Source organism: Octadecabacter temperatus (genome assembly GCF_001187845.1).
Classification (GTDB): Bacteria; Pseudomonadota; Alphaproteobacteria; order Rhodobacterales; family Rhodobacteraceae; genus Octadecabacter; species Octadecabacter temperatus.
This window is the reverse complement of the sequence record NZ_CP012160.1, coordinates 2,108,541-2,164,951: the sequence shown is the minus strand read 5'-3', so window position 1 is coordinate 2,164,951 and position 56,411 is coordinate 2,108,541. Positions and strand designations below refer to the sequence as shown.

At 54.6% G+C, this 56,411-nt stretch carries 56 protein-coding genes, 2 tRNA genes and 1 pseudogene (2 of these 59 cut by a window edge); 22 read left to right on the top strand and 37 right to left on the bottom strand.

Translation table 11 applies throughout. The features are described 5' to 3' along the window. From OSB_RS10890 to OSB_RS10875, 4 genes are all read left to right on the top strand, one after another. A protein-coding gene (locus OSB_RS10890; protein WP_049835029.1) for an ABC transporter permease crosses the window boundary here: on the top strand, positions 1–1,273 show its 3' portion. It extends 59 nt beyond the left edge of the window; only the last 1,273 of its 1,332 coding nucleotides appear in the window; its start codon lies beyond the left edge, outside the window; its stop codon occupies positions 1,271–1,273. Further along, positions 1,266–1,943: an ABC transporter ATP-binding protein gene (locus OSB_RS10885; RefSeq protein ID WP_049835028.1), complete on the top strand. Its 678-nt coding sequence runs from the start codon at positions 1,266–1,268 to the stop codon at positions 1,941–1,943. Before OSB_RS10890 ends, OSB_RS10885 begins: the two co-directional genes overlap by 8 nt. After that, the gene (locus OSB_RS10880; RefSeq protein ID WP_049835027.1) at positions 1,940–2,899 is read left to right on the top strand and encodes an Ldh family oxidoreductase; all 960 of its coding nucleotides are present in this window, start codon (positions 1,940–1,942) and stop codon (positions 2,897–2,899) included. Before OSB_RS10885 ends, OSB_RS10880 begins: the two co-directional genes overlap by 4 nt. 84 nt (positions 2,900–2,983) lie before the next feature. Beyond that, complete coding sequence (locus tag OSB_RS10875; protein ID WP_049836127.1) at positions 2,984–3,625, top strand: DUF3047 domain-containing protein; 642 nt, start codon at positions 2,984–2,986, stop codon at positions 3,623–3,625. Here the strand turns inward: OSB_RS10875 and OSB_RS10870 are convergent. After that, positions 3,622–4,299, bottom strand: a complete 678-nt coding sequence (locus OSB_RS10870) for a hypothetical protein (protein WP_049835026.1) — start codon at positions 4,297–4,299, stop codon at positions 3,622–3,624. The genes OSB_RS10875 and OSB_RS10870 overlap by 4 nt on opposite strands. 123 nt (positions 4,300–4,422) lie before the next feature. Between OSB_RS10870 and OSB_RS10865 the strand changes: the two genes are divergently transcribed. Further along, positions 4,423–4,821, top strand: a complete 399-nt coding sequence (locus OSB_RS10865; protein ID WP_049835025.1) for a c-type cytochrome — start codon at positions 4,423–4,425, stop codon at positions 4,819–4,821. A gap of 389 nt (positions 4,822–5,210) precedes the next feature. Here the strand turns inward: OSB_RS10865 and OSB_RS10860 are convergent, their stop codons facing one another. The 5 genes from OSB_RS10860 to OSB_RS10840 all read right to left on the bottom strand — a co-directional run bounded on the left by OSB_RS10860 (position 5,211) and on the right by OSB_RS10840 (position 10,655). Then, positions 5,211–6,182, bottom strand: coding sequence for an MrcB family domain-containing protein (locus OSB_RS10860; RefSeq protein ID WP_049835024.1), 972 nt, complete (start codon positions 6,180–6,182; stop codon positions 5,211–5,213). Positions 6,183–6,191: 9 nt separating this feature from the next. Next, the gene (locus OSB_RS10855) at positions 6,192–8,150 is read right to left on the bottom strand and encodes a DNA gyrase/topoisomerase IV subunit B (RefSeq protein WP_049835023.1); all 1,959 of its coding nucleotides are present in this window, start codon (positions 8,148–8,150) and stop codon (positions 6,192–6,194) included. A 168-nt stretch (positions 8,151–8,318) separates the two neighbouring features. Further along, on the bottom strand, positions 8,319–8,768 hold the full coding sequence (locus OSB_RS10850; protein ID WP_049835022.1) for a hypothetical protein: 450 nt from the start codon (positions 8,766–8,768) through the stop codon (positions 8,319–8,321). A gap of 3 nt (positions 8,769–8,771) precedes the next feature. Further along, positions 8,772–9,968 carry a UbiH/UbiF family hydroxylase gene (locus tag OSB_RS10845; protein WP_049836126.1) on the bottom strand — a complete coding sequence of 399 codons (1,197 nt, stop codon included), beginning with the start codon at positions 9,966–9,968 and terminating at the stop codon, positions 8,772–8,774. A 42-nt stretch (positions 9,969–10,010) separates the two neighbouring features. Further along, on the bottom strand, positions 10,011–10,655 hold the full coding sequence (locus OSB_RS10840; RefSeq protein ID WP_049835021.1) for a pyrimidine 5'-nucleotidase: 645 nt from the start codon (positions 10,653–10,655) through the stop codon (positions 10,011–10,013). 99 nt (positions 10,656–10,754) lie between these two features. Between OSB_RS10840 and OSB_RS10835 the strand changes: the two genes are divergently transcribed. Continuing rightward, on the top strand, positions 10,755–11,396 hold the full coding sequence (locus tag OSB_RS10835) for a GntR family transcriptional regulator (RefSeq protein WP_049835020.1): 642 nt from the start codon (positions 10,755–10,757) through the stop codon (positions 11,394–11,396). Here the strand turns inward: OSB_RS10835 and OSB_RS10830 are convergent. Together OSB_RS10830 and carA are read right to left on the bottom strand one after the other, a co-directional pair. Continuing rightward, positions 11,353–13,293 (bottom strand): glycosyltransferase family 2 protein, encoded by a 1,941-nt coding sequence (locus tag OSB_RS10830; RefSeq protein ID WP_049835019.1) that lies wholly within the window; start codon positions 13,291–13,293, stop codon positions 11,353–11,355. The genes OSB_RS10835 and OSB_RS10830 overlap by 44 nt on opposite strands. Before the next feature lie 76 nt (positions 13,294–13,369). Next, on the bottom strand, positions 13,370–14,530 hold the full coding sequence (gene carA, locus OSB_RS10825; protein WP_049835018.1) for a glutamine-hydrolyzing carbamoyl-phosphate synthase small subunit: 1,161 nt from the start codon (positions 14,528–14,530) through the stop codon (positions 13,370–13,372). A 206-nt stretch (positions 14,531–14,736) separates the two neighbouring features. Between carA and OSB_RS10820 the strand changes: the two genes are divergently transcribed. Further along, positions 14,737–15,195: a GatB/YqeY domain-containing protein gene (locus OSB_RS10820; protein WP_049835017.1), complete on the top strand. Its 459-nt coding sequence runs from the start codon at positions 14,737–14,739 to the stop codon at positions 15,193–15,195. Here OSB_RS10820 and OSB_RS10815 read toward each other — a convergent pair. The 3 genes from OSB_RS10815 to OSB_RS10805 form a co-directional block, all read right to left on the bottom strand. Further along, positions 15,192–16,088, bottom strand: a complete 897-nt coding sequence (locus OSB_RS10815) for a DMT family transporter (protein WP_049835016.1) — start codon at positions 16,086–16,088, stop codon at positions 15,192–15,194. The genes OSB_RS10820 and OSB_RS10815 overlap by 4 nt on opposite strands. Positions 16,089–16,252: 164 nt before the next feature. Beyond that, positions 16,253–16,474: a hypothetical protein gene (locus tag OSB_RS10810; protein ID WP_049835015.1), complete on the bottom strand. Its 222-nt coding sequence runs from the start codon at positions 16,472–16,474 to the stop codon at positions 16,253–16,255. A gap of 136 nt (positions 16,475–16,610) precedes the next feature. Further along, positions 16,611–17,105: a DUF2244 domain-containing protein gene (locus OSB_RS10805; protein ID WP_049835014.1), complete on the bottom strand. Its 495-nt coding sequence runs from the start codon at positions 17,103–17,105 to the stop codon at positions 16,611–16,613. Between OSB_RS10805 and OSB_RS10800 the strand changes: the two genes are divergently transcribed. Further along, the gene (locus OSB_RS10800) at positions 17,104–17,640 is read left to right on the top strand and encodes a hypothetical protein (protein ID WP_049835013.1); all 537 of its coding nucleotides are present in this window, start codon (positions 17,104–17,106) and stop codon (positions 17,638–17,640) included. The genes OSB_RS10805 and OSB_RS10800 overlap by 2 nt on opposite strands. Before the next feature lie 101 nt (positions 17,641–17,741). Here OSB_RS10800 and ctaD read toward each other — a convergent pair whose 3' ends face one another. Further along, on the bottom strand, positions 17,742–19,415 hold the full coding sequence (gene ctaD, locus OSB_RS10795) for a cytochrome c oxidase subunit I (protein WP_049835012.1): 1,674 nt from the start codon (positions 19,413–19,415) through the stop codon (positions 17,742–17,744). Positions 19,416–19,596: 181 nt separating this feature from the next. Further along, positions 19,597–20,043: an RrF2 family transcriptional regulator gene (locus OSB_RS10790; protein ID WP_234967374.1), complete on the bottom strand. Its 447-nt coding sequence runs from the start codon at positions 20,041–20,043 to the stop codon at positions 19,597–19,599. A 63-nt stretch (positions 20,044–20,106) separates the two neighbouring features. Here OSB_RS10790 and OSB_RS16780 point away from each other — a divergent pair, with 63 nt between their 5' ends. Both OSB_RS16780 and OSB_RS10785 read left to right on the top strand, forming a co-directional pair. Then, on the top strand, positions 20,107–20,262 hold the full coding sequence (locus OSB_RS16780; protein WP_169750365.1) for a hypothetical protein: 156 nt from the start codon (positions 20,107–20,109) through the stop codon (positions 20,260–20,262). After that, on the top strand, positions 20,259–20,657 hold the full coding sequence (locus tag OSB_RS10785; protein WP_049835011.1) for a group III truncated hemoglobin: 399 nt from the start codon (positions 20,259–20,261) through the stop codon (positions 20,655–20,657). Before OSB_RS16780 ends, OSB_RS10785 begins: the two co-directional genes overlap by 4 nt. A gap of 2 nt (positions 20,658–20,659) precedes the next feature. On the opposite strand, the gene OSB_RS10780 is transcribed toward OSB_RS10785, so the two are convergent. The 3 genes from OSB_RS10780 to OSB_RS10770 are packed head-to-tail and all read right to left on the bottom strand — an operon-like array spanning position 20,660 to position 23,334. Further along, positions 20,660–21,937, bottom strand: a complete 1,278-nt coding sequence (locus tag OSB_RS10780; protein ID WP_049835010.1) for a glycosyltransferase family 87 protein — start codon at positions 21,935–21,937, stop codon at positions 20,660–20,662. A gap of 5 nt (positions 21,938–21,942) precedes the next feature. Then, positions 21,943–22,611, bottom strand: a complete 669-nt coding sequence (gene lipB, locus OSB_RS10775; RefSeq protein ID WP_049835009.1) for a lipoyl(octanoyl) transferase LipB — start codon at positions 22,609–22,611, stop codon at positions 21,943–21,945. Then, a complete protein-coding gene (locus OSB_RS10770; RefSeq protein ID WP_049835008.1) occupies positions 22,612–23,334 on the bottom strand; it encodes a LytTR family DNA-binding domain-containing protein in 723 nt (240 codons plus the stop codon). Positions 23,335–23,483: 149 nt separating this feature from the next. Between OSB_RS10770 and OSB_RS10765 the strand changes: the two genes are divergently transcribed. Together OSB_RS10765 and OSB_RS10760 are read left to right on the top strand one after the other, a co-directional pair. Next, positions 23,484–23,993 carry a DUF2306 domain-containing protein gene (locus OSB_RS10765; RefSeq protein WP_049835007.1) on the top strand — a complete coding sequence of 170 codons (510 nt, stop codon included), beginning with the start codon at positions 23,484–23,486 and terminating at the stop codon, positions 23,991–23,993. A 62-nt stretch (positions 23,994–24,055) separates the two neighbouring features. Continuing rightward, a tRNA-Leu gene (locus OSB_RS10760) sits at positions 24,056–24,142 on the top strand. Positions 24,143–24,266: 124 nt separating this feature from the next. Here the strand turns inward: OSB_RS10760 and OSB_RS10755 are convergent. The 7 genes from OSB_RS10755 to OSB_RS10725 all read right to left on the bottom strand — a co-directional run bounded on the left by OSB_RS10755 (position 24,267) and on the right by OSB_RS10725 (position 30,744). Beyond that, positions 24,267–25,196 (bottom strand): AEC family transporter, encoded by a 930-nt coding sequence (locus tag OSB_RS10755; RefSeq protein WP_049835006.1) that lies wholly within the window; start codon positions 25,194–25,196, stop codon positions 24,267–24,269. Between the two features lie 62 nt (positions 25,197–25,258). Then, the gene (locus OSB_RS10750; RefSeq protein ID WP_049835005.1) at positions 25,259–26,053 is read right to left on the bottom strand and encodes an MBL fold metallo-hydrolase; all 795 of its coding nucleotides are present in this window, start codon (positions 26,051–26,053) and stop codon (positions 25,259–25,261) included. After that, on the bottom strand, positions 26,050–26,847 hold the full coding sequence (locus OSB_RS10745) for a TatD family hydrolase (RefSeq protein ID WP_049835004.1): 798 nt from the start codon (positions 26,845–26,847) through the stop codon (positions 26,050–26,052). Before OSB_RS10745 ends, OSB_RS10750 begins: the two co-directional genes overlap by 4 nt. 11 nt (positions 26,848–26,858) lie before the next feature. Continuing rightward, positions 26,859–27,986 carry a DNA polymerase III subunit delta' gene (locus OSB_RS10740; RefSeq protein WP_049835003.1) on the bottom strand — a complete coding sequence of 376 codons (1,128 nt, stop codon included), beginning with the start codon at positions 27,984–27,986 and terminating at the stop codon, positions 26,859–26,861. Beyond that, positions 27,986–28,627 carry a dTMP kinase gene (tmk, locus tag OSB_RS10735; protein WP_049835002.1) on the bottom strand — a complete coding sequence of 214 codons (642 nt, stop codon included), beginning with the start codon at positions 28,625–28,627 and terminating at the stop codon, positions 27,986–27,988. The genes OSB_RS10740 and tmk overlap by 1 nt, the downstream gene beginning before the upstream one ends. A 2-nt stretch (positions 28,628–28,629) precedes the next feature. Beyond that, positions 28,630–29,817, bottom strand: a complete 1,188-nt coding sequence (locus OSB_RS10730; protein WP_049835001.1) for a D-alanyl-D-alanine carboxypeptidase family protein — start codon at positions 29,815–29,817, stop codon at positions 28,630–28,632. Positions 29,818–29,835: 18 nt separating this feature from the next. Further along, positions 29,836–30,744, bottom strand: a complete 909-nt coding sequence (locus OSB_RS10725) for an SPOR domain-containing protein (protein ID WP_049835000.1) — start codon at positions 30,742–30,744, stop codon at positions 29,836–29,838. A gap of 244 nt (positions 30,745–30,988) precedes the next feature. On the opposite strand from OSB_RS10725, the gene OSB_RS10720 reads away from it, so the two are divergent. Further along, positions 30,989–31,078: transfer RNA gene (locus OSB_RS10720), tRNA-Ser, on the top strand. Between the two features lie 476 nt (positions 31,079–31,554). Here the strand turns inward: OSB_RS10720 and OSB_RS10715 are convergent. Both OSB_RS10715 and OSB_RS10710 read right to left on the bottom strand, forming a co-directional pair. After that, positions 31,555–31,890 carry an anti-sigma factor family protein gene (locus tag OSB_RS10715; RefSeq protein WP_143831253.1) on the bottom strand — a complete coding sequence of 112 codons (336 nt, stop codon included), beginning with the start codon at positions 31,888–31,890 and terminating at the stop codon, positions 31,555–31,557. Next, positions 31,887–32,492: an RNA polymerase sigma factor gene (locus OSB_RS10710; RefSeq protein WP_049834998.1), complete on the bottom strand. Its 606-nt coding sequence runs from the start codon at positions 32,490–32,492 to the stop codon at positions 31,887–31,889. Before OSB_RS10710 ends, OSB_RS10715 begins: the two co-directional genes overlap by 4 nt. Positions 32,493–32,784: 292 nt before the next feature. Here OSB_RS10710 and OSB_RS10705 point away from each other — a divergent pair, with 292 nt between their 5' ends. The 7 genes from OSB_RS10705 to OSB_RS10675 are packed head-to-tail and all read left to right on the top strand — an operon-like array spanning position 32,785 to position 39,239. Continuing rightward, positions 32,785–33,537, top strand: a complete 753-nt coding sequence (locus OSB_RS10705) for a flavodoxin family protein (protein ID WP_049834997.1) — start codon at positions 32,785–32,787, stop codon at positions 33,535–33,537. A 54-nt stretch (positions 33,538–33,591) separates the two neighbouring features. Continuing rightward, positions 33,592–34,251 carry an RraA family protein gene (locus OSB_RS10700; protein ID WP_049834996.1) on the top strand — a complete coding sequence of 220 codons (660 nt, stop codon included), beginning with the start codon at positions 33,592–33,594 and terminating at the stop codon, positions 34,249–34,251. After that, positions 34,248–35,918 carry an acetolactate synthase large subunit gene (locus OSB_RS10695; protein ID WP_049834995.1) on the top strand — a complete coding sequence of 557 codons (1,671 nt, stop codon included), beginning with the start codon at positions 34,248–34,250 and terminating at the stop codon, positions 35,916–35,918. Before OSB_RS10700 ends, OSB_RS10695 begins: the two co-directional genes overlap by 4 nt. Position 35,919: 1 nt before the next feature. After that, entirely contained in the window at positions 35,920–36,294 is a 375-nt protein-coding gene (locus tag OSB_RS10690) for a DUF1622 domain-containing protein (protein ID WP_049834994.1), read from the top strand. Positions 36,295–36,333: 39 nt separating this feature from the next. Next, positions 36,334–36,876 (top strand): glutaredoxin family protein, encoded by a 543-nt coding sequence (locus OSB_RS10685; protein ID WP_049834993.1) that lies wholly within the window; start codon positions 36,334–36,336, stop codon positions 36,874–36,876. Positions 36,877–36,880: 4 nt separating this feature from the next. After that, the gene (locus OSB_RS10680; RefSeq protein ID WP_049834992.1) at positions 36,881–38,491 is read left to right on the top strand and encodes an NAD-dependent malic enzyme; all 1,611 of its coding nucleotides are present in this window, start codon (positions 36,881–36,883) and stop codon (positions 38,489–38,491) included. Between the two features lie 25 nt (positions 38,492–38,516). Next, positions 38,517–39,239 carry an NAD(P)H-hydrate epimerase gene (locus tag OSB_RS10675; protein WP_049834991.1) on the top strand — a complete coding sequence of 241 codons (723 nt, stop codon included), beginning with the start codon at positions 38,517–38,519 and terminating at the stop codon, positions 39,237–39,239. Here the strand turns inward: OSB_RS10675 and OSB_RS10670 are convergent. Beyond that, positions 39,225–40,547, bottom strand: coding sequence for a class-II fumarase/aspartase family protein (locus OSB_RS10670; protein ID WP_049834990.1), 1,323 nt, complete (start codon positions 40,545–40,547; stop codon positions 39,225–39,227). The genes OSB_RS10675 and OSB_RS10670 overlap by 15 nt on opposite strands. A 740-nt stretch (positions 40,548–41,287) precedes the next feature. After that, a complete protein-coding gene (locus OSB_RS10665; RefSeq protein ID WP_049834989.1) occupies positions 41,288–41,935 on the bottom strand; it encodes a glutathione S-transferase family protein in 648 nt (215 codons plus the stop codon). A 391-nt stretch (positions 41,936–42,326) separates the two neighbouring features. Here OSB_RS10665 and OSB_RS10660 point away from each other — a divergent pair, with 391 nt between their 5' ends. Next, a complete protein-coding gene (locus OSB_RS10660) occupies positions 42,327–43,286 on the top strand; it encodes a YHYH protein (protein ID WP_049834988.1) in 960 nt (319 codons plus the stop codon). A gap of 440 nt (positions 43,287–43,726) precedes the next feature. Here the strand turns inward: OSB_RS10660 and OSB_RS10655 are convergent, their stop codons facing one another. The 10 genes and pseudogenes from OSB_RS10655 to OSB_RS10610 all read right to left on the bottom strand — a co-directional run bounded on the left by OSB_RS10655 (position 43,727) and on the right by OSB_RS10610 (position 55,395). Then, the gene (locus OSB_RS10655; RefSeq protein WP_049834987.1) at positions 43,727–44,380 is read right to left on the bottom strand and encodes a short chain dehydrogenase; all 654 of its coding nucleotides are present in this window, start codon (positions 44,378–44,380) and stop codon (positions 43,727–43,729) included. A gap of 555 nt (positions 44,381–44,935) precedes the next feature. Further along, positions 44,936–45,445, bottom strand: a pseudogene (locus tag OSB_RS10650) (tyrosine-type recombinase/integrase). A 566-nt stretch (positions 45,446–46,011) separates the two neighbouring features. Further along, positions 46,012–47,517 carry an aldehyde dehydrogenase (NADP(+)) gene (locus OSB_RS10645; protein ID WP_049834986.1) on the bottom strand — a complete coding sequence of 502 codons (1,506 nt, stop codon included), beginning with the start codon at positions 47,515–47,517 and terminating at the stop codon, positions 46,012–46,014. A gap of 54 nt (positions 47,518–47,571) precedes the next feature. Next, a complete protein-coding gene (locus OSB_RS10640; RefSeq protein ID WP_049834985.1) occupies positions 47,572–48,297 on the bottom strand; it encodes a ribonuclease activity regulator RraA in 726 nt (241 codons plus the stop codon). A gap of 52 nt (positions 48,298–48,349) precedes the next feature. Continuing rightward, the gene (locus OSB_RS10635; RefSeq protein WP_049834984.1) at positions 48,350–49,390 is read right to left on the bottom strand and encodes a DUF475 domain-containing protein; all 1,041 of its coding nucleotides are present in this window, start codon (positions 49,388–49,390) and stop codon (positions 48,350–48,352) included. After that, complete coding sequence (locus OSB_RS10630; RefSeq protein WP_049834983.1) at positions 49,387–50,358, bottom strand: 2-hydroxyacid dehydrogenase; 972 nt, start codon at positions 50,356–50,358, stop codon at positions 49,387–49,389. The genes OSB_RS10635 and OSB_RS10630 overlap by 4 nt, the downstream gene beginning before the upstream one ends. Continuing rightward, on the bottom strand, positions 50,355–51,983 hold the full coding sequence (locus OSB_RS10625; RefSeq protein ID WP_049834982.1) for an ABC transporter ATP-binding protein: 1,629 nt from the start codon (positions 51,981–51,983) through the stop codon (positions 50,355–50,357). The genes OSB_RS10630 and OSB_RS10625 overlap by 4 nt, the downstream gene beginning before the upstream one ends. After that, positions 51,976–52,911 carry an ABC transporter permease gene (locus OSB_RS10620; RefSeq protein WP_049834981.1) on the bottom strand — a complete coding sequence of 312 codons (936 nt, stop codon included), beginning with the start codon at positions 52,909–52,911 and terminating at the stop codon, positions 51,976–51,978. The genes OSB_RS10625 and OSB_RS10620 overlap by 8 nt, the downstream gene beginning before the upstream one ends. A 3-nt stretch (positions 52,912–52,914) precedes the next feature. Then, the gene (locus tag OSB_RS10615; protein WP_049834980.1) at positions 52,915–53,829 is read right to left on the bottom strand and encodes an ABC transporter permease; all 915 of its coding nucleotides are present in this window, start codon (positions 53,827–53,829) and stop codon (positions 52,915–52,917) included. A gap of 60 nt (positions 53,830–53,889) precedes the next feature. Further along, positions 53,890–55,395 carry an ABC transporter substrate-binding protein gene (locus tag OSB_RS10610; protein ID WP_143831251.1) on the bottom strand — a complete coding sequence of 502 codons (1,506 nt, stop codon included), beginning with the start codon at positions 55,393–55,395 and terminating at the stop codon, positions 53,890–53,892. Between the two features lie 180 nt (positions 55,396–55,575). Here OSB_RS10610 and OSB_RS10600 point away from each other — a divergent pair, with 180 nt between their 5' ends. Continuing rightward, positions 55,576–56,411, top strand: partial view of a LysR family transcriptional regulator gene (locus tag OSB_RS10600; RefSeq protein WP_074202224.1) — the 5' portion only. The gene runs 91 nt beyond the window's last position; only the first 836 of its 927 coding nucleotides appear in the window; the start codon lies at positions 55,576–55,578; the stop codon falls past the right edge of the window.

Genomic DNA, 56,411 nt, shown 5'->3' with positions numbered 1-56,411 from the left:
TCGCGCCAAACGCGCCGAAGGCGGCGTGAGCATAATGACGTGGATTTCGCTGATCGGCGTGACGCTGGCGGTGTTTGCCTTGATCGCCGTGCTGGCGGTGCGCAGCGGTTTTCGTGCGGATTTCGTTGATACGATTGTTGGGGCCAATGCGCACCTGACGGTTCGCGAAAACTACATGGAAACGGTGACGGTCACACAGGGTGATCAGTCCGTCGATGTGACACGCCGCGTTGATACGATTGCTGATGGCGATGTGCTTGCCGCGCGCCTAAGCGCGATTGACGGCGTCACCCGCGCTGCCCCAATTGTTCGCGGAGAAGGGCTAGCTTCGCAATCTGACAACAGCAGTTTCGTGCAGATTTACGGCATCACGCAGGGTGATCTGGAGGACATCCCGCTTGTGTTAAATCCGCAATCCAGTTCCGGTTCGATTGATGACTTTGGGGTGAATGATGCGGGTGCTGGGATCGCGCTCGGCTCTGGCGTTGCGCGTAAACTTGGGGTGCAAGTCGGGGACCGGATTAATCTATTGTCGGCAACAGGCGTGCAAACCGCCGCGGGTCGCAGCCCCCGTCGCGTCGCCTATGATGTGGTCTATATCTTTCAAACAGGGCGCTATCTCACGGACGTAAGCCGCGTGTACTTGCCACTTGAGGCCGCCCAAAGTTTCTTTAGCCGCGATGGAGTTCACGACGAGATCGAAATCTATGTCGAGGACCCGGACCGCGTCGAAGAATGGATCCAGCCGCTGTACGCGCAGCTTGGACCAGAGTCGTTTTTGTACAGCTGGAAGGACAATGAAGGTGCCTACCTTCGTGCCCTAACGGTTGAGGACAACGTCATGTTCGTCATCATGGCAATCCTTGTGCTGATCGCATCAATGAACATCATTAGTGGGTTGATTATGTTGGTGAAAAACAAAGGTCGCGACATTGGTATTTTGCGAACAATGGGCCTGACCGAAGCGTCGGTTTTAAGGATTTTCTTCATTTGCGGTGCGGGGCTTGGCACGGTCGGAACGCTGCTTGGGGTGATCCTCGGCTGCTTATTCGCGATCTACATCGATCAGATTTTTGCCTTTGTGAATTACGTGGCTGGCGGCGGCGTTTGGGACCCATCCATTCGCGGCATCTACACGATCCCCGCAAAGCTAGAGCTTGATGATGTGCTGAAAGCAGTTGTCTTGTCGCTGTCGCTCAGCTGGATTGTTACGATCTTTCCAGCTCGGCGCGCCGCACGAATGAACCCTGTGGAGGCGCTGCGTTATGAGTGATGTGACCCTAAAGCTCGACGGGCTGGAAAAGGCCTATAACCACGGCAAACCAAACGAAGTGCAGGTGCTTCATGGTGTGTCCCTGCAGGTCGGCAAGGGCGAGGTCGTGGCCTTAGTCGCGCCGTCTGGAGCGGGTAAGTCCACCTTGCTGCATATTGCCGGATTGCTTGATACGCCGGACACGGGAACCGTTGCGATTGGGGGCGAAGACCTGACCAAGCTGGGCGATCGCAAACGCACTGCCGTTCGGCGCAACGATGTGGGGTTCATCTATCAATTCCACCACTTGCTGCCCGAATTTACGGCGCTTGAGAACATTGTCCTCCCACAACTGGCGAACGGTGTGCCGCAAGGCGAGGCCGAAGCGCACGCGATGGATTTGCTGTCGCGTGTTGGTGTTGAAACCCGTGCTGAACATCGCCCTGCCGCACTGTCGGGCGGTGAACAACAACGTGTCGCGTTCTGCCGTGCATTGGCAAACAAACCGAAACTCTTGCTCGCGGATGAACCAACGGGCAACCTTGACCCTGGGACGTCGGATCGCGTTTTTGATGCGTTGATGGAATTGGTGCGCTCATCAGGTCTTTCGGCGCTCATCGCCACGCATAACTTGGAATTGGCCGCGCGGATGGACCGTACCGTGCGCCTTGAGGCAGGATTGATCGCATGAAGGTATTCGTTTCCGAGATTGAAGATGTCGCAAAGGCGGCAATGGTTGCACATGGCGCCGGTGACTGGCAGGCGGGCGAAGTTGCGCGCGCGGTTGCTCGTGCCGAAGCGTTTGGGAACGTGATCTGCGGGCTTTATTACCTTGAAAGCTATTGCACACAGTTGAGGTCTGGCCGTGTTGACGGGCAGGTGGATCCTGTTGTTTCGCGGCCAAAAGCGGGTCAGGTTATTGCAGACGCACGGTTTGGTTTCGCGCAACCTGCGTTCAGCCGCGGGTTGTCACAAGCCATTGAAGCGGCCCGCGAAAATGGAGTTGCAACGCTTGCCGTCGCGCATGCCCACACCTGCACTAGCCTTGGGTTTTTTACCGAACAGATCGCGGCGGCAGGGCTTGTCGGGATTGGCTTTACCAATGCATCACCCGTTGTCGCGCCGCCAAATGGCAACAAAGCTGTCATCGGCACAAACCCGATTTCAATGTCGCTACCGAATGGTGGAATGCACTGGGATTTCTCAACCTCTGCCGTGGCATTAGGCAAGATCACTATGGCGAAAGCCGCCGGTGAAAGCATTCCGCTGGGCTGGGCCGTGGATGCAGATGGCAAGCCAACCACTGACCCAGAGGCGGCCCTGAAAGGGGCGCTTGTGTCCGCGGGCGGGTATAAGGGATGGGGTTTTGGCCTAATGGCCGAGGTCCTCGCCGCTGGGATGACCGGATCGGTGAATTCACTGGATGTGAACGGGTTGAAACTGCCTGACGGCAAACCTCATGATCTTGGTCAGTTCTATATTCTTCTGGAACCGGGTGCCGACTTCGGCGTACGCCTGTCGCGTGTGGCGCAAGCTGTGGCTGAACAAGAGGGCGCCCGAATTCCGGGCCAGAACCGTCAGCCTATGGGGGAAATTGATGTGCCTGACGCACTTTGGACTGCATCACGCGCCCTCGCGAAAGTTTAACAAACGCGTGAGAAACGAAACCTTTCGTTGTGGTTTGCCGTCCCTTCGGGGCAACGTGCGGTCAACAAATTGAAAGGTGTTATCATGCGTATTCTGTCTCTTGTTCTCCCATTGGCTCTGTCCGCCTCGGCTGTTGCCGCAGGCCCGATTTCATTCGGGGGCAGCTGGAACGAGCAGCGTCTGCAGCTGTTCAATTCAAACGACTATTCCTTCAACGGTGGTTCAATGACGATCGCCTCTGATGGCGGTGTTTCCCTTGCATGGACACGCACTGGGCGTGGCGATTGGGGCGCGCGCGCTGCGTCTTGGAACTGGTCCGTTGATCAATCCGTTCCTGCTACTGATCTGCGCCGTAAAGGTGGTGATGATCGCAATATTTCCGTCTATTTCGTGTTCCTGCCGGAAGCGGACGCCGCCAACATGGAAGGCGCGAACATTCGCCAGTTGAACGGCAACCCGAACGTGCGCATCTTGCAATACGTCTGGGGCGGTAACCATTCGCGCGGCTCTGTTCAGCAGTCGCCATATGCACCGGGCCAAGGCGCGAACGTGATTTTGCGCTCTGCCGGAACGGGCAGCAATTCCGAAAGCGTTAACCTTGCCAGCGACTTCGCAGCGGCCTTTGGTGGCACACCTGGTGCGCTTGTGGGGATCGCGGTTTCCGGTGACAGCGATGATACGGGTTCAACCATCCGCGGGTCTATTTCAAACCTCGCCGTGCGCTAGTCGCAAATTCCTAACAAATCTGCATCTTCATGAACGCCGAGCACCTCAACAGGTCTCGGCGTTTGTGTTGGGTGCTGCACTGGCATAACCGCCGCGAGGGTGTCGTATAAGCGCTGTGTTCGCGCCGCTTCGGGGGCCAAAGTTCGGCAGCAAATATACTCCTCAACTAGGGACGCTTGCTGCTCATATCCCATCTCTAGGAAACTTATTTTTTCTTCCGGATCAAACAGATACGGGTCCACGCCGGGCTTATGTTCTACGAGCCCGCGAAACGGGGAATACCCCGTCGCAGCGCGGTTCTGCCATTGCCAAACATGGGTCATCTCATGGGCGAAATACATCGCCGCGACGAGGTTAATGCGATCAGGATAGCCCTCTGCGTAATTGTCTATGGTCCAGTCAGGGTTGGTTAACACGTGCCGCCATGCGACTACGCCTGCTGTGCGCGTTTGGATCGTTGGTCCGCTGGCGGGTGGCGCAATCTTTTCACGGCATGTCACCTGTGGGCGGGACGGATAGATCCGCGTCCACATCCCGATAAATCCAGCCTCGACCATCCTGACGTCATTGGCGTGAAAACTCTCGCCCATGATTTCCCCCATAAGCGTGCGTTCGCTTGGCGTGATGCCACGTCCACAAGCAGCCAAAATCAGTAGGGCGAGAAGAATGCGCATGTGCGAACGCTAGGCCGGTCGTAAAGCGGTGCCAAGGGGGATCGTAATGTGCAGGCGGCTGATCTGGATCAAAGTAGCGCGCCCCATAACGCCTATACTTGGACAAAACAGGAGGTCACCACGATGAAAACCCTATGGATTGCACCGCTGCTTTTGGCGGGATGTGTTGAGCAGGAACTAGATGTCAGCGTTGAGGCTGGCGGCGTGTTGTTCCAAGAAAATTGCGCGGCCTGTCACGGGGCGGACGGCAAGGGCATGGGCGAGTTTGGCGAACAGTTGTTTACCATGCCGCCCGACTTGACCGTGCTTGCGGCTGACAACGGCGGCAACTTCCCACGGGACTATGTGCTCGGTGTGATCGACGGGTTTGAGCGCGGCGACCACTTCAGCGCCGCAATGCCTGAGTTCGGCGCAGCAGGCATGGGGCCGACGGTTGTTGTTGAGGATGAATTTGGTCTAGGCACGCCCATTCCGGCACGTCTGCTGGCGCTCGGGTCATGGTTGGAAAGCGTGCAGGAGTAAGCCACGGTTCCGCACGAGCGGATGAAACGTCCAGTGGACGTTTCAAGAGGTGAACGGGCGGAGCCCAGCGATTGCGCCTGACCTATCCGCAAGGATAGGACACCCAGCCCAATGATCCGCCGCCTGACCATCCGGAGAGCTAACCAAGCGCGGCCCAACGTGGCAAAAAGACTGTGTAGTCCCGTTGCTGCCCACTCTGCGTCAAGACCCCCCAGTCTGACACCACTCAGCAAAGTGACGAAACAGCAACCTTGGAACGGTCGATCCTGAGTTAGCCGCTCAGGGTCGTCCGTTTTTGGTTTGGAGGGGGGGGGTGCGTCACCCAGCCAAATCAAAGATTTGGCAGTGCCCGAACCTACAGATAGTTTCAAAATCAACTTAGACAGTGTTCACCACTTGGAAAGTTTGGCATGAGTAAATCGAATACTTTGCCTTAATTGCATCAAGTCTGATGGGTCTTCTTGCTTGTGGACTACACGATGGCAAGTTGGACACAAAACAAGGAAATCGCTGGGTAATTTATAGCGGCGAGTCTCGCCTTCTGAGAGCTCTCGAATTGGTTTTGCATGGTGAACATCGAGCGGAGTGTTCTTCAAGGGGCCATTGAACCCATAGTGGATCCGGGGGTCTAGTTGGCAACCTTCACATTTGGCTCCACGCAAGTTTAGAACTTTTTCTCGAACGTTTTTAGCTCTTTCAATGCGCCGTGAGAGGACATACCGCCTTGTCTCTTCGATATCAGTTGACCCTGCTTCTTCCATCATCGAGTCGATTGGAGTCCTTCCCCCTCTATCTACAAGGGAACGATAAGCGGCGAGCATCGCTTCGAGGTCACGGTAAAAAACCGATTCATCTATGGAGTTCGCATTGTACACTCGCCCAAACGCATGACCCGCCTGATAACCTGCGGGAAGCTTGGCATCGGACCCGAGATCAATCTTCCCGCAGTCAAATAACTTAGCGAAATCTGACACCCGTTCGGACATTTCTACAGCACGCCGTGCCAAAACGTTTCTACCGCGTTCGTTTTCTCCAAACTCCTGGTAAACTTCCGTGGTTCCCTGGTTGAGAGAAAGAACGATTTCTTCGCTTTGTGGGTTAATTAAAAAGACAACATAAAAACCACGCGTTGCCGTGTCAGTAATGAGTGGGTCAAAGAAAGCGAGCCAAGGCACAGATGCCCACTTTGACTGTCCTACGCTTGCTTTTAGCTCCAGGTCGTAGGGTAAGAAGACCGTACTTTTCTTTGCTTCCAATGCAAGGTCATGCCTTACGAAACTAGCAAATTCACTGCCTGAAAATTCTTTTCCGCGTTCATAAACATATTCTTTGGCCAATCGCGCCAAATCGTCATGCAGCATTTTTACTCCTCAAACATCCAACTCCTCAACAAACCGCGCGTTCTCTTGAATGTATTGGAACCGCATTTCCGGTTTCTTGCCCATCAAACGCTCTACCAGATCGCCTGTTTCACCCGGTTCGTCTTCGTCGATTGAGACGCGGATGAGTTTGCGGCTTGCTGGGTCCATTGTGGTTTCTTTTAGGTCTTTGTGGTCCATTTCGCCCAAGCCCTTAAAGCGGGACACGTCCATTTTGCCGGACCCACCCAGACCGCGGGCGAGAACTTCGTTCTTCTCGGCCTCGTCCAGACAGTATTCGCGTTTCGCGCCTTGGGTGACGCGGAACAGGGGTGGGCAGGCGAGGTAGAGGTGGCCTGCGTCGATCATCGGGCGCATCTGGCTAAAGAAGAACGTCATCAAAAGTGCTGCGATATGTGCACCGTCGACGTCCGCATCGGTCATGATGATGACCTTGTCATAGCGCAGATCGTCGACGTTGAATTTCGCCCCCAGTTGCACGCCAAGTGCTTGGGTCAAATCACTAATTTCCGCATTGGTGCCAAGCTTGTTGGACGCGGCCCCCATCACGTTGAGGATTTTACCCTTGAGCGGCAGCAGCGCTTGGGTCTTGCGGTTGCGGGCCATTTTCGCGGACCCACCCGCAGAGTCACCCTCAACGATGAACAGCTCCGTGCCTTCGCGGTTCTTGTTGGAACAATCCGTCAGCTTACCGGGCAGGCGCAGTTTGGCCGTGGCGGTTTTACGGGATGTTTCCTTTTCCTGCTTGCGGCGTAGGCGTTCTTCGGCGCGCAGCACAAGGAAATCAAGAATCGCACCGGCGGATTTGGTGTCGGAGGCCAGCCAGTTGTCAAAGTGGTCGCGCACGGAGCCTTCGACCATCTTGGTAGCGCTTTCGTTGGACAGACGGTCCTTGGTTTGGCCGACATATTGCGGATCGCGCACAAAGATACTGACCAGCGCGCAGCCGCCCGTTGTCAGGTCGTCGCGGTTGATAAGCTTGGCTTTTTTGTTGGACACGCGGTCGCCGTAGTCGCGGATGCCTTTCAGGATCGCGGTCCAGAAGCCTTGCTCGTGGGTGCCGCCTTCGGGGGTGGGGACCGTGTTACAATAGGATTGGATGAAGCCATCGCGCGATGGGGTCCAGTTGACGGCCCACTCGACCTTGCCGACCTCGTTATACTTATCGCGAAAATCGACGGTTCCGGCGAAGGGGACCTCAGAATATACGGTTGCGCCATCAAGGCGTTCTTTCAGATAGTCGGATAGGCCACCTGGGAAGTGGAACTTGGCCTCCATCGGGGTGTCGCCGTCAGCGATTGCGGTTTTCCAGCGGATTTCGACGCCTGAGAACAGGTAAGCCTTGGAGCGCGCCATCGCGAACAGGCGCGCTGGCTTAAGGCGCAGCGAGCCGAAGATTTCTGGATCGGGGTGGAATGTGACGGCGGTGCCACGGCGATTGGGTGCGGCGCCGACGGTTTCTAGCTTGGTTTGCGGCACACCGCGGGAAAATTCCATCGCGACGAGTTCTTTGTTGCGGGCAACCTCGACGCGCACATGGTCTGACAGTGCGTTCACAACAGAGGAGCCAACACCGTTCAGACCGCCAGAGGTTTCGTAGTTATCACCCGAGAATTTGCCGCCAGCATTCAGCGTGCAAAAGATGATCTCGAGGGTGGATTTCGTTGGGTCAGACGGATGCGGATCGGTCGGAATGCCGCGCCCATTGTCGCGCACGGTGACGTGGCCGTTTTCGTGAAGCTCAACCTCGATCCAAGTCGCATGGCCTGCGACGGCTTCGTCCATTGAGTTATCGACGATTTCGGCAACCATGTGATGCAGCGCGCGGTCGTCTTTACCACCGATATACATACCGGGGCGCAGGCGTACGTGCTCCATATCCTCAAGCACCTGAATGCTAGAGGCGTCGTAGTCAGAAGGCGTTTGCCCGCTCAGTAGATCGTTGGCCATGTGCTGCTCATTTGGTTTTGGTTTGCCAGAGTATGCCATGGGGTCGCGGGAGGGGGAAGTGTGGTTGCGACGATCTAGTTAAGGTTTCGCGCAATGGGCTAAGGAAAGGATCGGGTTTCGCGTCATCTGATTTTCCCTATCTGATGGGGTAATCCCACAGCAGGAAACCTAGGAGGCGTCGCGGCACTCAAGATTCCAAACGTTTGGTGTTTCCGATGATCGGTTTCCTTCGGGTTCCAACCAAAGGGAATTCACCGCGTGCCAGATCCCGTTTACCGGTTCTTGGGCAACGCTAAGCGTGAGGTGCATTGTTGTTCCGGCGCTCAGCGCGGTTTCTATCGCGTGTACCTGCGTGTCGTCGATTTTTGAGATGGTGTATTCGGCGACTACATTTTGCATTGGCGTACCGAGCTCTCTGACATCGAAGCGGCCCGCCATCGGTCGGATTTCTGATTCTGTATTTGACGCGGTGGCGGCAATTCTGTCCGCGTTTGTTCCAGGGAAGAACTTGACGGTTGAGCAGGAAAGCACAGGAATGCCAAGGGCAGTGTCCGGCGTCTGAGCGAAAACGCAAGCGCTGCTGAGCAGGTAAAATGTTGCTGTAAAAATAGATTTCACGACTTAACCTTTTGCACCCAAACCCATTTTCATCAGAGTCTTACGTAACGGAGCGACGCCATACAATGCCTCAACGCCCTTTGCGCGCAGGTCGCGCAGCAGCGGGTTTTCGGCTTGGGACGCGCGGTTCAATATATCGACGCCTTTGGCGCGGAGCGTGATGTCGGTGTGTCGGGTGCGGTGGTATTTTTTCAGCATGTCCGCATTGCCCAAGCCGTCAGGGTTGGCTGTCGCGAGGTCGAGCAAGCAGGCCATATCCGCGAGCGACATATTTAAGCCCTGTGCTCCGATGGGTGGCACGACATGGGCGGCCTCAGCGACCAAGGCGACGCGTTCGGCGGACAGTTTATCCGCGATTTGACTGATGATCGGCCAGACCATACGGCGACTAACAAGGGTTAGCGGGCCGTAAACCTCGGCGCTGCGACGGGTCGCTTCTTTGTTGAAATCATCGACGGGCAGGGCAGCGAGACGCGCAGCTTCTGGGCCGTCTTCCATCCAGACCACGGCAGAGCATGGCTTGCCCTCATGATCGGGCAGGGGAACGAGCGTAAACGGCCCACCAGTGCGGTGAACCTCGGTTGAGACGTTTTCGTGGGGGGCGTTATGCGTAACGGCAAAGGTCACCGCTTTTTGCCCGAAACGTTTGGTTTTGACGTTAATGCCGGCGGCTTGGCGCACTGGGGAGCCTCGGCCATCCGCGCCGACAACAAGTTTAGCACTGATACGAGTGCCATCCGTCAGGGTTACGCGTGCCTCATTTGTGCGCGTAAGCATCGAGACAAAACCGACGCCGGTGCGAAACTCGACGTTAGGAAGTTCATCCAGTCGGGCCACCATTTCACGGCGCAGCAGCCAATTTGAGAGGTTCCATCCAAAGGGGAGTTCACCAATATCGGCTGCATCAAAATCCCGCGTGACGCGTGGCTCTGGCGTTTTGCCGCCCGCATCCACGATACGCATGATCTGGAGGGGCGTCGCGAATGGCGCAAGACGTTCCCAAAGGCCCGCGGCAATTAGAAAGTCACGCGCGGGCTGAAGGAACGCGGTTGTACGCAGGTCCGCGCCATCCGTTGTGTCATCGGTAATGGGGGGCATTGGGTCTGCGATCAGCACCGAAAAGCCAGCCGCGCCAAATGCGGCGGCTGCCGTAAGCCCAGCAACGCCACCACCCGAGATGAAAATGTCCGTCTTTATCATGTTTTGAAACATAGGCGTGCGCGGGGCGGCATGAAAGGCACGTTAGACAAGCTGCGACAAGAAAGCCGCGAGGTCGTCTGTGTGATGGTGAATGTGATCGTGTGATTGCGCCGCTGGTGCCACATGCACGGTTCGCATGCCCATAGCATGTGGGGCTGCAAGGTTGCGAACGTCATCCTCAAACATCGCGCCCTGTTCTGGAGGAAGACCATCAAGCGCGAAGACGGCCTCAAACGCGGCCTGTTCGGGCTTTGGGCGATAGCTTGCGTGTTCGACACCGTAAACCGCATCGAAAACCCCGTCCAAAGCACGGGCGTTCAGCACGCGCCGCGCATAGGGTTCGGTGCCGTTGGTGTAGACGATTTTACGCCCAGGAAGGGCACGGATGGCTGCGGCAAGGTCTGGCGCCTTGGGCAGTACGGTGAAGTCGATGTCGTGCACAACGACGAGGAACGGATTAGGGTCGATGTCGTGTTCTGCCATAAGCCCCGCAAGCGTTGTGCCGTAGGTTTTCCAGTAATGACCGCGCAGATGATTGGCACGCGCTTTGTCGATGCCTAAGGTCTGAGACATAAAGTCAATCATCAGGGTCTCGATTTGGCTGAACAAGTCGACGCTCGGCGGATAAAGCGTGTTGTCGAGATCAAAGACCCAAGCACGCACATGTGAGAAAGATGACTTAACCATGGCCTCAACGTAGTTCTATTCTGTGCGGAATTCGAGAGGGTTGATACCGTGAAGTACCGTGGCGTACAGTCGCGCAAATTTGCCAGTTGAAAGAGCCCCATGAAACCTACGCAAAAAGACGCATACGAGTTGATCCTAGAGGCGATTGATACCGGTATATATAAACCTGGAAACCGTTTGGTTGAGAGCGAATTGGCCGAACGGTTTGGCGTGTCCCGGACCCCAATTCGTGAGGCATTACAACGTCTTGAGACACAGAATTTGCTTACGCGCGACGGGCGTTCGTTGATTGTTGCTTCTTTAGACCATGGCCAATTGAGCGAACTTTATGTTGTGCGTGGCGCGCTCGAAGGCTTGGCTGCGCGGCTTGCAGCGCGGCATTCAACACCCGAAGAGCTGGCCGTTTTGCGCGATATGCTAGAGGCGGATCGCAAACTTGTTGATGATCCAGACGCAATGAGCCGCGCAAACCGTCGGTTCCACAAACAAATCCACCTTGCGAGTCACAACCGGTTTTTGGTGCAGCAATTGGACCTTGTACATCGCTCAATGGCGTTGCTGGCGTCGACTTCGATTGCTGTTGAAGGCCGACCAAGTGATACGCTGGAAGAGCACGAACGCATTGTCGCGTCGATTGAAGCCGGGGATGGGGATGCTGCCGACAAGGCGCTCCGCGATCACATCAGCGAGGCGTTCACTATTCGGCTGCGATTGGATGCGGCTGCGGTTGAAGCTGGTTAATCGTGACGTTGGCGTCTTGGTTCTCTTGGGACGGCGCAAAAATCCCGTGGCTGGTTTTGTCCCAATAGAATGGCTTCGTGGCGAGCTCAATCACCCCTTTGTACGCGGCTAAAGCAGCAAGCGGGAAATACAGATGCAAGGTTGGCGTCCATTTGATGAGGTCGCGTTTGCCTGCCGACGACACGGCGATGGCCGAAACCGTTATGCCGATGATTTCTGACAATAGAAAAATCGCAGCAAAGCTTATCGCGATGTTTGGGGCGAGCACCCCATCAAGCGGATGAGGTATGCCGAAGGGCATCAACCAAAATGACCAGAGCAAAGGTGCAAGAAGGAATTGCGAGATCGTTCCTGCAAACAGCATCTGGGTGCCAAAGAACCGCCATGCCCCGAGTTCAATCCATAATTTCAAAGGGTTTCGCATGTGCACGCCATAGGTGATTGCATACCCTTTTAGCCAACGAGACCGTTGTTTGACCCATGGCCATGCGCGTGCGTTGGCCTCTTCTTGGGTGACTGTATCGATGATTTCCGTGCGGTATCCGTGGCGGGCCAAGCGTATGCCAAGGTCGGCGTCCTCGGTCACGTTATGGGCGTCCCAACCACCAAGGTCTTCCAAAATTTCACGCCGGAAAAACAATGTTGTTCCGCCCAACGGGATGACGAGGCCCATGCGTTCAAGGCCGGGCAGAACGATGCGAAACCAGGTGGCGTATTCAACAGTGAAACAACGCGCTAACCAATTGGAACGAGAGTTGTAAAAGTCGAGGCGCCCCTGAAGGCAGGCAACGTCTGGTTTGCAGTGCGCGAAGTGATTAACGACAGTGTTTATCTGTTCAGGGTCGGGCGCATCTTCTGCGTCATAGACCCCGATGATCGACCCTTTTGCAAAGCAAAGTGCATAGTTCAGGGCGCGGGGTTTGGTTTGAAGTGTCCCTAGCGGCACCTTTATGGCCCGCATCCAAAAGGGCAATTGAGTGGCGGCGAGGGCCTCCTGTGTGGTCGCGTCATCGGCTTCTAGTACAAGACAAACATCAAGGCGGTCAGTGGGATAGTTGAGTTTTGAAAGGCGACCGACCAATGCGCCTGCGATGTCTCGCTCGTGAAAAAGCGGAACAAGGATCGTGACAATGGGAAGTTGGTCGGCTGGTTGCGGCGTGGGTGCAGGCGCTTGTGGTTTAGTTAACAGGTGCAAGACGGCCGCCGCTGTTTTCAGCACCGTATTGGACAGCAACGCGAAGACGGCCCAGCCACACAAAACGAGAAAGCTAATTTGGGGCCACATGATTAAGCAGGTGCAAACTGTCAAAAGCGTGGCCAGCCCCCATCGAAACGCTTTACCAGAATTCCAGTCGCGGCAAGACTCAGCTTGGCCAGTGCGCATTTCTGCGTTGTGCATCAAGGTTTTATGGCACATCCGGCTAAGGGCGAAATCAAGGTTTTCACTGGTGACGATGGCCAGATGAACAGGCCCGAAGATGACGGTAAGCGCATCACGAACACGGAGGAAATCTTGCGTGGTGATGGCGAGGACCGTAACGCGACCAGCAATTCTGCGCCAAGGAAGAACGCGGTGTTTGAGGCATAGATTTGGACCAAATTCAGCCACGAGGCGCGGGTCAGCCGGTTGTTTGATGGGGTCGACAACGGAGGTTCCGGTAAGACCAGCCTCAAGCTGCGCGAAGGTCGATTGTGGAAGGCCCAAACGGTGGCGCAATGCGTCATTTAGAGCTTTTGTATTGCGATTGGCGACATCAGCCTGCGCATGTGCGCGCACCGCATCTACGCCATCTGGTCCCAAAACCTCGGCCGTAGATAAAGGCGCTGCTAAACGTGCAGCCACGTCCGGTGCTTCCGACAACGCAGGTTGCCGACGCGTGCTGAATATCAAAGCCATAAGGCCCTCGTTACCTGTCCCGCATCCACATTGGACGAGGAACGGTTAACGGGCCGTTAAGAGTGAGACTTGAGGATTAAGCGGAAACGCCAGCGCGTTCGGCCATCGCCGCAGCAAAGCGTTCAAACAGGTAATAGCTGTCCATTGGTCCAGGCGATGCTTCCGGGTGGTACTGGACCGAAAACACAGGTTTTCCATCCACCGCGATGCCACAGTTTGATCCATCAAATAGGGATACGTGGGTTTCGCGAACACCATCGGGCAGGGACTGGGTATCGACGGTAAAGCCATGGTTCATTGAGGTAATCTCAACTTTACCTGTGTCATTGTCTTTCACAGGGTGGTTGGCGCCGTGGTGACCGTGGTTCATTTTGATCGTCTTCGCGCCCAATGCGAGGGCAAGCATTTGGTGGCCCAAGCAGATGCCGAACACTGGAATGTCCTGCGCCAGAATGTCTTTGATCATTGGCACGGCGTAAGTGCCCGTTGCGGCAGGGTCGCCCGGGCCGTTTGACAAGAATACACCGTCAGGGTTGTGCGACATAACCTCTTCGGCGGTCGCAGTCGCTGGTAAAACGGTGACATCGCAGCCCGCAGAGGCGAGGCAACGCAGAATGTTGCGTTTCGCACCGAAATCGACAGCGACAACTTTGAATTTAGCTTCTGTTTGGCGTGGGAAACCGTCCGGCCATGCCCAACGCATTTCGTCCCAGCGGTAAGACTGCGCACAGGTCACGTCTTTGGCGAGGTCCAGACCTTCAAGGCCCGCGAAGGCGCGTGCATCGGCCACGAGTTTCTCGATATCGAAGTTGCCTTCGGGGTCATGGGACAGTGCCACATGCGGCGAACCTTGCTGACGAATGGCCCGCGTCAGGCGGCGCGTATCAACGCCGCCGATGCCAATGCGGCCACGCGCCTCTAACCATGGCTCAAGGCGCTCAACAGAGCGCCAGCTGGAGGGCAGTGTCGGATCCTGTTTGACGACCATACCAGCGGCAAAAGGATTGGCCGTTTCGTCGTCTTCTGGCGTGACGCCTGTGTTGCCGATGTGAGGGAAGGTGAAAGTTACGATCTGGCCTGCATAGGACGGATCGGTCATGATTTCCTGATAACCAGTCATTGCGGTGTTGAAGCACAGCTCGGCCGTGGTCGTGCCCGTTGCGCCGAAACCCATGCCGTAAAACACGGTGCCATCGGCAAGAACAAGGCAGGCTGTTGGTTTGGTAGTGCTGGCCATTGGTCGAATCCCCCGATGAGCGACAAATCTGGTCGCTATGCGGGCATTCGCACAGCGAATTTCTCCGCTTCCTAAGGGGTGGGCTTGACCGGGTCAAGACGCTCAAATGACCTTGCGACGCGTTACTTAAAGGACGCTTGTTATACATGCGCACTTCGAAGTATGGTCCGCGACTGTTACCGCTCACAATATCAGGGATGATCGAGATGGAATTGCGCGCAAAGGTCTCAACGGCCCTTAAAGAAGCTATGAAAGCTAAGGACGCCGACCGCTTGTCCACACTGCGGCTGATCAATGCAGCCATCAAAGACCGCGACATTGATGCGCGTGGCGCTGGTAGCGATGAGGGCGTCGGAGACGATGTTGTACTTGCGATCATGGGGAAGATGGTCAAGCAACGTCAAGAAAGCGCTAAGGTCTACGAAGAAGGCGGGCGTCTTGAGCTGGCTGAAAAAGAGCTTTCCGAAATCAAGATCATTGAAGACTTCTTGCCACGCCAATTGTCTGATGACGAAGCCGCTGCTGCAATTGACGCCGCGATCACGGCAGTCGGTGCGGAAAGCATCCGCGACATGGGTAAAGTCATGGGCGAGCTTAAGGCCAAATACACGGGTCAGATGGATTTCGGCAAAACCGGACCGATGGTTAAAGACAAGCTCGGCTAGCGTTTGAATAAACGCCCGTCGAGAATGGCGAGGCCGAGTGCCAGAAGTGCGAGGCCTGCGTAAACGTTCGGCGACAGGCTTTCGCTGAGGACCAATGCACCAAGGACGATCGACACGGGTGGGATAAGCAGCGTAACGATCATGGTGTTGGCTGATCCTGCCGCCGCCAAGATCCTATAGTATAGCAAGTAAGCACCCGCGGTCGCGAAGACGACGTAGTATGCGATGGCTCCGATCGCGGTCAGGCTTAGGTCAAAGGATGGTGTGCCGTCTATCAGATAGGCTGCGGGCACCATTAGGATGGATGACCCTGTCAGCATGCCTGCCGCTGCCACCTGTGGCGTGAGGTCTTTTAGATTGATGCGCGCCCAAACACCGGCAAAGGCGTATGAAATCGTTCCACCGATGACGGCCAGTTGCGCCAGTGATGTGATGTCAAAGTTACGCACAGACTCTAGGCCGATTGCTGTGGCGACCCCAAAAAAACCTATCAGGGAGCCGAGGACCTTTCTGGTCGTGAGGCGCTCATCTGCAAGGATTAGCGCGGCAATGATGACGCCGAAGATCGCGGTGCCCGCGTTAAAGACCGATGTTAGACCTGTGGGGATGTACAACTGCCCCCAAGCCATGAGGCTGAAGGGGATGACGTTATTGAGCAGCCCCATAACAAATAGAGCACCCCAGATTTTCGGATCACGGGGGATGGGAAGACCGCGCAGCGCGACATAGCCCCAAAGGATCAGCGCAGCCCAAAAGACGCGATGCGCTACAGAGGTGACGAAGGGAACTTCGTTCAGTGCAAGCCGAATGGCGAGGAAACTGCCGCCCCAGATAAATCCGAGGAGAAATAGTTCGGCCCATGTGCGAGTGGAGATGATGCGCTGTTCGGTCATGCTGCTTTGATAGCGCGGAAAACCGCGACCACGCGACCCGTTTATTGCTGTTTGGGCGGAACAGTCGTTACGAAAGCTATCCGTTGGAACCAGCTTTCGACGTCGAGGTGTTCAGGCAAAGCTTGGATGCCTGAACCGACTACTTTCTGTTAAAGCTGGCGCTCTTACAGGTGGGCTTGCGCGCCAAAAACTTCTGCAATCGCTTGTTCGCGTGTCAGGCCTGCAGCTTCGAGATCCGCATCTGACATGTCAGCAACGCGCTTTGCTTCTTGTGCCATTGTGCTGGCTTCAGCGAGTGCGACGAGCATGTTTCCGATTGCCACAAAAGGGCGGGCAAGAATGTTAAGCAGGCCTTCGGAAACTTGGTGTGTAGAAGTGTATGCCATTGAAATATCCAATCTGTGTTCGATCTTCTTTACTCCCTTAAGTTAAGTCCGCTGGCCTCTTTCTGCACCTGCACAATGGGGAATACCCGTCATGCACAATGCGCAACGCTCGAGGGCTTTGGGGGGTTAAATGTGACTAGCTCAGATTGCGTAGCGCTTTGGTTAAGTCATCATATAAGGCAGCACGTTCGTCTTCTGACAGGAAACGGCCAAGCTCGACCTCGCGATCAGCGCCCTTAAGCGTCAGGTAATTCACGATGCGTTCGTTTTTGCGATCAATCTTGACGTGGACCCAGTAGGGGTTCGCTTCCCACGTTTGTACACCTTTGCGCGGATCGGTGTGGATCAGCGTCATGCGATCCGGCCAGATACACAGCTCTTCGAGGATTTCACCGTCTTTATAGGACCGTTGAAGCGCGTACCAGATGCCCCAAACCGCAATCATAAAGAAGGGAAGAAGGCCCCAGAGGACAGGAGAGCCGATGACGGCAAGGAGAGGGACGACGATGAGTAAGGCGGTGGCTGAGATGAAGACCACGAAATCACGACGCAGCAGCGAGCGGTAAGGCCAGAGGTGGAGTTCCGCGGTGGGGGCATCTGGGCCTGTGGGGGTGATCCATTCATAGGGCATGGAGCAAATTTATACGGCGGAAGGCGCGTGTCGAGGGGATGGGGTGTCGCAGTCGTGGGGCGGGGGGGAAGTAACGCATCGCAATCCAATGTTTGGAATGCCATCGAATCCGCCGTTGTCACTGCTCATCAAGTCCAATATTTTTTGTTTGAGGAACGACGGAAACAGATGTGTCGTCCTGAGTTGGCAATTATCTTGGGCGAATAATATGCAAAGTATTTTCTATGATCTTTTGAATCTTCCTGATGGCGAGCTTGCAAGTACTGAAGTTTCTGCGGTCAGCTTCGATGGTCAGGAAAGGTTTACGCTTGTCTTCGAATATTGGCCTGATGTGTATGAATTTTCAGGTGATAAGTCCAAGCTAGTGATCACTGCAAGCGGTGCGAATATTAAGGATGAGCTAGAGGCAGATTTCATAATTGGTTACTCCGTTGAGGACATTCTTGCCAATAAAGAAAGAACTGTATTGCAGATAAATACAGGCATTAGAGCCATTCACCTGGCGTGTGAGAAGATATATTTCTCAACAACATAGTTGCCCTAGTGTTGTACATTCCGGGCTCAAAGCCGCCATTGCGCCACAAAAAAGGCCCCGGCGTTTCCGCCGAGGCCTGTGTTTGTCAGACTGTTAGGTCCTTAGTGTCCGCGCTGGTGGTCCCAGTCAGACTGCTTTGGAAGTGTTTCGAATGTGTGCTCTGGTGGAGGGGACGGCAATGTCCATTCCAGCGTGTCAGCAAATTCGCCCCACGGGTTGTTCTCTGTCGCGTTTTTCGGGCTCAGCAGTGTCTTGAACAAGATCACGATGAAGAACACGAAAGATGCGAATGAGAGGAAAGCACCCATAGAGGACACATAGTTCCACGTTGCGAAGGCTTCGTTGTAGTCGATGTAGCGGCGCGGCATGCCGTTACGTCCAAGGAAGTGCTGCGGGAAGAACGTGATGTTCGCACCGATGAACATCATCCAGAAGTGCAAGTGACCCGCCCATTCAGGGATCATGCGGCCGGACATTTTCGGCAACCAGTAGTAGATACCAGCAAAGATACCGAAGACCGCACCAAGCGACATAACGTAGTGGAAGTGTGCCACAACGTAGTAGGTGTCATGGTAGGCACGGTCGACGCCAGCCTGTGACAGAACGATGCCGGTTACGCCGCCAACGGTGAACAGGAACAAGAACCCGAACGCCCACATCATTGGTGTTTTGAACGATACAGACCCGCCCCACATCGTCGCGATCCAACTAAAGATCTTAACACCTGTTGGCACCGCAATAACCATCGTGGCCAGCATGAAGTAGGACTGCTGTGTCAGGGACATGCCAACGGTGTACATGTGGTGCGCCCAAACGACGAAGCCCAGAACACCAATCGCAACCATCGCATAAACCATCGGCAGGTAGCCAAAGATCGGCTTCTTGGAGAAGGTCGAGATGATGTGGCTGACGATGCCGAAAGCTGGGATGACGATGATGTAAACTTCTGGGTGACCGAAGAACCACAAGATGTGCTGGTACAGGATCGGGTCGCCGCCGCCAGCTGGGTCAAAGAAGGTCGTACCGAAGTTACGGTCCATCAAGAGCATCGTGATCGCGCCCGCAAGAACTGGAAGCGCAAGAAGAATCAACCACGCTGTCACGAAGATCGACCAAGCAAACAGCGGCACTTTGTGCAGCGTCATGCCTGGAGCGCGCATGTTCAGGAACGTTGTGATCATGTTGATCGCGCCAAGAATAGAAGAGGCACCGGAAACGTGAACCGCGAAGATCGCGAGGTCCATTGAGATACCAGTTTCAGTTGTGGAAAGTGGTGGGTACAGGACCCAACCAACACCGGAACCAAGCTGTCCGTTGCCACCAGGGGCAAGCAGGGAGGACACACCAAGTGCAACGCCGGTACAGAACAGCCAGAAAGACAGGTTGTTCAAACGCGGGAACGCCATGTCAGGCGCACCGATTTGCAGCGGCATGAAGTAGTTACCAAACCCACCGAAAAGCGCAGGAATAACAACAAAGAACATCATCAACACACCATGGTACGTGATCATCACGTTCCAGAGGTGGCCGTTTGGCGTACATTCGCTCAATGCCGCAGGGAACAGACGCGCGCCCTCCATACACATGTATTGAACGCCGGGGTTCATCAGTTCCATGCGCATGTAAACGGTGAACATGACGGACAGGAGTCCGACAAAACCGGCTACGAACAGGTACAAAATACCGATGTCTTTGTGGTTGGTGGACATGAACCAACGGGTAAAGAACCCGCGGTTATCTTCATGCCCATGGTCGTGGACGGCTGCATCTACCATGTGGCGTTCCCTTAAACTTAGCTATTCTTTTGAGGGGCGAACGGATTCACCCCATGCTTGGCATTGGTTTTACGGCGATGATGCTTGATGGGCAATGGCCCATTCAGTGCTTTGCATGGGTAAAATTGGCGCAGGGGTGTCGAATATCGGGCCTGCCTGCAACCAAGGGGCGTTTGGCGGTCTAGGGCGCGCCTAGAAGCTCTGCGAGGGCGGTGCGATTCTGGCTGATATCGCGCAACGAATAGCCGTCGAGCACTGTGAAAAACGCTTCTTTGGCTTGCGAGAGTGGGCCACGCAAGCCGCACGCTGGTAGAATGGTGCAGTTGGGCGTGCTGCCAAAGCATTCCGCGACAGGAACGTCGTCCATAATCGTTCGCAATACTGCCCCGACGGATATCTCAGAGGCTGGCCGCGCCAATCGCAAACCGCCGCCGCGCCCACGTTCAGATGTCACATACCCACCGCGTACAAGTTCGCTTGCGACTTTGGCGATGTGGTGGCGAGACAGGCCGTAGTTCAGCGCAATGGAGGTGGCCGAGCCCCGTCCGTCTTTAGAAACGGAGAGGGCGATGAGGATGCGCAACGCGTAGTCGCTGAATTTATCAAGGTGCATGGCTTTAATTAGCATTTGCAATGCGCATTTTAAAGGCGTATTTGAAATGCGCATTAAGATGAACCTTAAGGAGCCACCATGTCCATCACCGACGTAATCCTTTGGCCCGGAACGAAGATTTGTGAATGGATGGGCGTAGACCCTGAAGCAGATCAGGGCCTGATCCGTTCCATGTTTAATATGTTGGTCTATCTTGTGGTGATCCTGACGGTCATGTGGGTCATCTTGGGATGAGGCCGCCGCCACGCTTTGACGTCACGGCCGAGCAAATTGACGAGGTGGTTGCTTACTTCTACGCCCGCATTCGTGCAGAGCCGACATTGGGTCCGGTGTTCGCCGATAAGGTCGAAGACTGGCCAGCACATGAAGCCAAGATCGCTGCGTTCTGGCGCAATGCCATTTTGCACGAACGCGATTATTCCGGAAATCCAATGCGTGTGCATATGCAAGCGGGCAACGTTAAGGCAGGCCACTTCGAAGTTTGGTTGGAATTGTTTGATACAGTGTTGGCTGAACAGCTTCCGGCAAAAATCGCTACCGGATGGTCAGCGCTTGCGCACCGCATAGGGGCAGGGCTGCGGTTTGGTCTAACGGCAGATACCGCAGGTGGTGTACCAAATTTGCGCTGACCTTATCCGTCCTGTTCGCGGTCTTGCCAAATGACCCAAACGAAGGCGGCACCGAACAACGCAATAAGGCTTCCCGCAATAAGCCAGCCCCCTGTGAGACCGAAATCTAGGTTCCCAAATGTCGCCATTGGAAGCGCACGGTGGAAGAACACTGCTGCGATGATCGTCAAGCCAAGACCAAATACGCCAAGCCGCAGTGGAAGAATTCCAAAAAACACGAACGCGGTAAGATACGTATACGCCCAGCTAAGCGGGCTGAGCAGCGCCAGTAAAATCGCAGCAACCGGCAGCACCAACGCGGAGTGGGGGCGTTTTGCGGCGACCCAAGCGATCAAGACCAGCGCACACAGGTTTGCAAAGGATGAAATCGAAACCCAAAGGGGTGATTTACCGAGCGCCGCCCACCCGGAGTCAAGTTCGACCACGCGAGGTTGGCGCACTTTAACGAGTTCATCAGAAAACACCGTCCCTGCAAGGTAGGCATCAATTGAAAACGAAAAGTTCGTAACAACTACCGAATGGGTCAACGACTGAATAAGCGTGAGGTATTCCGCGTGAAGGGGCCAGCCCGCCAATGCAATTGATGTCAGTCCAAGCGCGCCACCAACGGCTGCGAAAGATACGATTGCGGACCACTGGCGACGCCCTAGAAATATAACAATGAACAACAGCGGATAGACCTTGATCGCAGCGGCGATCGCAAGGATCGCGCCCGCGCTGCGCAGGTGTCCGAACTGCGCGCGTTCAAAAGCAAACACAATGAGGAAGCTGACCAGAATTTGCGGCTGGTTCTCGGCAAGGGCGAGGCCGATGGGTGTGGTGAGAACAAGCGCTGCGTAGGTCATCGCGAACACGGCCAACTGGGTCATGCCCCGCAAGCCGCACATGCGCGTGGCCAGAAAGACCGTCGCGGCGAGGGCTGCTTGGTGAATAACTAAAAACGCGAGGTCAAAAGCCGCGAAACTGGTCACGGTTGTTAGGTAGGACGCAAGTTTGGCCCAGATCGGTGGGTAAATATATGGAAAGATGCGCGCGGTTTCGTCGGTCGCTGAAACATGCGCCCACCAGTCTGATGGGGTCGTCATGTCAAAGTATGCACCGACCGCTGGGTAGATTTGGTCGACGCGGCCCATCTGCATGAACTCGCCAGCGATCCACATCGCAAACAAATCCGCTGACTGGGTCGCAACGGCACCGACGGAAGAAATGAACACGCCGTAAGCCACGAGAACACAAAAGAAGGCCGTCATGATGATCGGCTTAAGGGTCGTCTCGGTCACGCGGGCTATCCTGTCTCTGGGGTGTAGGGTGTTACGCTGCTGTCAAACGTTTTGCGTAACGCAACGTCGACGTCATCCATTGTGACGGGCAGACCGAGGTCCACAAGGGATGTGACGCCATGTTCGGTGATGCCGCACGGAACAATGCCATTGAAATGCTTGAGGTCGGGTTCGACATTGATGCTGAGCCCGTGAAAGCTGACCCATTTGCGCAGGCGAATGCCAAGGGCTGCAATCTTATCTTCGGCAGGTTGGCCGAGTGCGTTCAGCGGTTCGTCATCACGTTGCACCCAAACGCCAACACGCCCGTCGCGGATTTCGCCCTTCACGTTAAACTCCGCCAGCGTTGCGATCACCCAGTTTTCGAGGTCCTGCACAAAACGGCGCACATCGTGGCCGCGCTTGCCCACGTCGAGCATGACATAGGCGATGCGCTGACCCGGACCGTGGTAGGTATATTGCCCTCCACGTTTGGTCGTGTGAACAGGAAAGCGGTCAGGGTCCACCAGATCGGCGGGTTTCGCGGATGTTCCGGCGGTGTAAAGGGGCGGATGTTCGAGCAGCCAGATGCATTCATCCGCCTCGCCGCGATGAATTGCATGGGCGCGATCTTCCATGAAAGCCTCGGCCTGCGCGTAATCTGTAAGCCCGTCTGTGGTGATCCATTCAACCATTCAGGTTCGGGGTAACAACCCCGCCTCCTTGATACTGGAAATATTGGCGCGGCTGACAGGAATGTCGGGGCCGCTGGCCATGCTTAGGATCGCACCGTCGCCTTTACGGGCTGCGGCAGTGACCTGATCCAACGCGATCCAATGAGAGCGATGAACCTGCAATCCGGTGGTGTCGCCCACTTCACGCATCGCGTCGGCTAAGCGGAGCAAAACCATATCTTCGCCATTGGTGGTGCGGATGCGGACGTAATGGTCTTCCACTGAAAGCGATACGAGTGCGCCGCGCTTATCAAATGGCAAACGATCAAGGATCACGGGCAGGGCGGCGGATTCGGGTGCCGTTTCAGAATCGTCGATAAGTAAGAACACAGCGGTAATTATCGATGAAATCGCGATGACGTTTGCCGAAAGTAGCAACAAGTCGCGCCCAACCGCCCAATAGCCGATGGCAAGACCTGTCAGAACGTAGACCGCAGCCAACACACCCAATGCCGTTAGTCCGCCGCAAAATATCAACCGTTTGGCAAAGCCTGCCCTTGGCCCTGCCAGATGACCGCCAATCTGATTGGCGAAATACCCGATTGTATAGCAGCTGAACACAACTGCGGCCCAATAGGCCAAGCGTGGAGCAACGCGCATGACTTCTGAAGTGTTGAAAGGCCCCATCAACGTCAAGACGACCGAAGCACCCAAAAGCCCCGCGAGCCTTGCAGGTTGGGCCATATGGCCCCGCCATTCACGAAGCGCGGACTGCGATGCGGTGTCGTTCACGTAGTTGAGCCTCCGTTCGGGCCAATCGGCGTTGGGTCGTGGTGCTGTTTGGATAAGACATAGGCAATCACAACGAAACTGCCAAACCGAAAGGTACTAACATGTCGCTTGAACCATTGCTTTCTGCCCCGTTACCGATCCAAATCCACGCTGCGTCAGCGATGTTTGCTATCGTGCTTGGGCCGTTTCCGCTTTATCGCAAGCGCGGCGACATGGTGCATAAAGTTGTCGGGTATTTGTGGGTTGTCGCGATGGTGGGGGCGACGTTGTCTTCGTTCTTCATCTATTCCTTTGCGATCATCGGCCCGTTCAGCCCTTTGCATGGTCTTGCGATTTTGGCGCTGTGGTCGCTTTGGCGTGGGATTAGTTTCGCGCGTGCAAAGAACATCCCAGCGCACCGCGCAACGTTTCGATCCTTATATTGGACTGGGTTGATGATCGCGGGTCTAGCCAATTTCCTCCCCGATCGTCGTATCAATGAGGCGGTTTTTAACGGGCAGGATGAGTTGGGGTTTATCGTGATTGCAGTTGGCAGCGTCGTTATTTTGGCCATTGTATTTGGCGAACGGATAAAGGCACGTCTAGCTGGTGTGCAGGTTTCGACATCGTAGTCGCATTTTGCGCTTGAGGTGGGGGCGATCCGCCGCTAAATGCCTCTCACGCTTCAAGACCTGCGGTCGTGGCGGAATTGGTAGACGCGCAGCGTTGAGGTCGCTGTGAGGTAACACTCGTGGGGGTTCGAGTCCCCCCGACCGCACCAAGCGGTTCCCAGATGGGAAACGTTTAAGTTCTGAAAACACAGTACCCATCATCGATGCGCTGCGCAGAACCTAACAAATATTTGACAAACGTCGCCCGAATGAGTTCGGGCCAATCGGCACGCCTTATGGCAGTACTGATAGCCAAAGGGCGGTTGTTACGATTGAAGCAACCGTTGCCACCAAGACGGCTGTTGCCGCCACACGTTTCGCGGTTCCGTACATGTTTGCAAAGACATAGGCGTTGATGCCTGGTGCTACAGAGGCTGTAATGACGGCGGAGCGGAAAGCGTCAGTGGACACACCGGTCATGTTGCCCATCATCCAGACGATCAGCGGGTGAAACCCAAGCGAGACGGTACAGACAAACAAAACCGTTCGCATGTCGCCTTCGGGTCGATACTGAAACAGAATACCACCAAGGGCGAACAATGCAGCGGGTAGGGCGGCGCGTCCCATTAGGTCGATGGCATCGGTTAGCACCGCTGGGATTGGGATTTGGCCAAGATTGACAATAAACCCAAGCGCGATGGACAGCACCAAAGCATTGGAAAACATCGCCGTTACCACTTTGCGTGGTAAAGTGCGCAAGGGTGTCCCTTGAGCGCGCGCCAGCTCCATCGAGATGATCCCAAGCATGTAACCAAACGGGGCGTGAATGGTGATGATTGTGTAGTTCCCGAGAAGCGCGTCAGGACCATAGGCCCGTTCTGTAATCGGTAAGCCGAGAAGCAAAGTATTCGAAAAATAGCAACAAAACGCGATCGCAACGGAATCGTCCCAAGGCCGGCCAAAAATGAAGCGCGCGCCTAACAGTCCGATGATAAACGCGCTCACCACTCCTGTATAGAAACTAGTCAACAGTGGGATATTGAAATTCTGACCGAGGTCGATCGTTGATATCGCGCTAAACAAGAGGCAAGGAATGGCGAAGTTTTGTGCGAACGCCATAAGTCCGTCAGTGTGTTTTTCAGAGAATAACCCGCGCCAAACGGCCAAATACCCGAATGACATCACGATGAAGACGGGAAGAACGATGGTCAGAATGTCAAACATCGTGCTTGTGTCCGTCGTGGTTGGCCCGCGCCTTTGATGCCAGCATTAAGAGTACGGACGTGTTAGGTATCAAGTGTCAGTTCCAGCCCGTCGAAGGCAGGTTGGATGTTGTCAGCGGTTTCCGCGTTCAAGGTCTCATAGTCCAGATCAATGTGCATGTTGGTCAGCACTGCGCGTTTGGGCTGTACGCGTTCGATCCACTCAAGTGTTTTGGCAAGGTGGGCGTGGGTCGGGTGCGGGTCACGACGCAGGGCATCAACGATCCAAAGGTCTAAGTTCTCAAGCATTGGCCAGACATCATCAGGAATGTCGGAGACATCGGGCAGATAAGCGGCGTCGCCGATGCGAAAGCCAAGGGCGTCGATGCTGCCGTGTTCGACTTCAAATGGGGACAGGGTGATTGGGCCACCAGCGCCATCAATCGTTACATCCCCGTCAATTGTGTTTAGGTCACAGATCGGCGGGTAGCTAGATCCTTTGGGTTGCACAAAGGCATACCCAAAGCGCGCAAGAAGTTGGTTTCCGGTGTCGCCATCCGCCCAAACCTGAAGGCGTTGACGCATATTGAAGACGACCATGCGAATGTCATCAAGGCCATGAACATGGTCGGCGTGGGCGTGGGTGTAGATCAACGCATCCAGCTCACCCACTTGCGCATCCAGCAACTGCTGACGCATGTCTGGGGAGGTGTCGATCAGAACACGGGTGACACCGTTCGGCGAGGTGCGTGTCACGAGGAGCGAACACCGTTTGCGGATGTTTTTCGGGTTGATTGGGTCGCAATCGCCCCAATGCCCGCCAATACGTGGAACGCCACCAGATGAGCCGCAACCAAGGATGCGTAGGGTTGTTGTCATGGCGCCCAACCTGCGGCTTTGTCGAAAAGGCGTTCGAAATTGGCGGTGGTTTGCGCGGCGAAGTCTTCATAGCTGAGGCCGAACACTTCAGCCCCGACTTTGGCGGTGTGTGCGGTGTAGGCGGGTTCATTGCGGCGTCCGCGATGGGGCGGAGGCGCGAGGTAGGGACTGTCTGTTTCCACAAGCACGCGGTCAACCGGGGCAGAGGCGAATATATCGCGTAGGTCCTGAGACTTCGGGAAGGCGGCGATGCCAGACATGGACAGGTAGAACCCGTGATCAAGTGCAGTGCGGGCCAGCTCTGCACTGCTAGAGAAGCAATGCATTACACATTTGAACTCTTTCTCTTTGTGCGCTGTTCCTAGAATTTCGGCCATATCGTCGTCTGATGCACGATTGTGGATGATCAACGGCAGCCCTGTTTCTTGGGCTGCTTTTACGTGAACGCGCAGGGATTGTTTTTGAATCTCGGCTGTCTCCGCGGTGTAGTGGTAATCCAACCCGCTTTCGCCAATGCCAACCATTTTTGGATGCTGGGTCAGGGCGATCAGTTCGTCGACAGTCGCTAGGGGTTCTTCAGCCGCGCTCATCGGGTGGGTGCCTGCCGCGTAAAATACGGGATCATAGGTTTCGGCGATGGCGCGGACCTGCGGTTCGAGGCGCAAGCGCGTGCAGATCGTGACCATGCGAGATACGCCAGCATCTACCGCGCGCTGGATGACTTCAGCGCGTTCTTCATCGAAATCCGGAAAGTCGAGGTGGCAGTGGCTGTCTACGATTTGTGGCGTGCTCATGTGATCCTCACTTAGGTCACGTCCTGCGCGGCCTTTTCGATCTTAAATAGCGTATCAAGGATGAGGGCGGCAGGGTCAAGATTGACGGCCTTACCATGGCGGGTGCGCTCGGACACGTCTTGGGCCAATGCCGCCCACCGCCGTGCGGCTGCATCATGTGGGGATAGCTTTGCCAAAAGCGCCGCTTCGCCTTGTGCGGCTTGGGTTTGGGGCGGACCTTGGATGCCAGCACGCGCGGTGCGGGCAAGGAATTTATCGATAAGGTCGAGAACCAAAGCGAACCGCGTGGCACCTGCTTTGCCCGTGCAACTATCTGCAAGCTTCGCGCCGCGCTGGCGATCAAACCTTGGCAAGCCGTTAAATAGGCTTACCAATTCGGAATACACAGTTAGGCCGTCTAGGTTGGTCAGACGGATTGCTTCGCCCACGGATCCACCGGAAAGTGCGGTCAGGGCTTCGCCCGCGTCCGTTTCAATTCCAGCGGCGGCAAGGGCCGCTGTCACATCATCCGTGCCAAGCAGACCGCAGCGCAATTCGCGGCACCGCGACCGAATTGTTGGCAATAGGCGCGATGGTTGGTGCGAGAGCATCAGGATCACGGCATCAGCGGGCGGTTCTTCCAGCAGTTTAAGGATCGCGTTGGCGGCGTTGACGTTCATTTCGTCCGCTGGGTCGACGATGACCACGCGACGCCCACCATCTGTTGCGGACATGCCAAAGAAGTTCTTGAGCTTACGCACTTCATCCACTGTGATGACGGACTTGAGCTTGTCCTTTTTGTCATCCCACGCGCGACGCAGCACAAACAAACGCGGGTGCGCGCCGGAACGGATCAAACGCATATCAGGGTGTTCGTCGTCCAGCATTAGGCTTGTCGGTGGAGGCGGCGCGCCGAACATATCATCTTCGGCAACAAGGGGTTGGGACAGCAGAAACGCGGCCATGCGCCATGCGAGCGTGGCTTTGCCGACACCTTGTGGACCTGTGATTAGCCAGCCGGAATGGAGACGGCCAGATGCAAAGGCATCTAGAAAATCCGTCTCGGCGCGGGATTGGCCGAATAGATCAACGGTTTCAGACGGATGCGGTGCGCCTTCGATCTGGTCGGGGAGGGGGCGGTCTTCGGGGGCGGTGGCCATCAGTTGGCCGTCGCGCGGTCAGCCACATGCACAGCAATTTCTGCGGCAACAGCAACAGGATCGCGATTGCCGTCAATCAGCACGCAGCGCTTGGGGTGGGCTTTGGCGAGCGCAAGGAACCCGTGGCGCAGAGTTTCCTGAAACGCGAGCCCCATGTCTTCAAAGCGATCTTCGCCAGAACCCCGCGCAAGTCCACGTGCAAGCGCGATGGATGGGTCCATATCGATAATGAATGTCAAATCAGGTTCCCGCCCGATCATGACATTGTGCAACGTATCAACCGTGCCACGCAGGTCACCGCGTGTTGCACCTTGGTAGACACGGGTGCTGTCGGCGAAGCGGTCACAAATGACGGTTTTTCCGGCGGCAAGCGCGGGCTGGATCGTCTTTTCCAAATGGTCGCGGCGTGCGGCCGTAAACAGTAGGATTTCGGTTTCCGCAGACCAACGTTCAGTATCGCCAGTCAACAGCAGCGCGCGAATTTCTTCCGCCCCAGCGCTGCCGCCCGGTTCGCGGGTTAAAATCGCATCAGGGATGCGGTCTTGAAGAAGTTTGGTTTGAGTGGATTTACCGGACCCGTCGATCCCCTCAAAGGAGATGAACAACCCTTGCAGGGTGCCGTCATGCGCGTGATCTGCCACGTTTATTCAGCCTCAACTACAACGTCGTCAGGCGTTCTGACACGTTCAACCAATACATCCGCAGCAGTGCGCAAACGTGTGCTGAACCCACCAGCCGCGATTGTTGTATCCGCAACGAGCGGGACGCGGGTTTCGGGCAAGTTTTCAAGGCGGATCACCAGTTCGGCAATGGCATCCCCTTGGGTGACGGGCGCTTGGATCGGGCCGTTGAAAATGACTTCTGCGTCAATCTCAGCACCGCCAGCTGTTGGAACCAACAAAGAAAGATCTTCTTCAAGCATCAGGCCGACATGGGGCACGTCGCCCATCCAGACTTCGGCTTGGGCGATACGTGTGCCGCCGCGGGCAATATCGCGCTGTGCGAATTGACGGAATGCCCAGTTTACGATGCGTTCAGCTTCTTCGGCGCGAGCTTGGGCGGTTTCGAGACCCGTAATGACAAAGATGACGCGGCGGTCGCCTTGTTTGGCGGATCCCACGAGGCCGTAGCCAGCCTCAGACGTATGGCCCGTTTTTAAACCATCTGCGCCAATGCCAAGAGCGAGCAATGGGTTGCGATTTTGGGTGTTGGCAGGGTGCTCACCGTCATAGTCGAACGATTGCTCGGAAAAGAGCGGGTAGAACGTTGGGTAGTCTGTGATTAGCCGATCCGCCAAGATTCCAAGATCGCGCATCGACATGCGTTGGCCAGCTGCGGGCCAGCCGTTGGAATTTGCGAAGCTAGAATTCATCATGCCAAGTTCACGCGCGCGCACGGCCATCTGCTGAGCAAATCCGGCTTCGGTCCCGCTGCGCGATAGGCCTTCGGCAAGAACACAGGACGCATCGTTGCCTGATAGAACGATCACACCGCGCAACAGGTCTTCGACGCGCACACGGTCCGTGGTGTCCAGAAACATCGTTGAACCGGTGTAGTTCATGCAGTGTTGGGACACGGGTAGAATGTCGTCTACCGTGACAATCGGGTCTTGCCCATTCAACGGGTTGATCGCCTCAAACGCCATATAAAGCGTCATAAGCTTGGACATGGACGCAGGCGGCAAAGGGTCGTCTGCATTCTTTTCCAACAGAACGATGCCTGTTGAATGGTCCAAAACATAGGCAGCCGTGGCGCGGGTGTCGAAGGTTTGCGCCGCGATCGGTGCGGCGCTTGTGATCAACAATGCAAGTGTAGCGAGATGGCGGATCATAGGGCCTCTTGGTGGCAATTAGTTGGTGACGAAATATGCGTCTTCAAAGCCTTGGGCTTTGACCTGACGCAAAAGTTCGGCGCGCTCGGTTTCAGATGTCGCAGGGCCGACAATGACACGCCAGAAGGTGCGTCCTTGGCTGGTTTGTTCTAGCACAGTTGGGACGATCCCGTTGCCACGCATGCGATCAGCGGTGCCACGGGCGTTGTCTTCAACTGAGAAAATACCGAGCTGGATGAAAGGGCGTTCCAAGCTTGAAGACGCCGCTGGTGCGGCTGCTGGGCTTGGTGTTGGAACTGGCGCTGGCGTTGCTGCGGCGGTTTCGATCGCGGCGGCGGCCGCTGCGATTGGGTCGGCTGCCTCGCCATCGAGCGGGGTGCTTTCAATCGGTACGGCTGCGATGTCTGTCGGGGCCTCGAAGTCAGCGGTTGGCATGGCTTCTGGCGTTTCAGCGACTTCTTCACGGCGCAATGCGGTGACCTGCAAGTCGGTCGGCGCACCAGCAAGCATTTCAAGTGCTGACGCCGCGTCCGAGGAAACCTGCAGGGCAGGGCCTGGGTTTTCACGCTCACGGCGGAACAATGCGCCGATTACAAACGTGCCGTTTGCTTGGTTGCGAATAATAACGCGCTCTGGCTCAGATACGTCTGGATGGGCAACCCAAACACCACCAAGCGACGGGCGACCGTCCCACAAACCGGGCTCAGTGACCTGAAAAGCATCAGGGGCTTCGACGTCACGTTCAACAAGTTGCACGCTTTGGGTGGGTGCAATGGTTGTCTCTGCACTTGCGTTGTTCGCCATAGTCGGGAATGCAAATTCGCCGTTCTCGTCGCACGCACTGAGTGCCAGCACCGAAGAGACGGCAAGCGCCACCGTGAATTTCTTATTTGATGCCAGTGCTTTGCCTGAAATGCGGTGTGCCATTTTTCGCCCTCTATGTTGCGCCTATTTTGAAGGCGCTATGCCCATTTTGGGCTTGGTCTGCTCAATCTGATTGGCCCGCGATCGCAGGCCTTTGCCGAACATTAGCCGTGCAGGCGCTGCAATGAAAGGCTTTGGTGCGCTTTCGGCGGATTTCCTCTTTGGGGTGTTCGTAAGTGTTTGATGCAATTGAGGGCCGAAAGGGACTTTTAGAATCAAACTTCCCCCCTTAAAGGTAGCGCGCAGCGGAGGTTTGGCAGAGTGGTCGAATGCACCGGTCTTGAAAACCGACGGGCGTGAAAGCGTCCCCAGGGTTCGAATCCCTGAGCCTCCGCCATAGGCATCCCCTAAGTCGTTATATTTATGATAAAATATGCGACTTGGTTGTTTTTGACTCCCCATTTGGTTCCCCCGTCGCGTTCTGGTACTCGGTGGATTTTGATGGTCTCTGTTGGCTGCAGGCTTAAGCATATTATTCTACTAGGGCGGGAAGCAGGCGTTCGCTGCGAGGACGAAGTTTAGGTTCCTCTTATGAGAAGCGAAAGTTCAGCAGCTTGTGGCACTTTCACCTGCAGCGAGCGGCAGCAGAGCGCCCAGCGAGCGAGTTCGATTTTCTCGCGGCACGCGCTCGCAGCACAGAAAATGCAACAATCGCAAAATCACCTTAGTAATCACGCGGCGGAAAACCGGCCATTCATGAAAAGTGCAGCAAGACAAATCAGTCGATCTCTTAGGTTGCGGACAAACAGATCATTCACTGTATTTGCGTCAACACTTGTGTCCACTTGTTATGATTCAACGCAAAGGTAACTATTAAGAATTGTCTGACGGCGCACCGTCATCTTCGGTCGCTCCAATGCTCGCCGTAATCGCAGCCACGAGATCTTCGGGAATGTCCACAGGAACCGAGGATGCGTCTGACGCCAAACCCTGTTTGGCGGCCGCCATGCTTGCCTCATAGGCTGCAAGATACTCGCGGCACTCGCGGCAAATCTTCAGATGTAGGGCGAATACCCTTCGTTCATGAACCGTTAGCCCACCTTCGAGATATTCAACTATGAATTCTTCAAATTGCGGGCACGAAATCATCATCGGCAAACGGAACATCATGCCTTTCATTCTGCGTTTAACTGAGTTTGGGGTTATCAATTGAACCTCCCTTCGCGCATTTGGGGTTCGAGCAATGTTTTGAGTGCGGCTCTTGCTCGATGTAGGCGTACTTTGACATTTGCTTCGGAAATTTCGAGAGCTTCTGCTACCTCGGCCGTTGTTTGCTCTTCGATGTCTCTTAGTAGCAAAACAACTCGGTAAGCATCGGACAGTTTGTCGATTGCGGCCCTTACGGTTTGACGTGTTTGCTCGGTGATAAGCAAGTCTTCGGGATTTGGCACGTTAACCCAAGGCATTTCAACCCTGCATTTCCACTTGTCAAATTCTGGGAGGAGGGGGTCGATTGTGTTGTCTTCCTTTAGGGATTTTCGTTTGCGCAGGATCATCAAGGCTTCATTAACAACGATGCTTCTCATCCACGCTTGAATACGAACCTGCCCTTTAAACTGATCTGACTTCGTAAAAATCTTGCTGAAAGCGATTTGTACAGCATCCTCAGCGAGGGGAATATCACGCAAGTAATGGAGCGCGACCTGCATCATCCATTGAATGTTTTCGCGCACAAACCCAGCGACGGCTTCCTTGTCAGAAGCGTCCGGCAGATTGTGCGAACTGGTAGTATTTCGCTGGTTCTCGCCCAAGTCGGCCCTCGTATTATCCGCAGCGGATAAGTTTCATGTTCCGTCCTTCATGGCGCGCTTGAAGGACACTGTCAAAGTCTAACGGGTGATTGGATGCGAACTGGTTTTGGGCGGATTCCCGTGGATCGCATTTTGCATATTCGTCTACGGAGCAAACAAACCATCGAGCTAAGAAAATAGGTGCGCACGCGGCAGGGCGCACAACATTGTTACTAAGGGTGTAACCATCTCGCGGTCGTCAGCATCTAACATGGACGAAGACTGCAAATAGACAACCAAACTTGGAGCTACGATGACATTTTCACTATGGCACGAAAAAAAGAAAGATGGGCCACTTAATGCTCTTTTTCTGAATTGCACGTTAACGAGCGGACCTGAAGTGTCGAACACTGAGGCGCTTAGCAATATGGTCATTCAGCGGATGAAGGAACTCGAACCAGATTTAGAAGCTGAAATCGTTCGGGTCCGTGATTATGACATCGGTTATGGGCCGGTTAATGATGCAGGTGATGGCGATCAGTGGCCTGAAATTCTTGAGAAAATAAAACGGTGCAATATTTTTGTGATGGCGACACCGATCTGGATGGGTACGCGATCATCCGTATGCCAGCAAGTTATCGAACGCCTTGACGGGTCTACTAAGACGGTAATGTGCGAAAAAACCGGGCAGTTCCCACTTTACGGCAGCGTCGGCGGCATGGTGGTTACGGGCAACGAAGATGGCGCACATGATTGTATTGCCTACACGCTGTCAAACTTGCTGCATTTTGGCGTCACCTGTCCGCCGAACACCGATGTGTACTGGGTCGGCGATGCAGGCCCTGGTCCGAGTTTCATTGAGGCCGGTGGCGCCATGAGTCCCTACGTCCGCCGCAATGTCGAACTGACAGCCCGGAATTTGATTCAGGGTGCGAAAATCATGCGCGACAACCCTTATGAGATCAACATTGCAGAGCAAAACAAGAAAATGATGCAACGCAACGAAATCAAGATGGACGGGATGAAATTGGCCATGAAGCACATGAAAGAAAACATGCCAGACTGATGACCAATGCGCTGTCTGAAAAGGCAGCGCCCTTACATTTTTAGGAGACAAATGATGAATCTAGAGACCCTAGCTGAAGGTCTAGGTGTGGCAGATGTTGTTGATGCAATGATGATGACCCACCCTCACCGCGCGCATATTATCGACCTCACCAGTCCCGATCCATCGCGGGTGCTGATCGGACCCGCTGTAACGATCGGATTTCTACCTGTCCGAAAGGACTTCATGGATCCCGACAAGCATTCGCTTGTACCCGCAATTTACCGTGCAGTTCAAAACCACGATGCCAAAGGCGCGGTTCTAGTTATGGCTTCGAACGGACACACTAAGACGTCGCTTGGCGGCGGCACAAAACTTAGCCGTGTCGAAAACCTCGGAATGGCAGGAATTCTTGCCGATGGTTACATCCGCGATTTCGAAGAAATCGACAGCTATGATTTCGCCACTTATTGCACCGGAGAAGCGGTGCGAGCGGGCGGTAATGAAGTGCAGCCGTATCTATCGGACGTGCCGGTTTCGATTGGCAATGTCACGGTCGTTCCGGGCGATGTGATCTTTGCCAAAGGCAATGCTGCGGTGGTCGTACCTGGTGATGAGGTCGAGATGATCTTCAAGAAAGCCCGCATGATCATGGAAAAAATGGACGCTGCTAAAGAAGCCGGTCGGTCTGAAAATCCGTCACAGGTTCTATCCAAAGGGGATGACGCAATATGAATACGCCGCAAAACACCAGCGAACAAATTGTTGCAGCTCTTGCCGCAGAAGGGGTCGAATATGTATTTGGCATTCCTGGCGACGAAAACCTCCATTTCCTTGAAACGTTGCGCAAGGACGGACGGATCAAGTTTGTCTTGTTCCGCCATGAACAGGCGGCTGGGTTTGCTGCCGCTGCCTATGGGCGTTTGACCGGAAAACTCGCGGTTGTCATGTCAACGCTTGGCGCTGGCGCGACGAACCTAACGACGGCTGTGGCACATGCCTATTTGGCAGCGATACCGATGTTGGTCCTTACCGGACAAAAAGCAGTGCGTGACAACAAGTTGGGGCAATATCAACTTATTGATGTTGTTGATGTTATGCGTCCGATCACCAAATTTGCGGCTAAGATCCCATCAGGGCCTATGGCCGGGTCAATCTTGCGACAGGCTATGATGTCGGCGCTTGACGGACGACAGGGACCGTCGCATCTGGAATTACCAGAGGACGTTGCACGTGAGACCGAGCTTGGTCCGTTGGTACCCTGCCAGCATGGAGATATGCCTATCGCAACCGACGCTGCCATCGCGACGGCGGCTGACCTCATTGCAAACGCGAAACGCCCGCTGATCATGGTCGGTGGCGGAACACGTGCTAATCGCCCCGACGTGGCTGCAGCAACCCGCGCTTTGATTGAGAAAACCCAAATCCCGTTCATCTCTACGATGATGGGCAAAGGGGTCGCCGATGAGGATAGTCCACTTTATCTTGGGTGTACGATCATGCCCGGAGATTATCCGAATTGCGCGGTGCAGGCCGCCGATCTTATCTTGAATATCGGCCATGATACGATGGAAAAGCCAACCTTTTTCATGGAACCAGATGATGGGCGTACTGTGATCCATCTCAACCCATTTGCGGCGCATGGTGACAATGCCTATTTCCCGCAGGCGCAAATTGTGGGCGAGATGGCGGATTCCATAAGTCGGCTAACCGCAGCAATTACCCCAAGCGACTGGGACCATGCCGGTTTCTTACGAGTTGGTCAGGCAATGCAAGCGAGCATCGCACGCGCAGCTCAGGAAACCTCCTTTCCTGCAAAACAAGGCCATCTGATCGCAACACTCCGTGATTTCATGGCGGACGATGATATCTTGTCGCTCGACAACGGCATTCACATGATGTGGGCAACCCGCAACTTCAACGCGCGTCAGCCCAACACGATGCTGGTTGATCACGCGCTCGGGTCTATGGGAATTAGCTTGCCCGCAGCGATTTCGGCAAAGTTGGTCTACCCCGACCGCAAAGCCGTTGTGGTGACCGGCGATGGTGGCTTTGCAATGAATTCGCAAGAAATCGAAACTGCGGTGCGCCTTAACCTTGACCTGATCATTGTCGTTTTCAATGACGGTGGCCTGGGTATGATCGCGATGAAGCAAATGGCCGAAGGCTTCGACAAATTCGGCGTTGGCTTTAAGAATCCAGATTTTGTGCAATTTGCCCAAAGCTATGGTGCAACAGGGCATCGTTTGGACGACCCATCAGAATTCCGGGCTGTGCTTGACGCAGCTGCGGCGGCTGGGGGCGTTCATATCATCGATGCGCCTGTGGACCCAATGCAAAACATGATGCTGATGAAGGAAATGCGCTCTGTCGATTGCGCTGCGCTTTTGAAGGGCGTCTAAAATGGAAATGCCGGAAAGTATTTTTAAAATGCTTGAATTGGTAACACTCTTTGTGGATGGCGTAGGTTACGCCATCCTCATCTTTACCGTTTTCAAGTTCGTAATCCGATATGTTGGGTTCGAATTGCACCGCATACGCGGCTTGGAATGTGCCAAGAGATTTCAGGAGATCCGTGTCGAATTTTTAAGCCATGTCATTCTTGCAATTGATTTCATGGTCGTGTCGGACGTGATCGAATCTGGTCTAGTCGACACAAGGGACAGTCTGATCACCCTCGGAATTTTTGTCTTGATACGATCAATTCTAGCGTTCTTTCTCGGGCTTGACCTCAAGGATGCGCGCGATGAGAAAATTAGCGAAGAACCTGTAGGATGATTGAGCGCTGCAAAATCAAATGACCAAGGATTAGAACCGATGAACGATGCCATGATAGACCAACTTGCCAACTTATTTCGGTTCACTGCAAAAAACCATCACGAAGCTTTCATTGAGACCGACGGAGAGGATGCTGATTGGGCGATCTGGTATGCCGAAAAAATGCACAACCGTATCGTGGGCCAGTTTGAATTCACTGTGTCTAAAGCAGAACTTGTGGACTGCCTGTTAAAGGCTGATCTGGAACACCGCGCCCGCGCGTCGGACAAAGATTGGCCAGAATTTTATGCGCAAATGTTACTCGAGCATCTCGCTCCGACTTCTGTTGGAACAGACAAGTTATCGCTTTATTACTTTGATAGCTGCCCGTTTTGTAAAATGGTTTTGGCTGTGATTGACGATCTTGATGTGGACATTGAGTTGCGCAACATCTTCGATGACACGCAGCATCGGGACGATTTGGTTTCTGCGCGGGGCCGTGCGACTGTGCCGGTCTTGCTGATTGAAGGCGCGGACAAAACGTCTCGTTGGATGCCGGAAAGCCGTGACATCTCTCGTTATCTTCAAACAACATTTGGGTAAAATAATGAAAAAGCGCGGTCAGGCAATTCTGAACGATCCTCTTCTCAATAAAGGCACAGCGTTCACCGCAAAGGAACGCGACGCGCTTGGGTTAGCCGGACTATTGCCGCACCGGATCGAAACGCAGGACCAGCAATTGGAACGGGTGTTTTCGAATTGTGCGCGCAAACCCAACGATCTGGAACGGTATATCTTTTTGATGTCTCTTCAGGACCAGAACGAAGCCCTGTTCTACCGCACGGTTTTAAGTGACCTGCAACGCTTTATGCCGATCATCTATACGCCGACGGTGGGCGAGGCAGCTTTGCATTATGGTGCAATTTTCCGCCGCCCCCGCGGACTTTACGTCACGGCCCAAGACCGGGGACGTGTCCGTGAAGTTTTACAGAATTGGGGAGGCGATGCGCCAAGCGTCATCGTGGCAACCGATGGCGGGCGAATTCTAGGCCTTGGTGATCTAGGTGCCAATGGTATGTCGATCTCCGTTGGAAAATTGGCGCTATATACCGCCGCTGGCGGCATTCACCCGGGCAGCACGCTTCCAATTGTGATTGATGTTGGCACCAACACCGAACGGCTCTTGTCCAGCCCGCACTACTTAGGCCTTCGCCAGAAACGGATTGTTGGCGAAGCCTATCAGGATCTGATGGACGAATTCGTCGAAGCAGTCGGCGAGGTATTCCCTGACGCAATGCTTCAGTTCGAGGATTTTGCGACCGAAAACGCGATTACTCATTTAGCGCGGTATCGCGATCAATCCGCGATATTCAATGATGATATTCAGGGAACTGCGGGGGTAACGCTTGCTGGAATTCTCGCGGCCCTGCGCATCACAGATGGCGCATTAGAGGACCAGAGGGTTTTATTCGTTGGAGCGGGTTCGGCCAATATCGGTATTGGTGAACTGGTGGCCAGTGCCATTGCAGAAAAAGGTATGTCACTGGATGCGGCCCGCAAACAGCTTTGGTTCATGGACAGGAAAGGGCTGATCGTGGAAGGACGCGATGCAATAAACTCTTTTGCTGCGCCATATGCCCACGCCCATAGCCCCATTGGCGACATTGCGACTGCGATCGAAGTGCTCCGGCCAACCATCTTGATTGGTGCAACCGGACAACCGGGGATCTTCGATGAACCTGTTGTCGCTGCGATGGCAAAGGTGAATGCACGTCCCGTGATCTTTGCCTTGTCCAACCCGACGTCGCGGTCTGAGGCCACAGCTGAGGACGTGTATCTCTGGTCGCAAGGCAAAGCCGTTTTCGCAAGTGGTAGCCCATTTGGTCCGGTAACAGTTAACGACGAAACTCACGTGCCCGGACAATCAAATAATGTCTATATCTTCCCTGGCATCGGGTTGGGGGTGACGAGCTGTAAGATATCGCGCGTCACGGATACGATGTTCCGTGCTGCTGCGCGTGCAGTCGCCTCTGGCGTATCTGAAGACGCTCTGAAAGAGGGCCGCATTTTTCCCGCTTTGGACGAAATCAGAACGGCTTCACTCGACATTGCGGTTGCGATTGCCGAGATTGCATTTACCGAAGGTCTGGCTGGGATCAGCCGTCCGGATGACCTAAGGGGCTTCATCGCAGAACGAATGTATTCGCCACGATACTAAGTCTTTCAATCTATTGGAGCCGAAGATGAAATCCCCCGAACTCCGGCGAGAAAACGTGCCGGAACTATCTACCGAACAAATGATCGAAGTCGACCGCGCGATGATCGAGGATTATGGCATAGAGCTTATCCAGATGATGGAAAATGCCGGTAGGGCATTGGCTACTTTGGCCCGCGATCAGTTTCTGGGCGAAGGCCGTAAGGGCAAGCGGGTCACTGTTTTGGCTGGAAGGGGTGGAAATGGCGGCGGCGCTATTGTGGCGGCGCGCCGTCTTGCGACATGGGGTTTCGATGTCCATGTCAGCCTAGCGAGAGACCCAAACACGTTTTCCGGAGTGCCTGCGCAACAACTGGCGATCCTGCAGGCAATGGGAGTCAAACTTCAAACCTCAATTCCGGAAAAATCAAATTCGGACGTCGTTCTTGACGGCATTATTGGTTACAGTTTGAGCGGTGCCCCCAAGGGTCGCGCCGCGGATTTGATCCGTTGGGCCAACGCACAATCGGCGCCGGTCGTGTCATTGGACGCGCCGTCAGGAGTCGATGCAACCAATGCTACTGCGTATGACCCTAGCATACGAGCCACCGCGACGCTCACCCTCGCGCTGCCAAAGGCCGGCCTGAACCATCCGCAAGTCGGAAGCCTTTACCTTGCGGATATCAGTGTTCCCCCAGAGCTATACGCGCGCTTCCTAGGGTTAACTGTAGGGCCGATATTCTCGGACGGTGATATCCTAAAACTTAATTGACCCTAGCGCCTCATGGACAGCTGCGACGCCTGCGGCACGATGCAGGTCGCCCGAAAAGATTTCGCCCAATTGCGATCGTGACAAGACCTCGTTTATCGCAGGGTCTTCCATCAACGCAGTTTCAAATGAAACATCGTCCTTGGCCCTGTCGACGGCTTGTTCGACAAGATCATGCGCCCGCTGTCGCCCAATTTTTGGGGCCAGAGCCATCATTACCGCCTCTGCATAAACAAACCCACGGGATAGCCCAATGTTGGTCTTCATTCTTACTTTGTCGACATCAAGACCTCGCGCCAACTCGATCATGTCTGCCAACGCCGCGAGCGATTGAGTGCAAGCGTCTGGCACGAGGGTCCATTCAGATTGCCAACTTCCGGTTCCCCGTTCATGATCCTGTATCATTGCGTCCATCATCATAGAGGAAATTCCACGAACCTGTCGCGCGATCACCAAGATCTGTTGGGACAACAACGGATTCCGTTTGTGTGGCATGGTTGAGCTAATGCCGCGCCCCTTGACCGAAGGCTCACTGATCTCGCCAACTTCGGTTTGGGCCATGTAAATAATATCAGTTGCAATTTTGGCCAATGTCCCGGTCAGCAGGCCTAGGAAATTGGTGAATTCGACTAACGTATCGCGATGACTGTGCCAGGCAAATCCGGGATCGGCCAACCCCAAATGCGCCGCTAGACCTGCCCGGATCGCCGGGCCATTAGGATGTACCGCGACCATGGTTCCGACAGCGCCACCGAATTGCACCTGCAAAACGCGGGGGGCCAGATCCCTTAACCGTAGCTTGTAGCGCGCCAATGCCTTTGCCCAGCCCGCGACCTTATATCCAAACGTAATCGGAACTGCCTGTTGCAACTGGCTGCGTCCAGACATCAGTGTGTCATCATGCGCAGTCGCCAATTGAACCAATGCTTCAATACCCTCGTCAAGCTGGGCATCAATCAGTGATGTGACATCTCGCAGTGCTATAACAAGACCGGTATCCATGATATCCTGAGTAGTCGCGCCCCAATGCGCGTATTCGCCATGACCATCCGGAACGAGTTCGGCAATCTGACGTACGACGCCAACAATTGGGAAACCCACGGTCTGAAAATCCAGCTGCAACCGTTCCGTATCAAAATTCTCTATTTTGACATGCTTAGCGATTGCTTCTGCTGAGACGTCAGGAATTAGTCCTAGTTCCGCCTGAACTCGAGCCAGAGCTACTTCCACGGCGAGATACCTTTGGTAGTCGGGCATCTCGCCAAACGGGTGTTCAGTTTTAAAGATTGAACCGGTTTCCAAATTGTCCATGTCCTGCCCTGGTTGTGAGTACTCTTCATTTTAAACTGATGCACCGATATTGCCAAAGGTTTCAATTCGGAACTGATTTTACATGTTTAAATGAAAGCACGAAGTCAAAATGGCGTCACTACCACCGCTTCAGGAAGCTGGGTGGATTTGTGACAACAACGCACGAGCCCGGATGTGCAATGACTTCATTTTCGAAGTCAATCGCTCCGGAAGGGGAAATGGATCGACCCGCACTCACTTTGCCAGAGTCACCTTAATGGTAGATCGCCCCAGAATTCTGTCGTTTGATGAATCCGTTGCATCGGCCAAATTGGACCGCTGAGCAGCCTGAAGTCTATGCAGCATTGCACAGTTACCTTTATAATCCGAGGCGAACGTTAGAGACATTGTTAAATATTGCGTCAGCAAAAACAGAACGTTCGTCAGGCCGCTTTTCCTCGTCTTTCGAGTTAAGGAAAGACGCAACGAAATGACAGTTTGGTTCCCATCTATTCTTGATCGATTGAATGGCTGGTTTGGTGGAAATTACTGCACCGCTGAAAGTTCCGTGCTGCGCGAGCGAGCAAATGCTGCGCGGCAACCGCTGCGCCTACACAAGTCCGGCTTGTCCCACAGAGCGCGACGTCGAGCATAGCATTTTACTGCGCAGCGGTTCCAATGTCCGCTTTGGAGTAGCTGCATCACAGTAACTGAACCAACAACGAATGCCCGCTAAGGGCCGTTCGTTCCTCACTGTAAACTCAACGGGGCGTTGTCTGTTCCGATATCCATTCTTCATACACAACCTGTACGCTACGCCGTTGCGCCACAGCGTCGGAGATTCGCTTTACGTTTGGAAACTCCTGTGTCGATGGTTGCCCTCGCGAGGGCTTGAGCCAGGTAGTTAACATGAATAAATAGATGTCCGCAGCGCTGAAACGATCACCGATTACCCAATTATTGTTTCCAATCTGATCGTCAATAACCTTCCATGTCTCGCGCAAACGTCGAAGACCACGGCGTTGCGCACTCGGTTCTGTCGCAGGCGTGTCAGCAAAGCGATCTGGGTAGTAATCAAGCTGGAACGCATTTTGCACAGTATTGGAGAAATAGACCAATGTTTGAAGAAATAATCCGCGCTCGGGTTCATTAACCGTAGGTGCAAGTTTCGCTTCAGGATGACGGTCGCAAAGGAATATCGTTATCGCAGCGCACTCGTACATCGCGTACTCATCCCAAATGAGAACCGGTATCCAGCCGTTCGGATTTAATGCCAGTTGACCTTGCGGCTTGGGTTTGTCCGTATCGGTGCTGGTTGGAAGGAGTTCGTAATCGACTCCAATCTCTTCAAGAATGACCCTGACACCCAATGATGCACTTTCTGGCGCGTAGTACAGTTTGTAGCTCATGTAGCATTACTCTCCGCGTTGAATTGGTACTTTGTAACGGATTGCCGTCATCCCGACCATTGAAGATGCGGCACGATGGACGAAGGGCAGGTTTGGCGATCAGCAGAGGCGGCGACGGGATGCTCGTTGATTGTCTCCTGTGGGCCGCTCTTGTTGGTGGCCGGATGCGCTGAACGGTGAATGCTGCGCTGCATCCAATGTCCGCAAGGAGCCCGAAGTGACCAATGCCGCGAGGAATACAATTGGAGGCTTACTATAGGATTCGACAATGTCTTTTGATAGTTACCGACGGAAACCGGTTGCCCGCGCGTTTCAGTATCATGCGCGTTTGATCTTGATCTCAATTCAAGCGCTCAATCTGTATCCGGAAAGCCAATAAGTAGGAAATTCAATGCCGCAGAAACGAGCGATGCCCAACCAAACCCATACATTCAATTTGCCGTTGTCTTTATGCACACTGACAACCTGCGCCATTGCATTTGCCGCCATCACCTCGCAGGCAGCGCAAGCACATGAAGAAATCAAAGATGTCATACTAACCGACCGATCAACCAATTGCGCCGATTATGCCGATACATATTCGGCCGAGGTAACCGACGTTCAAAACGCACGGAACTTCAGGGCATCACTTGCGATAACGGTCACGGGTGATAGCTGCGAGATAACCTCGAACGCTGTCCCGAACCACGATTTCAACGCAACCGGTCGATTTGCGAGGCCCGTTGCTGAACAAAACCAAAGCTATTCGGTTCCCGCCAACCCGACATTCAACTCGGCGCCTGTGGCACTGAGCCTCCGCTATGACAATGCTGTATTTCTCAATGGTGTGAAGCTTGATCTGCTTGCGGCGGGGTGTTTCGGTGTTGGTGACGGACGGATCGGCTGCAACGATGTGTCCTCGCCCTATCGCTACGATCCGATGGGACCCGGTGCAGGCTTTGGGGCGGATGAGCACAACGCGCACACGCAGCCGGACGGTACTTATCACTACCACGGCAATCCAATGGCGCTCTTTGATCAAAGCAACCCGACTTCGCCGTCTCCGGTCATCGGATTTGCTGCCGACGGGTTTCCTATCTTTGGCAGCTATATCGCGGACGGGAGCACCATTCGATTGGCGACAACAAGTTACCGCCTCAAGTCCGGAACACGCTCGGGCGGACCTGGTGGTTCATACGATGGAACTTTCGTGGACGACTGGGAATTTGTTGCGGGGTCCGGTGACCTCGATCAATGCAACGGAATGGTTCAGGATGGCGTCTACGGCTACGTTGTCACGGAAAACTACCCCCATGTTATCGGATGTTTCATGGGAACCCCCGATCCATCTTTTCTTAAGCGTCGTCGATAAGTCCTACTGTTGCGATGCAGCTCAAAAGCAGACCTTGGCGCAGCCGCATCGAACGTCTCCTTCGGTGAGCCGCCCCGCAGCATGCCAAACGTGCGGCCAAGGTCGGGTTTGGGCCGGTAGTGCCATCTCGGTGCCTTAAGCCGGAATATAGGTTAGGCCCGCGAGGTTGATACCAGTCTCTACCAAATCGAATGCCGCTTCCGGCCCATTGCTGCCGTTCACGCAAGCTCTCGACGTTCCATTGCAACTTCCCCGAAGCGGACATTGGCTGGCAATTGCAGCATTTTGCGCGGATGGATGGCCGCAATGCGGACAATCCGGACTTGTGTATCCGCAGCTATTGTTGACGCGGCATTTGCTCGCACACGCAGCACAGAAATTTTGGCGGCGCAGCATATTTCACCAAAGCAGCCGTTCAAACGGGTCAATCGCGTCGGATCTCAAACTAACATTTCGCTACAGCTGCGCCAATGGCTCGTTTCATAATATGCCTGTTTCTCCACAATAATCACCCGCCGAGTCAGAGGGCCTTCTACGCACTTTGTATAAGCCAAATTAACGTCATTTGAAGGCACTGGCTTGTGACCCTGAAACCATGCGCTGTAGCGAGGCGCGGACACGTCCAACATTCCCGGGCTGACTACATTTACTCTCAGGCAATTGGCCATCTCGATTGCTACGTTTTTTACGAAGCCCGCCAATGCGCCATTGGCCGTTGCAGCATTTGTTCCCATCCGGATTGGGTCGCGATCAAGGACGCCACTTGTTAGGGTAAATGAGCCTTCATCCGCAATGACGTCCAGACCAGCAAGGACCAAATTCACCTGTCCCATGACCTTTTGCCGAAGACCGATCATAAAAGTTTCCTGATTTAACTCGGCCAAGGGCGCAAATGTCGCGTCACCAGCACATGATACCACAGCATCGAATTTACCGACCGTCCTATACAGCGATTTCGCCGCATCTAGGTCGGCTACATCGATCTGATACTCACCACCAGTGCGGCCAACAGCGATAATTTCGTGCCTCTTCTCAAGTTCCTTGCAAGCTACTTTTCCAATATCACCGGTTGCGCCAACTAGAATTATTCTCATAGCTGGCCCTCCAAAATTTCATCATATTTTTGCAGTTTTCGGTCAAGTATCGCGCGACATCGATCCAACTCTGCGTATCGAGCTTTTAAGCTCTACCTATGTGCCAACAGCGCAGCTTTACGTTCCGCGATTGTTGCATCGTCAGATGAGTAAAGTTTAGCGAACGCGCGCATTTCAGACTCCGGCATCCATGTTGCGCATAAAGATGCCAACAAAGCCAACCAGTCAGTGTTTGTTGCCGAGAATGCTCGCTTCCCGTCAGAGCCACGCTCAATGAACGGAAAAAGCCCAGGTTTCTCGTAAAACTTATTGTAGAAGTGCTGAGGCCAGTGCGCTCAGCAACTTCTGAAATTTTCATACTGGTTCGACTTTTCAATTTTGGTTCATACCGACCTCTAGCTACTTTAGGTCAGGCGTTGTGTCAGGATTGATCGTTGAAGCTGAGGTCCATGCACGTTGCAGCATTGGTCGGTCCGGGCTCGCTGCAGTCATCAGACGCCAAATAATCCATGGCTGCTTACGGACGGCGAACGGCGGGTGCCGTTCGCCAGAAGTTTAGATGTCGATCTTTTCGGCAATGCTTAAGGCGTCTTCAACTTCGACGCCCAAGTACCGCACTGCGCTATCGATCTTTGTGTGACCAAGAAGCAGTTGTACCGCCAGCAAGTTACCAGTTTTACGGTAGATTTCAGCGGCCTTTGTCCTGCGGATGGAGTGGGTGCCGTATCCACTCGGTTCTAAGCCAATGGCTGCTACCCAATCCCTGACAAGTCGAGCATATTGGCGGGTCGAAATGTGTGGGTGTTCGTGGAAGCGACGTGGAAACATGAAGCTAACTCGCAGCATTTAAGGGCTTCTGACCCATCTGGCTACAGCATCACGCGTATTCTCAGTCAATTCAAACTGAACCGGTCGCTTCGTTTTGCTTTGCACCACGCAAACACGTTCGCGAACCTGATCGGCGTTAACGAGGTCGCTCACCTTGAGGCATACCAAGTCGCACTCGCGCAACTTGCTATCGATCGCGACATTGAAGAGCGCCAGATCTCGCAAATTGTTTGCCATTTCGAGACGCGTTCGGATTGCCCAGACCTGTTTAGGTCGAAGAGGCCGCTTTTACCCGAAGAGGCGGCCCTTGTTCCAAGGTCGGTGCTTTGGGGTGATTTCTGGAAGTTGTACTCTAGGCATATTTTGCCCTCCATACCGCCCTCCAAACCCAAACGTCAGCACCATGCCAACGATGGATTACAGCACAATCTGCTATGACTGCTTTGGACCTATCATGCAGATGCATCATGTCGCGTGTGCATCAGACCGAGTTGTGACCAGACTGCACATCGACTGCGCTACAGCGAAAGTCGGGTTTTGGGACGTAGCAGAATGCCAGTCGACGTATTGGATCACTGCAATCGTTCACAAAATTTTCCATTTTTAACGTTGCGGTTCGCAGAGGGAACCTGCGGCTGGAGTTGGACCCTACAGGCTGCAAGACAGCACCAAGATCTGACAGAACCAAAGCACCTTCCTGAGCGCTGAAGGTGCCTTGGAACTGATCAGATCTACGTCCCACATATAATGTGTTTCGCGTTCAAATTGCGATCAGTGTTGCGGTCCGTCAACTCACCACTCGATTATTCCGGTACCAATTCATCTGGCAGGTTTTGAAAGCAAACCGGACGCAAGAACCGACGAATAGAAAGCGTCCCAACTGAGGTTGCCCCGAAATTGGTGGAGGCCGGATATGGCCCGCCGTGAACCATTGAATCGCTCACTTCGACACCTGTTGGAAAACCGTTGGCAAGAATGCGTCCAGCCTTACGTTCGAGGATTGGCATCAGATCTTTGGCAAGTCCGGTGTCTGCGCCATCCATATGAAGCGTGCAGGTCAATTGCCCCTTGAGCGACCGCGCAATCGTCACCATTTCATCGTGGTCTTTGACACGCACAATCAGACCGAGCGGGCCGAACACCTCTTCGCCGAGCGCCTCGTTGGCAAGCCAAGCCTGCCCCGTGGTCGAAAAGAGGTAGGGCGTTGCATTTCGCATGTCGCAAGTCGAGGTCAGCACCTCGGTGATGCCTGTCGTACCTGATACACGATCGCGACCTTGGCGATATGCATCGGCAATGCCGTCGGTCAGCATGGTCTGAGGATCAACCCCTTGCAACGCTTCCGTCGTTGCCTTGGTAAATTCATCCGCATCGGGCCCGTCCATCACAATTGTGATTCCGGGGTTTGTGCAAAATTGTCCAGCGCCCATCGTCAGAGAGGCGGCCCATCCTGAGCCGATCGCGGGGCCACGGTTCGCTGCGGCACTGGGCAGCAGAAACATCGGATTGACGGACCCAAGCTCGCCAAAAAACGGAATGGGGTTGGGGCGCTGCGCACACAGATCAAACAGGGCACGTCCGCCACCAAGTGAGCCTGTGAAACCGACAGCATTGATCAGCGGATGCTGGACCAATGCAGTTCCGACATCGCGCTTTCCACCTTGGATTAATGAGAAAACACCCGGATGCACGCCGCAACGCGCGATGGCCGCGTTTATTGCCTCTGCAATGATCTCGCCTGTTCCAGGGTGGGCGCTGTGGCCTTTGACGACAACCGGACAGCCCGCCGCAAGCGCAGCGGCGGTGTCACCGCCTGCCGTCGAGAACGCGAGCGGAAAATTGGATGCGCCGAAAACGGCCACGGGCCCGATTGGGCGCTGAGCCATTTTGAGATCGGGACGTGGAAGGGGCGCGCGATCTGGCAGCGCCTCGTCATGCCGCAGATCAAGGTAGTCTCCGGCCAGAATATGGCTGGCAAAAAGGCGCAGTTGCCCCGTCGTGCGCCCGCGTTCACCCTCAAGCCTTCCGACAGGCAATCCGGTTTCTTGGGTTCCGATTTCGGTGATTTGGGCACCGCGGGCTTCGATTTCATCCGCAATAGCGTTCAGAAAATCGGCGCGCTCCTGTCGGGTCGAATAGCCATATGCCCAAAATGCGTCCTCTGCAGCTTCGCAGGCGGTGTCGACCAAATCAGGCGTGCCGATGGAATAGTCATGGCTGGGGCCATGTGCGGGCTCGGACGTAAACGTCGCATCTGCGGCGATCCAGTTTCCTGCGATCAGGTGTTTGCCGTGAGGTTCAAAAGTCATTTTGGTGCTCTTTTATGAATGTTTGGGGTTATGTGCTGACAAGGGCGCGCGGCGTTAACGGCCGTGTTTGGCGCGCCATTCTTCGAATTCTTTGAGGTTTTCTTCTTTGGTGGCCGGATAAAGACCGATAATAGGCGCACCCGCCTGCACTTTGCTCAACGCAAAATCCTCGAATGCGGTCATTTCGACCGCTTCTATCGCCACTTCGTCAGCTAAATATGCCGGAATGACGATCACGCTGTCATCGTCGCCAACGAGGATATCGCCCGGAAAGACCGGCGCGTCGCCGCATCCGATAGGGACGTTTATGTCGATCGCCTCATTGGTGGTCAGGTTGGTCGGGCTGGATGGTCGGTTATGGTAAGCAGGCATCTCGAGTTCACCGATGTTCATAGCGTCGCGAAACCCACCGTCGGTCACGACACCAGCCGCGCCGCGCATCATCAGCCGTGTGATCAGGATGTCGCCGGCTGATGCGGCATAGGCGCATTTGCGGCTGTCCATCACCATGACATGATCCGGAGGGCAGGTTTCAATCGCATAGCGTTGGGGGTGTTTTGGGTTTCTGAACTCGACCAGTTGGTTGCGATCTTCGCGGGCAGGCATGTAGCGCAGCGTGAAGGCTGGCCCAACCATGTTCTGCCCTTTTCGGGTCAAGGGGTGAACGTCCTGAATAACCTGATTACGCAGGCCACGCTTATAAAGCGCGGTCGCAAGTGTTGCGACGGAAACCGTTCTCAGAAGCTCTTTGGTTTCGGGCGAGAGGGGGTATTCGGACATCGGATTTCCTTTTTTGTGTCGGAATGGGGTTCTTGAAAATAGGTCGAGAGTGTCATGCCTCTCGGGTGACTGTGTTGTGTCGAATTGAGGAGATGAGAGACAGACCGATAAGCGCAGCGCCGATCAACCCTGTGATGACTTCGGGGATGTGCCAAATGGATTGCCCATACATAATGATCGACAGTGCAAGCACGGAGTAGAACGCGCCATGCTCCAGATAGCGAAATTGCGACAACGTGTTTCGTTCGACTAGCATGATCGTCATAGAACGCACGTAAAAGGCGCCGATGCCGAGGCCGATTGCGATCAGGAACAAGTTGTTCGTCAGGGCGAATGCGCCGATCACGCCATCAAAGGAAAAGCTGGCGTCGAGGACTTCGAGATAGAGAAACGCACCGAACCCGCCTTTGGCGGCTGCGGCCCGCGTTTCCTTTTCGGCGTCCAAGAAATGCGCCACAAGCTCAACCGCGAGGAAGGTCACGAGGCCACAAATGGCCGCGAACAGAAAAGTCGCGCTTTCGGCTTCGGGAAGCGCAACGGACATCAGCAAGGCCGCACATAGAACAATGGCGGTTCCCAACCCCCGGATGGAAGCCCACTTTCGTAAATTGGCTTCGATGAACTTGATCCAGTCGACCTCTTTCGACTGATCTAGGAAATAGGTCAGGGCCACCATCATAAGGAACGTCCCACCAAACGCGGAAATACCGATATGGGCGTCATCCATAATGCGCGCGTATTCCTGCGGATCAGTCGCGGCGAGGACAACTGCGGCCACCGGCCCGACTTGAGCCGCCACAACAACGACAAGCAATGGAAAAACAATGCGCATGCCAAAGACAGCGATCAGAATGCCCCACGTCAGAAATCGGCGTTGCCATACGGGTTCCATTGTCTTGAGGATGTTGGCGTTGACGATTGCATTGTCAAAGCTCAAAGAAATTTCAAGGACCGCCAGGATACCTCCGATCAAGAGGAACGACATCGCGCCTGAGAGGGTCCCGAACGTATGAAACCCGAGCCAAAAGGACAGCGCTAAACCGACGGCGGTGATGCCAAACGGCCAACGGAAATATGAAAGTGTCGAATTCATTTTGGGACCCCAAGAGAGTGAAATGGTCTATCGACCGGAGAAATCAAAGGCGCGTTCTGAAAATGGGCAATCACATTGTCAACGGCAAGCTGCGCCATCGCGTTGCGCGTTTCAACAGTGCCACTCGCGTGATGCGGGTAGAGAACGACGTTGGAAAAAACGGTAAGCGCTGGGTTTGGATGGGGTTCGTTTTGAAAAACATCCAATCCTGCAGATGCCAGTTTGCCATTTTCTAACAGGTCAAGGAGCGCCGTCTCGTCCACAACGCTGCCGCGCGCAATGTTGATCAAAGTGCCATCGGGCCCCAGCTTGGTCAGGACGTCGTGGTCGACCATCGCATTGGTGTCTTGTCCACCCGGGACAATAACAACGAGGATATCGCACCACTGCGCCAACGCAGCCGCGTTTGCGAAATAGGGGAACGCCACGTCACGCTGGCGCCGCGTGCAATAGCCGATCTCAAGCTTCATCGCAGTAAGGCGCGCCGCGATCTCTTGCCCAATTGCGCCGAACCCCAATAGCCCTGCGCGTTTGCCTTTAAGGGTGGAGAGAAGCGGGTAAGGGCCGGTCTTTCCCCACTCGCCCGACCGCACGTAGGCGTCACAGGGCAACAAAGTTTTTCTGGTCGCAAGGATCAGCATCAGAGCGGTGTCGGCAACTTCGTCTTTGAGGGCCAAAGACGCGTTCGTAAGCGGGATGCCAGCGCGGTGCAGCGCGTCGTGGTCGATGGCCTCAACGCCGGCGCTGCTACAGGCGACGATCTCGAGGTTCGGCAACAATTGCAGCTCAGCTTGCCCGAAGTCGTCATGCCCCTTGAGGATGACCGCGCGACACTTGTGGCCCTTCTCTTGCAGGAACGCCGTGCGGTCAGCGGCCTCGTCACCGCGCAGGACCTCGACCTGTCCTTCAAAGGTGCGCAGAACCGCAGGCGGGAGCGGTGTCAGGAGCATGACATGCGGTTTACTCATGTGTTTGCCCCCTGTAATTCGACAAGCGCTTTGCGACGCGCGGCCTGAATTTCGGGATCCGGGCTGAGGCTCGCTGCGATCAAGTTGCGTGTATAAGGCTCGCGGGGGGCATCGAATATTTGATCTACCGGACCTTGCTCAACGATCTTGCCGCTTTTCATGACGATCACGCGATGTGCGAAGTCACGCACCAAAAGCAGGTCGTGGGCGATGAACAGGTAGCTGAGCCCCAGTTGATCTTGCAAGCCTGTCAGCAACGCCAGAACCTGCGCCTGGATCGAAACATCCAGCGCAGAGACAGCTTCGTCGCAGACGATCAGTTTGGGCTCCAACGCCAAAGCCCGTGCAATCGCGATGCGCTGCCGCTGCCCGCCGGAAAACTGATGCGGGTTGCGGTACATGTGGTCTGCCTGCAATCCGACTTGTTCCAACAACTCGCAGACCCGTGCTTTCCACTGTGGTTTGGGCAAGATCTCGGGGTGGATCACAAAGGCTTCTGAGATGATGTCAAAGATCGACATTCGCGGGTTGAGCGATTGTGTCGGATCCTGAAAGACCATCTGGATATCGCGGCGCAGCTTGAACAGCTCTTTGGGGTCCATCGTCACAAGATCGCGGCCTTCAAACAGCGCTTCACCACCGGTTGCGTCTTCTAACCGCAGGATCGTCTTGGCCAATGTGGATTTACCGGATCCGGACTCGCCGACGATAGCGACGCTTTCCCCCGGCAGAACCGACAGGCTGGCACCTTCCAGCGCGACAAATGCACCATAGTGTTTCGTCAGGTTATTGATTTGCAGCATTGGCGCAGCGTCAGCCAATTGTTGCGCCATTTCGCCGTTACCCGGAATCGCTGCAATCAGCTTTTTCGTGTAGGGATGATGCGGGGTGTGGTAGACGTCACTGGCACTGCCGGTTTCAACAATTTCACCGGCGTTCATGACGACGACCCGATCGGCGATTTCGGCAACGACGCCAAGATCATGCGTGATAAGCAACAGGCCCATGCCCGTTTCGGCCTGCAGCTCCTTCAGCAAAACGAGAATCTGCGCCTGCACCGTCACATCCAGCGCGGTCGTTGGCTCGTCCGCGATCAGGATGTCAGGTTTCAGCGCGAGGGCCATTGCGATCATAATACGCTGGCGTTGCCCGCCAGAAAATTGGTGTGGATAGGCGTCTACCTTTGTGTCGGCCTCAGGAATGCCGACACGCGTAAGCAGTTCGATGGTTTTTTCGCGGGTTTGCCCTTTATGCACGCCATGCGCCGTCATCGTTTCGGCAATCTGAAAGCCAACCGTGTAGACCGGATTGAGGTGGCTCAACGGATCCTGAAAGATCATCGCAATGCGGTGACCGTTCAACCGCCGCCGTTCTTCGGGCAGCATCGTCAGAAGATCGCGACCTTCAAACAGGATCTGACCGGATGTGATTTCGCCTGGGGGCAAGTCGATCAGATTCAAGATTGCGGACGCGGACACCGATTTGCCAGAGCCGGACTCACCAAGAATGGCTAGAGTTTCACCGCGTTCCAAATGCCAACTCACATCGCGGACAGCGTGCACGGTGCCGTGTGAAGTGTGGAAATCGACCGAGAGATTTTGAACTTCCAAAAGACGATCAGTCATTTTTCTTCCCCACATTTTCCAGACGCCAGCGTTGCGCGGGGTCAAGTGCCGTTCTTAGCCAGTTCGATACGAGGTTCAGCGACAGCGTCGTGAGAATAATTGCAAGGCCCGGCCAGAAGGAAAGCCACCACGCAGACGTCAGATAAGGCCTCCCCTGCGAGACCATCAGACCCCATGTGATTTCAGGGGGTTGGATGCCGATGCCAAGAAACGAAAGCGCGGATTCCGCGAGCATGACAAACGCGAAGTCCAGCGTCGCGATGGTTATCAAAGTCGGCAGCACAACCGGTAGAATATGGCGAAACACGATGCGACGGTTTGAGGCGCCCATTACCTGCGCGGCTTGAACGAACATGCGTTCGCGCACTTCCAATGTCTCGGCGCGTGCGGTGCGCAAATAAACCGGTATCCGCGTAATCGCGAGAACGATCACCAAATTGAACACCGAGCTTTCGAGCATAAACAGAACGATCACGGCGAGCAGGAGCGATGGAAATGACATGATGATATCAGCAAGGCGCATGATAACCTGGCTGATGATCCGCGATGTGTAACCCGCAACCAACCCCAAAGTCGTGCCAATGATCAAAGAGAAAAAGACCGCACCGGCGGCAACAAAGATCGTGTTTTGTGCAGCAACAATGATGCGCGCCAGCAAGGGACGCCCCAATGCGTCGCCACCCAACCAGTAGGGCCAGCTTGTCGTGAAATCGAAAGGCGGTGCGTTACGACCCCTTAGGTTTTGCTTGGTTGCGATATCTTCAAGCAGTGACGAACCGATGATTGCACAGACCACGACGATCAGCAGAAAGACCACCGATACAAATGCGAACTTGTCGTTCCACAGCATCCGCAGGGTCTGCGCCACCGGATTTGGGGCGTCTGGGATGTCTGGAACTATGGGGTCCTGATGTGGGGCGTGTGTCATGTGTCAGTACCTGATGCGGGGATCGAGGATCGAGTAGAAGATGTCGATCAAGATGTTCATTATGAAAATTGCCGTGGCGGTGACCATGATCGCGGCCAAGACGACCGTGAAATCCCGTTGAAGGATTGAATCGATCATCAACTTGCCAACGCCCGGGAACCCAAAAATTGTTTCCACAACAACAGCACCATTCAAAAGCGCGGCGGCCTGATCCCCGATGACTGTGATGACAGGCAAGAGGGCATTGCGAAGGGCGTGCACAAAGATGATCGGGCGGTTCTTGATACCCTTGGCGCGGGCGGTTTTGACGTAGGCAGAACTTAGCGCTGTGATCATCGAACCGCGCACAATCTGCAAGATGAGGCCGAAGGGGCGAATGAAGAGAACCGAAACCGGCAATACCCAGTGCCAAACAGTGCCCGTGCCCGAGGTGGGGAACCAACCTAGATTGACCGAGAAGATGACGATGGCCACGATGGCAACCCAGAAATCAGGAGCGCTTGCGCCGATTAGCGAGAAGAAAGTCGCGATGCGGTCAAAGACCCCGCCGACGTGAAAGGCTGCCAGTGATCCGACAATGATGGCAAAGAAGACGACCAAAGACATCGTGACGGCCGCCAATTGTAGTGTCCAACCAAAGCCGCGCAGTACTACGTCGATTGCAGGTTCGGACCGTCTGATCGAGTCGCCGAAATCAAGACGGATCAGATCGCCAAGGTAGTTGAAAAACTGAATGAGAAGCGGATCATTAAGACCGTGAATTTCGCGAAACTGGTTGCGGCTTTCCTCAGACGCATCAAGCGGAAGATATAACCCCGTTGGATCGCCGGTCAGCCTGCTCAGAAAGAAAACCAGCAGAATTAGCCCGACAAGTGAGATGCCGCTGGTAATGGCGCGTGTTCCCAAGAATTTCAGCATATTGATTGATCCTTGAAAAAGGGCGGCGCAGGCAAAGGACGTGCCTGCGCCGGTTTCAATTTAGTTGAACTGGATCTGCGAAAGCTGCAGTTCGCTGTTCGTCCGGATAGATGGTGTGAAATCCAGACGTTCATTGACGCGGCTGAACCCGACCATGTGGAACAACATAACGTCTGCGATCGATTCCTCGTGAAGGTAGGTGAAGAGTTCGCTCCACTTTGCTGCACGTTCGTCACCTGTTGCCGCAGTCGCGTCGGCGATCATCGCGTCAACGGTTGGGTCAAGCAGGCCGGACTGCTGTCCTTCTGAATGATACTTGAAGTACATTGAGAAGACAGGATCGCCGTTCGCATTGTCGTGCTGCGCTTGGATCAACTGCGGACCACGATCTTCAGGGAACGGTTTGGCATAGCGTTCGAGCCATTCCGCAACTTCGACCATTTCCAACTTCATGTTGAAACCGACGTCTTGATACATGGCAAGCAAGGCTTCCATCGTCTCAAGCACGTTGGCGAAGTTGTTTGTCCGGCCGATCAACGTGATTTCCGTATCAATCGGAACACCATCAGCGGCGGCGGCGGCAAGCAATTCACGCGCACGATCGGGATCGAACGGATACGGAGCAAGATCGCGGTTATAACCGATGGTCGATGGTGGCGTCATACCTGTCGCCAACAAGGTGCCGTTGGCCAGGATCGTACCGACGAACGCTTCGCGATCAACCGCGAGGCTCAGCGCTTCGCGGACACGCCGATCATTGAGCGGTGCTTGCGCATGCTCAATGCGAAGAAACAACGTTTCCGAGTTCGGGTATGAAAAGTCCAGCGTTTCATCAGTCGCATCTTGAAGCGCGATGTTTGGCGCAATGTCTGCTTCGCCTGCCGCAACCATCGCTGCACGAACAGCACTGTCGCCACGGAAGACGTAAGTGGCGGATTGCACGGTTGGCTGGTCACCCCAGTAGTTTGGGTTCGCATTCAACGTGATGGATTGTCCACGAACGTATTCGTCAAACGTATACGGTCCTGTTCCAATCGGATGATCAACAAAGCTGTCAAGTGGTGTGTCGGACGGCGTAACAGTGACGGTGGACATCAGCATCGGCAAAATCGGCTGGGCTGGGTCTGCGGTCACGTCGATGGTGTATTCATCGATGACGTTTGACGTGATTTCGATGCCGCCAAAGAACTTGGCGCCAATCTCACAGGCAATATCAGGCGACTTCATACGAACAAGCGAGTGCGCAACGTCATCGGCGCGCATTTCTGTGCCGTCGCTGAAATTAACGTCCGGGCGCAGCGTGAAGCGCCACGTGCCATTGCCCATGTCTTCCCAGCTTTCGGCCAGACGAGGCTGCAGGCCCGTTTCTGGGTCCATTTCTGTGACAGTTTCCGAAATATTCTGAAACAACACACGACCGACGTTTGATTTGGTGGCCGAGCACGGTTCGACAATCTCAAGTTCTTCCGACAACACAACCGTCACGGAATTCTCTTGAGCTTGCGCACCGAACGCGACAGTCGACGCAAGCGCCGACGCCATGAAAAGGTGTAACTTACTAGTCATTTTTTCCTCCCTAAAGAATGAAGATCCAGCACCCTCTCATCAAGAACTTGGTCTTGAATGCTGATCTTCACCCTCAGAATTGGGAAGGTGGTGGGGATTGTAAATTCCAAATTTGGATTGCAACGATACACAAATTGGATCATATTGCCGCCAGGCAGGTCACGTTGCGGAGGATCACGAATGGCGCACGGGCAGTTTGAATACTTCCAGATGAGATGCTTTGTCGCCGTTGCAGAGGAGTTGAGTTTCCGGCGGGCGGCAGACCGGATGAACATGACGCAACCTCCGTTGTCTCGCCAAATCAAAATCCTTGAAGAACGCGTTAACCTTACGCTCCTTGAACGTAGCAATCGGCATGTTCGCCTGACCCCAGCGGGTGAGAATTTTTATCATAGCGCCATCGATATTATTCAACGATCCGAACATGCTGTCCTAAACGCGCGACAGGCAGAACGCGGTGAAACCGGCAGAATCGCAATCGGGTTCGTACCCTCAGCGGCGTTTAAATTCATGCCGTTAATTGCGCAGCGAATGGCCGCTGAAATGCCTTTGGTGACGCTCAGCCCGATCGAAATGATGGGATACGAAGTCGTGGAGGCTCAGCGATCTGGTCGTATTGATCTTGGGTTAACGCGGATGGAAAATCCACGGGGCGAAATAGAACGAACAAGGGTCGTGAACGAACCCTTTGTTTTAGCCATCCCAAAGGCGCATCCATTGGCAAAAAAAACGATACTTTCGATCTCTGACTTTGATGGGGAACCTTACATTTCTTTCACCAAAGACCGTGGCGGGTATCTTAAAGAGACTCTCAGCGCCCTGTTTTATGCGTGCAACATCACGCCGGACACGCGACTTGAAGCGAGTCAAACGCACGCCGTGATCAGCCTCGTCAATCACGGTCTTGGCTTCGCCGTCGTTCCTCGATCCGCGCAAGTCATTCAGATGCGCGATGTCATTTACCGCGAAATCGACCTACCTTCACAGTTCCGCTCGGACATGTATCTGGTCGCCCG

Bases quoted from the DNA above. Each gene is read 5' to 3' on its own strand.
- OSB_RS10885 (WP_049835028.1), top strand. From the start codon at position 1,266: ATGAGTGATGTGACCCTAAAGCTCGACGGGCTGGAAAAGGCCTATAAC.
- OSB_RS10880 (WP_049835027.1), top strand. From the start codon at position 1,940: ATGAAGGTATTCGTTTCCGAGATTGAAGATGTCGCAAAGGCGGCAATG.
- OSB_RS10875 (WP_049836127.1), top strand. From the start codon at position 2,984: ATGCGTATTCTGTCTCTTGTTCTCCCATTGGCTCTGTCCGCCTCGGCT.
- OSB_RS10870 (WP_049835026.1), bottom strand. From the start codon at position 4,299: ATGCGCATTCTTCTCGCCCTACTGATTTTGGCTGCTTGTGGACGTGGC.
- OSB_RS10865 (WP_049835025.1), top strand. From the start codon at position 4,423: ATGAAAACCCTATGGATTGCACCGCTGCTTTTGGCGGGATGTGTTGAG.
- OSB_RS10860 (WP_049835024.1), bottom strand. From the start codon at position 6,182: ATGCTGCATGACGATTTGGCGCGATTGGCCAAAGAATATGTTTATGAA.
- OSB_RS10855 (WP_049835023.1), bottom strand. From the start codon at position 8,150: ATGGCCAACGATCTACTGAGCGGGCAAACGCCTTCTGACTACGACGCC.
- OSB_RS10845 (WP_049836126.1), bottom strand. From the start codon at position 9,968: ATGATAAAGACGGACATTTTCATCTCGGGTGGTGGCGTTGCTGGGCTT.
- OSB_RS10840 (WP_049835021.1), bottom strand. From the start codon at position 10,655: ATGGTTAAGTCATCTTTCTCACATGTGCGTGCTTGGGTCTTTGATCTC.
- OSB_RS10835 (WP_049835020.1), top strand. From the start codon at position 10,755: ATGAAACCTACGCAAAAAGACGCATACGAGTTGATCCTAGAGGCGATT.
- OSB_RS10830 (WP_049835019.1), bottom strand. From the start codon at position 13,293: ATGGCTTTGATATTCAGCACGCGTCGGCAACCTGCGTTGTCGGAAGCA.
- carA (WP_049835018.1), bottom strand. From the start codon at position 14,530: ATGGCCAGCACTACCAAACCAACAGCCTGCCTTGTTCTTGCCGATGGC.
- OSB_RS10820 (WP_049835017.1), top strand. From the start codon at position 14,737: ATGGAATTGCGCGCAAAGGTCTCAACGGCCCTTAAAGAAGCTATGAAA.
- OSB_RS10815 (WP_049835016.1), bottom strand. From the start codon at position 16,088: ATGACCGAACAGCGCATCATCTCCACTCGCACATGGGCCGAACTATTT.
- OSB_RS10810 (WP_049835015.1), bottom strand. From the start codon at position 16,474: ATGGCATACACTTCTACACACCAAGTTTCCGAAGGCCTGCTTAACATT.
- OSB_RS10800 (WP_049835013.1), top strand. From the start codon at position 17,104: ATGGAGCAAATTTATACGGCGGAAGGCGCGTGTCGAGGGGATGGGGTG.
- OSB_RS10805 (WP_049835014.1), bottom strand. From the start codon at position 17,105: ATGCCCTATGAATGGATCACCCCCACAGGCCCAGATGCCCCCACCGCG.
- ctaD (WP_049835012.1), bottom strand. From the start codon at position 19,415: ATGGTAGATGCAGCCGTCCACGACCATGGGCATGAAGATAACCGCGGG.
- OSB_RS10790 (WP_234967374.1), bottom strand. From the start codon at position 20,043: ATGCTAATTAAAGCCATGCACCTTGATAAATTCAGCGACTACGCGTTG.
- OSB_RS16780 (WP_169750365.1), top strand. From the start codon at position 20,107: ATGTCCATCACCGACGTAATCCTTTGGCCCGGAACGAAGATTTGTGAA.
- OSB_RS10785 (WP_049835011.1), top strand. From the start codon at position 20,259: ATGAGGCCGCCGCCACGCTTTGACGTCACGGCCGAGCAAATTGACGAG.
- lipB (WP_049835009.1), bottom strand. From the start codon at position 22,611: ATGGTTGAATGGATCACCACAGACGGGCTTACAGATTACGCGCAGGCC.
- OSB_RS10770 (WP_049835008.1), bottom strand. From the start codon at position 23,334: ATGGCCCAACCTGCAAGGCTCGCGGGGCTTTTGGGTGCTTCGGTCGTC.
- OSB_RS10765 (WP_049835007.1), top strand. From the start codon at position 23,484: ATGTCGCTTGAACCATTGCTTTCTGCCCCGTTACCGATCCAAATCCAC.
- OSB_RS10755 (WP_049835006.1), bottom strand. From the start codon at position 25,196: ATGTTTGACATTCTGACCATCGTTCTTCCCGTCTTCATCGTGATGTCA.
- OSB_RS10750 (WP_049835005.1), bottom strand. From the start codon at position 26,053: ATGACAACAACCCTACGCATCCTTGGTTGCGGCTCATCTGGTGGCGTT.
- OSB_RS10745 (WP_049835004.1), bottom strand. From the start codon at position 26,847: ATGAGCACGCCACAAATCGTAGACAGCCACTGCCACCTCGACTTTCCG.
- OSB_RS10740 (WP_049835003.1), bottom strand. From the start codon at position 27,986: ATGGCCACCGCCCCCGAAGACCGCCCCCTCCCCGACCAGATCGAAGGC.
- OSB_RS10730 (WP_049835001.1), bottom strand. From the start codon at position 29,817: ATGATCCGCCATCTCGCTACACTTGCATTGTTGATCACAAGCGCCGCA.
- OSB_RS10725 (WP_049835000.1), bottom strand. From the start codon at position 30,744: ATGGCACACCGCATTTCAGGCAAAGCACTGGCATCAAATAAGAAATTC.
- OSB_RS10705 (WP_049834997.1), top strand. From the start codon at position 32,785: ATGACATTTTCACTATGGCACGAAAAAAAGAAAGATGGGCCACTTAAT.
- OSB_RS10700 (WP_049834996.1), top strand. From the start codon at position 33,592: ATGAATCTAGAGACCCTAGCTGAAGGTCTAGGTGTGGCAGATGTTGTT.
- OSB_RS10695 (WP_049834995.1), top strand. From the start codon at position 34,248: ATGAATACGCCGCAAAACACCAGCGAACAAATTGTTGCAGCTCTTGCC.
- OSB_RS10690 (WP_049834994.1), top strand. From the start codon at position 35,920: ATGGAAATGCCGGAAAGTATTTTTAAAATGCTTGAATTGGTAACACTC.
- OSB_RS10685 (WP_049834993.1), top strand. From the start codon at position 36,334: ATGAACGATGCCATGATAGACCAACTTGCCAACTTATTTCGGTTCACT.
- OSB_RS10680 (WP_049834992.1), top strand. From the start codon at position 36,881: ATGAAAAAGCGCGGTCAGGCAATTCTGAACGATCCTCTTCTCAATAAA.
- OSB_RS10675 (WP_049834991.1), top strand. From the start codon at position 38,517: ATGAAATCCCCCGAACTCCGGCGAGAAAACGTGCCGGAACTATCTACC.
- OSB_RS10670 (WP_049834990.1), bottom strand. From the start codon at position 40,547: ATGGACAATTTGGAAACCGGTTCAATCTTTAAAACTGAACACCCGTTT.
- OSB_RS10665 (WP_049834989.1), bottom strand. From the start codon at position 41,935: ATGAGCTACAAACTGTACTACGCGCCAGAAAGTGCATCATTGGGTGTC.
- OSB_RS10660 (WP_049834988.1), top strand. From the start codon at position 42,327: ATGCCGCAGAAACGAGCGATGCCCAACCAAACCCATACATTCAATTTG.
- OSB_RS10655 (WP_049834987.1), bottom strand. From the start codon at position 44,380: ATGAGAATAATTCTAGTTGGCGCAACCGGTGATATTGGAAAAGTAGCT.
- OSB_RS10645 (WP_049834986.1), bottom strand. From the start codon at position 47,517: ATGACTTTTGAACCTCACGGCAAACACCTGATCGCAGGAAACTGGATC.
- OSB_RS10640 (WP_049834985.1), bottom strand. From the start codon at position 48,297: ATGTCCGAATACCCCCTCTCGCCCGAAACCAAAGAGCTTCTGAGAACG.
- OSB_RS10635 (WP_049834984.1), bottom strand. From the start codon at position 49,390: ATGAATTCGACACTTTCATATTTCCGTTGGCCGTTTGGCATCACCGCC.
- OSB_RS10630 (WP_049834983.1), bottom strand. From the start codon at position 50,358: ATGAGTAAACCGCATGTCATGCTCCTGACACCGCTCCCGCCTGCGGTT.
- OSB_RS10625 (WP_049834982.1), bottom strand. From the start codon at position 51,983: ATGACTGATCGTCTTTTGGAAGTTCAAAATCTCTCGGTCGATTTCCAC.
- OSB_RS10620 (WP_049834981.1), bottom strand. From the start codon at position 52,911: ATGACACACGCCCCACATCAGGACCCCATAGTTCCAGACATCCCAGAC.
- OSB_RS10615 (WP_049834980.1), bottom strand. From the start codon at position 53,829: ATGCTGAAATTCTTGGGAACACGCGCCATTACCAGCGGCATCTCACTT.
- OSB_RS10610 (WP_143831251.1), bottom strand. From the start codon at position 55,395: ATGACTAGTAAGTTACACCTTTTCATGGCGTCGGCGCTTGCGTCGACT.